Source organism: Streptomyces sp. NPDC002055 (assembly GCF_040296705.1).
Classification (GTDB): Bacteria; Actinomycetota; Actinomycetes; order Streptomycetales; family Streptomycetaceae; genus Streptomyces.
The window spans coordinates 1-57,527 of record NZ_JBEOXS010000041.1; the positions used below are offsets into that span (position 1 = coordinate 1).

The 57,527-nt window shown below is 72.9% G+C and carries 49 protein-coding genes, 1 tRNA gene and 2 pseudogenes (1 of these 52 running past the window's edge); 35 read left to right on the plus strand and 17 right to left on the minus strand.

The window, feature by feature from the left end; translation table 11 throughout:
- The 8 genes from ABT112_RS23715 to ABT112_RS23750 form a co-directional block, all read left to right on the plus strand.
- A partial coding sequence (locus tag ABT112_RS23715; protein ID WP_351512670.1) for an acyltransferase family protein occupies positions 1 to 1,264 on the plus strand: 1,264 nt, incomplete at its 5' end.
- Between the two features lie 103 nt (positions 1,265 to 1,367).
- Complete coding sequence (locus ABT112_RS23720) at positions 1,368 to 2,741, plus strand: nitrate/nitrite transporter (RefSeq protein ID WP_351512672.1); 1,374 nt, start codon at positions 1,368 to 1,370, stop codon at positions 2,739 to 2,741.
- 179 nt (positions 2,742 to 2,920) lie between these two features.
- The gene (locus tag ABT112_RS23725) at positions 2,921 to 4,084 is read left to right on the plus strand and encodes a uroporphyrinogen-III synthase (protein ID WP_351512674.1); all 1,164 of its coding nucleotides are present in this window, start codon (positions 2,921 to 2,923) and stop codon (positions 4,082 to 4,084) included.
- An 817-nt stretch (positions 4,085 to 4,901) separates the two neighbouring features.
- Complete coding sequence (locus ABT112_RS23730; protein ID WP_432096284.1) at positions 4,902 to 5,540, plus strand: sigma-70 family RNA polymerase sigma factor; 639 nt, start codon at positions 4,902 to 4,904, stop codon at positions 5,538 to 5,540.
- The gene (locus ABT112_RS23735; protein ID WP_351512675.1) at positions 5,537 to 6,304 is read left to right on the plus strand and encodes a zf-HC2 domain-containing protein; all 768 of its coding nucleotides are present in this window, start codon (positions 5,537 to 5,539) and stop codon (positions 6,302 to 6,304) included. The genes ABT112_RS23730 and ABT112_RS23735 overlap by 4 nt, the downstream gene beginning before the upstream one ends.
- A 208-nt stretch (positions 6,305 to 6,512) precedes the next feature.
- A complete protein-coding gene (locus ABT112_RS23740) occupies positions 6,513 to 9,068 on the plus strand; it encodes a HelD family protein (RefSeq protein WP_351512677.1) in 2,556 nt (851 codons plus the stop codon).
- Positions 9,069 to 9,487: 419 nt separating this feature from the next.
- Complete coding sequence (locus tag ABT112_RS23745) at positions 9,488 to 10,924, plus strand: NAD-dependent malic enzyme (protein ID WP_351512679.1); 1,437 nt, start codon at positions 9,488 to 9,490, stop codon at positions 10,922 to 10,924.
- A gap of 334 nt (positions 10,925 to 11,258) precedes the next feature.
- Entirely contained in the window at positions 11,259 to 11,540 is a 282-nt protein-coding gene (locus ABT112_RS23750; RefSeq protein WP_351512681.1) for an HU family DNA-binding protein, read from the plus strand.
- A gap of 233 nt (positions 11,541 to 11,773) precedes the next feature.
- On the opposite strand, the gene murA is transcribed toward ABT112_RS23750, so the two are convergent.
- Positions 11,774 to 13,117: a UDP-N-acetylglucosamine 1-carboxyvinyltransferase gene (murA, locus tag ABT112_RS23755; RefSeq protein ID WP_351512683.1), complete on the minus strand. Its 1,344-nt coding sequence runs from the start codon at positions 13,115 to 13,117 to the stop codon at positions 11,774 to 11,776.
- 242 nt (positions 13,118 to 13,359) lie between these two features.
- On the opposite strand from murA, the gene ABT112_RS23760 reads away from it, so the two are divergent.
- The 8 genes from ABT112_RS23760 to ABT112_RS23795 all read left to right on the plus strand — a co-directional run bounded on the left by ABT112_RS23760 (position 13,360) and on the right by ABT112_RS23795 (position 21,898).
- Entirely contained in the window at positions 13,360 to 13,938 is a 579-nt protein-coding gene (locus ABT112_RS23760; RefSeq protein ID WP_351512685.1) for a YqgE/AlgH family protein, read from the plus strand.
- A gap of 29 nt (positions 13,939 to 13,967) precedes the next feature.
- The gene (locus tag ABT112_RS23765) at positions 13,968 to 14,261 is read left to right on the plus strand and encodes a DUF3039 domain-containing protein (protein ID WP_351512686.1); all 294 of its coding nucleotides are present in this window, start codon (positions 13,968 to 13,970) and stop codon (positions 14,259 to 14,261) included.
- Positions 14,262 to 15,094: 833 nt separating this feature from the next.
- Positions 15,095 to 15,991: an FAD binding domain-containing protein gene (locus tag ABT112_RS23770; RefSeq protein ID WP_351512687.1), complete on the plus strand. Its 897-nt coding sequence runs from the start codon at positions 15,095 to 15,097 to the stop codon at positions 15,989 to 15,991.
- A complete protein-coding gene (locus ABT112_RS23775) occupies positions 15,988 to 18,456 on the plus strand; it encodes a 2Fe-2S iron-sulfur cluster-binding protein (RefSeq protein ID WP_351512689.1) in 2,469 nt (822 codons plus the stop codon). Before ABT112_RS23770 ends, ABT112_RS23775 begins: the two co-directional genes overlap by 4 nt.
- Complete coding sequence (locus ABT112_RS23780) at positions 18,453 to 18,596, plus strand: hypothetical protein (RefSeq protein ID WP_351512691.1); 144 nt, start codon at positions 18,453 to 18,455, stop codon at positions 18,594 to 18,596. The genes ABT112_RS23775 and ABT112_RS23780 overlap by 4 nt, the downstream gene beginning before the upstream one ends.
- On the plus strand, positions 18,596 to 20,911 hold the full coding sequence (locus ABT112_RS23785) for a xanthine dehydrogenase family protein molybdopterin-binding subunit (RefSeq protein ID WP_351512693.1): 2,316 nt from the start codon (positions 18,596 to 18,598) through the stop codon (positions 20,909 to 20,911). Before ABT112_RS23780 ends, ABT112_RS23785 begins: the two co-directional genes overlap by 1 nt.
- Before the next feature lie 66 nt (positions 20,912 to 20,977).
- A complete protein-coding gene (locus tag ABT112_RS23790) occupies positions 20,978 to 21,163 on the plus strand; it encodes a hypothetical protein (RefSeq protein WP_351512695.1) in 186 nt (61 codons plus the stop codon).
- A 168-nt stretch (positions 21,164 to 21,331) separates the two neighbouring features.
- On the plus strand, positions 21,332 to 21,898 hold the full coding sequence (locus tag ABT112_RS23795) for an HD domain-containing protein (protein ID WP_351512697.1): 567 nt from the start codon (positions 21,332 to 21,334) through the stop codon (positions 21,896 to 21,898).
- On the opposite strand, the gene ABT112_RS23800 is transcribed toward ABT112_RS23795, so the two are convergent.
- Entirely contained in the window at positions 21,886 to 22,353 is a 468-nt protein-coding gene (locus ABT112_RS23800) for an NUDIX hydrolase (protein ID WP_351512699.1), read from the minus strand. The two genes, ABT112_RS23795 and ABT112_RS23800, sit on opposite strands and share 13 nt — an antisense overlap.
- Entirely contained in the window at positions 22,340 to 23,113 is a 774-nt protein-coding gene (locus ABT112_RS23805; RefSeq protein WP_351512772.1) for a helix-turn-helix domain-containing protein, read from the minus strand. Before ABT112_RS23805 ends, ABT112_RS23800 begins: the two co-directional genes overlap by 14 nt.
- A 94-nt stretch (positions 23,114 to 23,207) precedes the next feature.
- On the opposite strand from ABT112_RS23805, the gene ABT112_RS23810 reads away from it, so the two are divergent.
- The 3 genes from ABT112_RS23810 (at position 23,208) to ABT112_RS23820 (ending at position 25,542) form a co-directional block, all read left to right on the plus strand.
- Positions 23,208 to 23,900, plus strand: coding sequence for an HAD family hydrolase (locus ABT112_RS23810; RefSeq protein ID WP_351512700.1), 693 nt, complete (start codon positions 23,208 to 23,210; stop codon positions 23,898 to 23,900).
- A 105-nt stretch (positions 23,901 to 24,005) separates the two neighbouring features.
- A complete protein-coding gene (locus tag ABT112_RS23815; protein WP_351512702.1) occupies positions 24,006 to 24,908 on the plus strand; it encodes a radical SAM protein in 903 nt (300 codons plus the stop codon).
- Positions 24,901 to 25,542 (plus strand): P-loop nucleotide/nucleoside kinase family protein, encoded by a 642-nt coding sequence (locus tag ABT112_RS23820; RefSeq protein WP_351512704.1) that lies wholly within the window; start codon positions 24,901 to 24,903, stop codon positions 25,540 to 25,542. Before ABT112_RS23815 ends, ABT112_RS23820 begins: the two co-directional genes overlap by 8 nt.
- Positions 25,543 to 25,663: 121 nt before the next feature.
- On the opposite strand, the gene ABT112_RS23825 is transcribed toward ABT112_RS23820, so the two are convergent.
- Entirely contained in the window at positions 25,664 to 25,819 is a 156-nt protein-coding gene (locus tag ABT112_RS23825; RefSeq protein ID WP_351512706.1) for a hypothetical protein, read from the minus strand.
- A gap of 43 nt (positions 25,820 to 25,862) precedes the next feature.
- Between ABT112_RS23825 and ABT112_RS23830 the strand changes: the two genes are divergently transcribed.
- Both ABT112_RS23830 and ABT112_RS23835 read left to right on the plus strand, forming a co-directional pair.
- Complete coding sequence (locus tag ABT112_RS23830; protein ID WP_351512708.1) at positions 25,863 to 26,120, plus strand: hypothetical protein; 258 nt, start codon at positions 25,863 to 25,865, stop codon at positions 26,118 to 26,120.
- 11 nt (positions 26,121 to 26,131) lie between these two features.
- A complete protein-coding gene (locus ABT112_RS23835) occupies positions 26,132 to 26,716 on the plus strand; it encodes a class IV adenylate cyclase (RefSeq protein WP_351512710.1) in 585 nt (194 codons plus the stop codon).
- A gap of 77 nt (positions 26,717 to 26,793) precedes the next feature.
- Here ABT112_RS23835 and ABT112_RS23840 read toward each other — a convergent pair.
- Positions 26,794 to 26,864: transfer RNA gene (locus ABT112_RS23840), tRNA-Cys, on the minus strand.
- A 189-nt stretch (positions 26,865 to 27,053) separates the two neighbouring features.
- Entirely contained in the window at positions 27,054 to 27,926 is an 873-nt protein-coding gene (locus ABT112_RS23845) for an alpha/beta fold hydrolase (RefSeq protein ID WP_351512712.1), read from the minus strand.
- A gap of 192 nt (positions 27,927 to 28,118) precedes the next feature.
- Here ABT112_RS23845 and ABT112_RS23850 point away from each other — a divergent pair, with 192 nt between their 5' ends.
- The 7 genes from ABT112_RS23850 (at position 28,119) to ABT112_RS23880 (ending at position 37,169) form a co-directional block, all read left to right on the plus strand.
- Complete coding sequence (locus ABT112_RS23850) at positions 28,119 to 29,024, plus strand: LysR family transcriptional regulator (protein ID WP_351512714.1); 906 nt, start codon at positions 28,119 to 28,121, stop codon at positions 29,022 to 29,024.
- 80 nt (positions 29,025 to 29,104) lie between these two features.
- A complete protein-coding gene (locus ABT112_RS23855; protein WP_351512716.1) occupies positions 29,105 to 29,776 on the plus strand; it encodes a cysteine dioxygenase family protein in 672 nt (223 codons plus the stop codon).
- Positions 29,776 to 30,834 (plus strand): YeiH family protein, encoded by a 1,059-nt coding sequence (locus ABT112_RS23860; RefSeq protein WP_502975426.1) that lies wholly within the window; start codon positions 29,776 to 29,778, stop codon positions 30,832 to 30,834. The genes ABT112_RS23855 and ABT112_RS23860 overlap by 1 nt, the downstream gene beginning before the upstream one ends.
- A gap of 314 nt (positions 30,835 to 31,148) precedes the next feature.
- Entirely contained in the window at positions 31,149 to 32,738 is a 1,590-nt protein-coding gene (locus ABT112_RS23865) for an MFS transporter (RefSeq protein ID WP_351512718.1), read from the plus strand.
- Positions 32,739 to 33,034: 296 nt separating this feature from the next.
- Positions 33,035 to 34,822 (plus strand): DEAD/DEAH box helicase, encoded by a 1,788-nt coding sequence (locus ABT112_RS23870; protein ID WP_351512720.1) that lies wholly within the window; start codon positions 33,035 to 33,037, stop codon positions 34,820 to 34,822.
- A gap of 601 nt (positions 34,823 to 35,423) precedes the next feature.
- Entirely contained in the window at positions 35,424 to 36,065 is a 642-nt protein-coding gene (locus ABT112_RS23875) for an IclR family transcriptional regulator (RefSeq protein ID WP_351512722.1), read from the plus strand.
- Between the two features lie 315 nt (positions 36,066 to 36,380).
- Positions 36,381 to 37,169: a YlbL family protein gene (locus tag ABT112_RS23880; protein ID WP_351512724.1), complete on the plus strand. Its 789-nt coding sequence runs from the start codon at positions 36,381 to 36,383 to the stop codon at positions 37,167 to 37,169.
- A 116-nt stretch (positions 37,170 to 37,285) separates the two neighbouring features.
- Here ABT112_RS23880 and ABT112_RS23885 read toward each other — a convergent pair whose 3' ends face one another.
- The 7 genes and pseudogenes from ABT112_RS23885 to ABT112_RS23915 form a co-directional block, all read right to left on the minus strand.
- Positions 37,286 to 37,516, minus strand: a complete 231-nt coding sequence (locus ABT112_RS23885) for a hypothetical protein (protein ID WP_351512726.1) — start codon at positions 37,514 to 37,516, stop codon at positions 37,286 to 37,288.
- A gap of 16 nt (positions 37,517 to 37,532) precedes the next feature.
- Complete coding sequence (locus tag ABT112_RS23890; RefSeq protein ID WP_351512728.1) at positions 37,533 to 38,123, minus strand: helix-turn-helix domain-containing protein; 591 nt, start codon at positions 38,121 to 38,123, stop codon at positions 37,533 to 37,535.
- A 190-nt stretch (positions 38,124 to 38,313) separates the two neighbouring features.
- Entirely contained in the window at positions 38,314 to 39,297 is a 984-nt protein-coding gene (locus ABT112_RS23895) for a glycine betaine ABC transporter substrate-binding protein (protein ID WP_351512776.1), read from the minus strand.
- Positions 39,298 to 39,332: 35 nt separating this feature from the next.
- Complete coding sequence (locus ABT112_RS23900; RefSeq protein WP_351512778.1) at positions 39,333 to 40,091, minus strand: ABC transporter permease; 759 nt, start codon at positions 40,089 to 40,091, stop codon at positions 39,333 to 39,335.
- A gap of 323 nt (positions 40,092 to 40,414) precedes the next feature.
- Positions 40,415 to 41,638 (minus strand): annotated as a pseudogene (locus ABT112_RS23905) (betaine/proline/choline family ABC transporter ATP-binding protein); the annotation flags it as partial.
- The gene (locus ABT112_RS23910; RefSeq protein WP_351512732.1) at positions 41,631 to 42,278 is read right to left on the minus strand and encodes an ABC transporter permease; all 648 of its coding nucleotides are present in this window, start codon (positions 42,276 to 42,278) and stop codon (positions 41,631 to 41,633) included. The pseudogene ABT112_RS23905 and the gene ABT112_RS23910, both read right to left, overlap by 8 nt.
- Positions 42,279 to 42,303: 25 nt before the next feature.
- The gene (locus ABT112_RS23915; protein WP_351512734.1) at positions 42,304 to 42,777 is read right to left on the minus strand and encodes an Lrp/AsnC family transcriptional regulator; all 474 of its coding nucleotides are present in this window, start codon (positions 42,775 to 42,777) and stop codon (positions 42,304 to 42,306) included.
- A 124-nt stretch (positions 42,778 to 42,901) separates the two neighbouring features.
- On the opposite strand from ABT112_RS23915, the gene hppD reads away from it, so the two are divergent.
- The 3 genes from hppD (at position 42,902) to ABT112_RS23930 (ending at position 47,314) form a co-directional block, all read left to right on the plus strand.
- The gene (gene hppD / locus ABT112_RS23920; protein WP_351512736.1) at positions 42,902 to 44,059 is read left to right on the plus strand and encodes a 4-hydroxyphenylpyruvate dioxygenase; all 1,158 of its coding nucleotides are present in this window, start codon (positions 42,902 to 42,904) and stop codon (positions 44,057 to 44,059) included.
- Between the two features lie 398 nt (positions 44,060 to 44,457).
- Positions 44,458 to 45,615 (plus strand): phage baseplate protein, encoded by a 1,158-nt coding sequence (locus ABT112_RS23925; protein WP_351512738.1) that lies wholly within the window; start codon positions 44,458 to 44,460, stop codon positions 45,613 to 45,615.
- 331 nt (positions 45,616 to 45,946) lie between these two features.
- Positions 45,947 to 47,314, plus strand: a complete 1,368-nt coding sequence (locus ABT112_RS23930) for an FAD-binding oxidoreductase (protein WP_351512739.1) — start codon at positions 45,947 to 45,949, stop codon at positions 47,312 to 47,314.
- A gap of 293 nt (positions 47,315 to 47,607) precedes the next feature.
- Here ABT112_RS23930 and ABT112_RS23935 read toward each other — a convergent pair whose 3' ends face one another.
- Entirely contained in the window at positions 47,608 to 48,090 is a 483-nt protein-coding gene (locus tag ABT112_RS23935) for an SsgA family sporulation/cell division regulator (protein WP_351512741.1), read from the minus strand.
- Positions 48,091 to 48,582: 492 nt separating this feature from the next.
- Here ABT112_RS23935 and ABT112_RS23940 point away from each other — a divergent pair, with 492 nt between their 5' ends.
- Positions 48,583 to 50,412, plus strand: a complete 1,830-nt coding sequence (locus ABT112_RS23940; RefSeq protein ID WP_351512743.1) for an RDD family protein — start codon at positions 48,583 to 48,585, stop codon at positions 50,410 to 50,412.
- A 362-nt stretch (positions 50,413 to 50,774) separates the two neighbouring features.
- The gene (locus tag ABT112_RS23945) at positions 50,775 to 51,506 is read left to right on the plus strand and encodes an RDD family protein (protein ID WP_351512745.1); all 732 of its coding nucleotides are present in this window, start codon (positions 50,775 to 50,777) and stop codon (positions 51,504 to 51,506) included.
- Between the two features lie 207 nt (positions 51,507 to 51,713).
- Here the strand turns inward: ABT112_RS23945 and ABT112_RS23950 are convergent, their stop codons facing one another.
- Positions 51,714 to 52,028: a hypothetical protein gene (locus ABT112_RS23950; RefSeq protein WP_351512747.1), complete on the minus strand. Its 315-nt coding sequence runs from the start codon at positions 52,026 to 52,028 to the stop codon at positions 51,714 to 51,716.
- A 437-nt stretch (positions 52,029 to 52,465) separates the two neighbouring features.
- On the opposite strand from ABT112_RS23950, the gene ABT112_RS23955 reads away from it, so the two are divergent.
- On the plus strand, positions 52,466 to 54,859 hold the full coding sequence (locus ABT112_RS23955) for an immune inhibitor A domain-containing protein (RefSeq protein ID WP_351512749.1): 2,394 nt from the start codon (positions 52,466 to 52,468) through the stop codon (positions 54,857 to 54,859).
- A 139-nt stretch (positions 54,860 to 54,998) separates the two neighbouring features.
- Positions 54,999 to 55,319 (plus strand): annotated as a pseudogene (locus ABT112_RS23960) (hypothetical protein); the annotation flags it as partial.
- A gap of 359 nt (positions 55,320 to 55,678) precedes the next feature.
- Here the strand turns inward: ABT112_RS23960 and ABT112_RS23965 are convergent.
- Positions 55,679 to 56,263: an isochorismatase family protein gene (locus tag ABT112_RS23965; RefSeq protein ID WP_351512753.1), complete on the minus strand. Its 585-nt coding sequence runs from the start codon at positions 56,261 to 56,263 to the stop codon at positions 55,679 to 55,681.
- 322 nt (positions 56,264 to 56,585) lie between these two features.
- A protein-coding gene (locus ABT112_RS23970; RefSeq protein ID WP_351512755.1) for a nicotinate phosphoribosyltransferase crosses the window boundary here: on the minus strand, positions 56,586 to 57,527 show its 3' portion. It continues 387 nt past the right edge of the window; 942 of the gene's 1,329 nt are visible here — the last part of the coding sequence; its start codon lies beyond the right edge, outside the window; its stop codon occupies positions 56,586 to 56,588.

Below are 57,527 nucleotides of genomic sequence, written 5' to 3' on the forward strand. Positions count from 1 at the left end.
ACGGCCTCGCAGACCGGCTGGGCCCTGCTCGCCCTGCTCGCCGCCGGGGAGCGCGACGGCACGGCCGTCACCCGCGGCCGCCCCGGACGGCGGCCGGCCCGGCCGGGACCGCTATCTGGACCTGCTGCGCGCCCTGGCGCTCGTCCGGGTCGTCGGCTACCACACCTTCGAATGGGCCTGGCTGACGCTGGTGTTCCCGTCCATGGGCGTGATGTTCGCGCTGGCCGGATCGCTGATGGCCCGTTCGCTGGAGCGTCCGGCGCCCGGCGTCCTGCGGGGCCGGCTCCGGCGCCTGCTGCCGCCGCTGTGGCTGTTCGGCGCGGTGGCGCTCGGCGGCATGTTCCTGGCCGGCTGGCATCCGGAGAAGGGGGAGGGGAGCTGGGGGTGGCTGCGCGTCCTGTGCTGGATCGTCCCGGTCGGCACCCCGCCCTACCCCTGGCACCTCGGCAGCCCGGACGGTCTCCTGGAGGACGGCTGGGCGTCGCAGGCCGCGGGGCCGCTCTGGTATCTGCGGGCCTATTTCTGGTTCGTGGTGCTGTCCCCGCTCCTGCTGCGGGCGTTCCGGCGGCTGCCCTGGCCCACGCTGCTCGCCCCGCTCGGGCTCACCGCGGTCCTCGGCACCGGGCTGGTGGAGATCCCCGGCCCCACCGGCGAGGCGGTGACCGACTTCGTGGTCTACGGCTCCTGCTGGATCCTCGGCTTCGCGCACCACGACGGGCTGCTCCGGCGGATCCCGGCGTATCTCGTCCCGTCGCTGGCACCGGTGTTCATGGCGCTCGGGCTGTGGTGGGCCACGGGGCATCCGGGCGAGGACGGCCTGGACCTCAACGACATCCCCCTGGCCCAGGCCCTGTGGTCGTTCGGATTCTGCGCGCTGCTGCTGAGCTTCGCCCCGTCCTGGCGGGAACTGCCGGGCCGGCTGGGGCGGCTGGACAAGCCGGTCACGCTGGCCAACAACCGGGCGGTGACGATCTACCTCTGGCACGAGGTCGCGATCATGGCGACCGTGCCGATGATCGACCTGCTGTGGGACGTGCCCTGGCTGGCCGACAGCCCGGGTTGGTCCGCCCTGCTGGAGAGCGCCGACACCGCGCTGATGTTCCTGCTGGCCTGGCCGCTGATCGCGCTGCTCGTGCTGGGCTTCGGCTGGGCGGAGGACCTGGCGGCCGGGCGCCGGGTGCGGCTGTGGCCCAGCGGCGGCGGCCGCCGCCGGGCGGGCCGGGCGCGCACGGGGGCACTCACAGCACCGCCGGGCGGCGGGTGAGAGCAAGGTTTCGTCCGCGTCACCTGTCGCCACGGCGCTGAAACGCGGCCTCCCTACCGTCGGGCGGTGACTGCCGCTCAGCCCCGACACCCGTGGAGGCGTGATGACCGCTCCGAGCACCACAGCCCGTAAGGGAGGCCGCTGGATCGAGCAGTGGGACCCGGAGGACACCGCCTTCTGGGAACGGGAGGGCAAACGGATCGCCGGACGCAACCTGGCGTTCTCGGTCCTCTCCGAGCACATCGGGTTCTCGATCTGGAGCCTGTGGTCGGTGATGGTGCTCTTCATGGGCCCGGAGTACGGGGTCGACCCGGCCGGGAAGTTCTTCCTGGTGGCGGTGCCCACCGTGGTCGGCGCCGTGCTCCGGGTCCCGTACACCTTCGCCGTCGCCCGGTTCGGCGGCCGCAACTGGACGGTCGTCAGCGCCCTGCTCCTGCTGCTGCCCACGGCCGCCGCGGCGACCGTGATGCACCCCGGCACCTCGTACACCACGTTCCTGGTGGTGGCGGCGATGACCGGGGTCGGCGGCGGCAACTTCGCCTCCTCCATGACCAACATCAACTGCTTCTACCCGCTGCGGAAGAAGGGATGGGCGCTCGGGCTCAACGCGGGCGGCGGCAACATCGGTGTCCCGGTCGTCCAGCTGGTCGCCCTGCTGGTCATCGGCGTGGCCGGGGCCGGCCACCCCCGGCTGGTGCTGGCCGTCTACATCCCGCTGATCGTCATCGCGGCGGTGCTGGCGGCCCTGCGGATGGACAACCTCGCGCCGGTGCGGAACGACACCGGGGCCGCCCGGGAAGCGGCCCGGGACGCCCACACCTGGATCATGGCGCTGCTCTACCTCGGCACCTTCGGGTCGTTCATCGGCTACAGCTTCGCCTTCGGCCTGGTCCTGCAGAACCAGTTCGACCGCACCCCGCTCCAGGCCGCCTCCCTCACCTTCATCGGCCCGCTGCTGGGCTCCCTGATCCGCCCCGTCGGCGGCCGGCTCGCCGACCGGATCGGCGGCGCCCGGGTGACCCTGTGGAACTTCGCCGCGATGGCCGTCGCGACCCTGGTGGTCGTCCAGGCCTCGGTGACGCGGTCGCTGCCGGTGTTCCTCGCCGGGTTCATCGCCCTGTTCGTCCTGTCCGGGCTCGGCAACGGCTCCACCTACAAGATGATCCCCGGCATCTTCCAGGCGAAGGCGGTCGCCCGCGGCCTGGCGGGGGAGGAGGCCGCGGCGTACGGGCGGCGGCTCTCCGGCGCCGCGATGGGGCTGATCGGCGCGGCCGGCGCGCTCGGCGGCCTCGCCATCAACCTCGCCTTCCGCCAGTCCTTCCAGGCCACGGGCAGCGGCACCCCGGCGTTCTGCTCCTTCCTCGCCTGTTACGCCCTGTGCTCCGTCGTGACCTGGGCGGTATACCTCCGGCGCACGGCGCCGACGGCCCGGACGGCCGAGCGGACGCGGCCGGAGCCCGCCTACGCTGAGGTCTGAGAACCGGTCCTCGGCAGGACGCACGGCCGGGGCGGTGGGCGCCGTAACAGCGGAGAAACACAGGAGTACCGCGCCCGTCACCGCCGGTTGACAGGATTCCGGGGACCCGGAAGAGCCGGGCGGGCCCGGGACGGCCCGCCGGCACACACGCACCACCCTTGCGAAGCGGGACGAGAGCCATGCAGGAGAAGACAGAAGCGGCGGAGCGGGCCAGCGCTCCGCCGCCCCTCGCCGGATTCACCGTCGGTGTCACCGCCGCCCGGCGCGCCGAGGAGCTGGGCGCGCTGCTGGAGCGCCGCGGTGCCGAGGTGATGCACGCGCCGGCGCTGCGCATCGTTCCGCTGCCCGACGACACCGAACTCCTCTCCGCCACCAAGGAATTGATCGGCAGTGGCCCGGACGTGGTGGTCGCGACCACCGCCATCGGCTTCCGCGGCTGGATCGAGGCCGCGGACGGCTGGGGCCTCGGCGACGCCCTCCTGGAGCGGCTGCGCGGGGTGGAACTCCTCGCCCGCGGGCCCAAGGTGAAGGGCGCGATCCGGGCCGCGGGGCTCACGGAGGAGTGGTCCCCCGCCTCGGAGTCGATGGCCGAGGTCCTCGACCGGCTGCTGGAGCAGGGCGTCGCGGGGCGCCGGATCGCGCTGCAACTGCACGGGGAGCCGCTGCCGGGCTTCATCGAGGCGCTGCGGGCCGGGGGCGCCGAGGTCGTAGGCGTGCCCGTCTACCGCTGGATGCCGCCGGAGGACATCGGCCCGCTGGACCGGCTGCTCGACGCCACGGTGCACCGCTCCCTGGACGCGGTCACCTTCACCAGCGCACCCGCGGCGGCCTCCCTGCTGGACCGGGCGCGGGAGCGGGGACTGCTGACGGAGCTGGTCGAGGCCCTGCGCCACGATGTGCTGCCGGCCTGCGTCGGGCCGGTGACCGCGCTGCCGCTGCAGGCCCACGACATCCCCACCGAACAGCCCGAACGCTTCCGGCTCGGACCGCTCGTCCAGCTGGTCTGCGCCGAACTCCCGGGGCGGGTACGACCGTTGGTGGTCGGCGGCCGCCAGGTGGAGATCCGCGGGCACGCGGTGCTGGTGGACGGCGAGCTGCGGTCGGTGCCGCCCGCCGGCATGGCGCTGCTGCGGGCGCTGGCCCGGCGGCCCGGCTGGGTGGTGTCGCGGGCGGACCTGCTGCGGGCGCTGCCCGGGGCGGGCCGGGACGAGCACGCGGTGGAGACGGCGATGGCCCGGCTGCGGACCGCGCTGGGCGCGCCGAAGCTCATCCAGACCGTGGTCAAGCGGGGCTACCGGCTGGCGCTCGACCCGGCGGCGGACACCAAGTACGGGGACGCGTAGACCCGGTTGGTGCGGCCTCCCGCCCCGGGGTGCGAGGCCGCTGTCACGAGGGCGCGGGCTCGCTGTCCCCAGTGCGCGAGGCCCACTGTCCCCAGGGCGGGGGCGACCCGGTCGGGGTACCCCGTTACGGGGGTTCGATTCCGGACCTCCCGCGGGCTCGCCCCGGACCTCCCGGCCGGCGGCCCGTGCCGTCGGCGATCCGTCGGCGGTCACCATCGGTCCATCGGCGGCCAGGAGAAGTCCCGCGGTGAGCAACAGCGAATCCTGAAACGTCAGGGCTGAGCCCCAACGGACTTCACCGCTCCGGCCATTCCTGGCGGTTCCTCCGCGATGCGGAATGTGTCCGGTGTGTCGACTCTGCGGAATTGAAGCGGATTCCTTCCCGCGCCCCGTGGAATTCCCGAGTGTGAGACGCGTCATGCCGCGGGCCGTGAACCGTCGCTTCGCCGCCCCCGTATCGCCCGCCGTCCGCCGAGCGATCCGCAAACTTTTTGTCGCGGCGTTGAGTCGATCGAGAGCCCCGCGCGTACTCATGGGGGAAGCAGCGAAAAGCCTGCGTCCACCAGATCTTTGGGGGAAACACCCATGCGCCAGTCCGACCGCGCCCGACCGCACGCGGTGTCCGCCCCCGCCGTTGCCGCCTCCCGCCGCACGGCGGTCCGCGAGCACGGTCTCCCGGACTCGGGCCAGAGCGGCGGAGATTCCGGAAACTCCTCGGGCCACTGACCGTTCCCCCACGCCAGTGGTTCCGAGGACGGGCGGGGGTCCGCCGCAGACGAGGGCTGCGGACCCCCGCCCCACTTCGTGACTTCCGTCAATGACCGTTCCCAGCCTTTCTCCAAAACTGGGACTCGACCAGGAGGTTCGGGTGCGCAAGGATGCGGCCGTGGTCGAACATCGTCCTTCAAGAACGCGCCATAGGGCCGAGAAGCCCCGAGTCGGCACCCCCGTGCCGGACGAGGAGCTCATGCGGGCCCTCTACCGCGAGCACGCAGGTCCGTTGCTCGCCTACGTCCTCCGCTTGGTCGCGGGCGACCGCCACCGCGCGGAGGACGTCGTCCAGGAAACCCTGGTGCGGGCATGGCGGAACGCGGACCAACTGAACCGGGCCACCGGCTCGGTGCGGCCGTGGCTCGTGACCGTCGCGCGGCGCATCGTCATCGACGGGCACCGCAGCCGTCAGGCGCGCCCGCAGGAGGTCGACCCGTCACCTCTGGAACTCATGCCCGCGGAGGATGAGATTGACAAGGCTCTGTCACTCATGACGCTCTCGGATGCCTTGGGTGACCTGAGTGACGCGCATAGGGAAGCGCTCGTCGAGACATACTTCAAGGGTCGGACCGTCAATGAAGCGGCAGAAAAACTCGGCATACCCAGCGGGACCGTGAGATCCCGCGTTTTCTACGCGCTGCGCTCCATGAAGCTCGCGCTCGAGGAACGAGGAGTGACGGCATGACAGCGTACGAGCGCCATTCAGAGCACGAGGCCGTCGGTGCCTACGCGCTCGGCGTGCTGGACGCTGCGGACGCGGCCCGATTCGAGGACCACCTGGCCTACTGCGAGCCCTGCGCACAGCAGCTCGACGAGTTCATGGGCCTCGAACCGCTGCTCGCCACGCTTGCCGAGACTCCCTCCGCGGTGCCCGATCCCGCGACCCTCCACGCCAAGCCGACGCCGCAGCTGCTGGACCGGCTGGTCGACGAGGTGGCGGTGCGGCGCACTCAGCGCCGGCGCCGCGGCCTGTACCTGGTCGCGGCGGCCGCCGCGCTGATCATCGGCGGACCGGTGGTCGCCACGGCGGTGACGTCGGAGAAGACCGGCTCCAACGTCGCCCTGCCGCACGCGCACTCCACCAGCCCGGCGGAGGACGCGTTCTTCAACCACATGACCGACAAGGTCAAGGGAACCGACCCCGGCACCAAGATCGCTGCCACGGTCGGCACCGAGAAGAAGGCCTGGGGCACCCACACGGTTCTGGAGCTGAAGAACGTGAAGGGCCCCGAGCGGTGCAACCTCATCGCCGTGTCCAAGAGCGGCGAGGAAGAGGTCATCACGTCCTGGGGCGTCCCCCGATGGGGTTACGGCATCCCGGGCAGCAAGCACGAGGTCGGCAAGAAGCCGCTGTACGTCCACGGCGGTGCCGCGATGTCCCGTGACGACATCGACCACTTCGAGGTCCGGACCTTCTCGGGCAAGCGCCTCGTCTCGATCAACGCCTGATCGCACCCCCGGCGGGCCGCGTCCGCAGCCGTCCGGCTGCCCGCGCGGCCCGCTACGGCGTTCCCGCCCGGCCGCTCCTCGGCGCACCCCGCTGACCGGGCCCTTCCGCTCCGCTCTCCCCCTCCCGGCCCCGGACGGGCAGGCGTGCGCCGCACGCGCCCGTGGCGTACGGTTGACGGCTGCCCAGCACGTCAGAAGGGGGATCCGGGTGGCCGCGCAGGATGCCGCAGTCGATTCGGTTCGGGACCGCGAGATCGGGGTCGAGCAGGAACATCTGGACCAGGTGTACCGGCGCCTCGAGGAGAAGATCCACGAAGCCGAGTTCCTGATGGACGACGCCGCTCGCCGCGGCCAGGTCGGCACGCCCGGGGCGCTCGCCGAGCGCGACGCGCAGGTGTTCCGCGCCGGCGTCCACCTCAACCGGCTGAACAGCGAATTCGAGGACTTCCTCTTCGGCCGGATCGACCTGCTGCTGGGCAAGGACGGCAAGCGCGGCCCGGACGGCGCCTACACCTCGGTGGAGCCCGCCGAGGACGCCGTGCGCACCGACGAGGCCGGGTCGTACGGCCACATCGCCGAGACCCTGCACATCGGCCGGCTCGGGGTGCTCGACGCCGACTACTCCCCGCTGGTCATCGACTGGCGCGCGCCCGCCGCCGCACCCTTCTACCGCTCGACGCCCAAGGATCCCGGCCGGGTGGTGCGCCGCCGGGTGATCCGCAGCAAGGGCCGCCGGGTGCTCGGCGTCGAGGACGACCTGCTCAGACCCGAACTGACCGCCACGCTCGACGGCGGGGAACTGCCCGTGGTGGGCGACGGCGCGCTGATGGCGGCGCTCGGCCGGGCCCGCAGCCACGCCATGCGGGACATCGTCTCCTCCATCCAGGCCGAACAGGACGAGGTGATCCGGGCCCCCGCCGCCTCCGTCACCGAGGTCGGCGGCGGCCCCGGCACCGGCAAGACCGCGGTGGCGCTGCACCGCGCCGCGTACCTCCTTTACCAGGACCGCCGCCGGTACGCCGGGGGCATCCTCGTGGTCAGCCCCACCCCGCTGCTGGTCGCCTACACCGAGGGCGTGCTGCCGTCCCTCGGCGAGGAGGGCCAGGTCGCCATCCGCGCGGTGGGCTCACTCGTCGACGGGGCCGAGGCCACCACCTACGACGAACCGGCGGTGGCCCGGATCAAGGGCTCCTCCCGGATGGTCAAGGTGCTCCGCAAGGCGGTCCGCGGCGCCCTGGAACTGCCGCGCCCCGGCACCGACGGCACCGCACCGCCGGACGTCCCCGAGCAGCTCCGGGTGGTCGCCTTCGGCAGCCGCATCGAGCTCGGCCCGGAGGACCTCGGGCACATCCGCCGGACGGCGCTCGGCGGCACCGCGCCGGTCAACCTGCTGCGCCCGCGGGCCCGCCGGCTGGTGCTGGACGCCCTGTGGGCGAAGTCCGGCGCGGGCCGCCGGTACAGCGACCCGGAGCTGGCGGCCGAGGCCCGGCAGGCGTTCGACGACGACATCGCGGGCGAGCCGTACTTCATCGACTTCCTCGACGCCTGGTGGCCCGAGCTGACCCCGCGCCGGGTGCTCGCCGCGATGGCCGACGAACGGCGGCTCGCCCGCTGGTCGCGCCGGGTGCTGACCCCGCGCGAGGCCCGCCGGCTGGCGCGCTCCCTGCGGCGGCTGGGCCCGGACGGCCGGGGAGCTCTCTCCGTGCACGACGTGGCGCTGCTGGACGAACTGCACACCCTGCTCGGCGCCCCGGCCCGCCCCCGCAAGCGGGAGGCCGACCCGCTCGACCAGCTCACCGGTCTGGACGAGGTCACCACCTTCGCCGACCGCACCGCCGGCCGCCGCAGCCGCACCGAGCGGCTGGAGGAGGAGCGGACGGACTACGCCCATGTCATCGTCGACGAGGCGCAGGACCTCACGCCCATGCAGTGGCGGCTGGTGGGCCGCCGCGGCCGGCACGCCACCTGGACGGTCGTGGGCGACCCCGCGCAGAGCTCCTGGTCGGACCCGGACGAGGCCGCCGAGGCGCGGGACGAGGCGCTGGGCGCCCGGCCGCGCCGCCGGTTCACCCTGACCGTCAACTACCGGAACCCGGCGGAGATCGCCGAGGTCGCGGCCAAGGTGCTGGCCCTGGCCATGCCGGGCATGGAGTCCCCGGCGGCGGTCCGCTCCACCGGCACCGTGCCCCGCTTCGCCGTCGCGGCGAAGGGCCCGGCGACGGACGGTCCGGCGGCGAACGGCTCGGCGGTGAGCGGCTCGGCGACGGACGGCACCGGACCGAACGAAACCGTGGTGAACGAAACCGCGGTGAACGACACCGTGGCGGACGGCGCCGCGGCGGACGACACCGCGGCGACCGGCGGCCCGGTCGGCGACCCCGCGCGGGCCGGCGCCCCCGCCCGCGAGCGGGACCGGAACGCCGCCGACACCCTCGGAGCGGCCGTCCGCCAGGAGGCGGAACGCCTGCTCGGCGAGGTGGACGGCACCGTCGGCGTGGTCGTCGCCATGGACCGGCGCGAGGAGGCCCGGCAGTGGCTGGCGGGCCTCGGCGAACGGGTGGTGCCCCTGGGCAGCCTGGAGGCGAAGGGCCTGGAGTACGACGCCACGGTCGTCGTCTCGCCCGCGGAGATCGCGGACGAGTCCCCGGCCGGCCTGCGGGTGCTGTACGTGGCGCTGACCCGGGCCACCCAGCGGCTGACGGTGCTCTCCGGCGAACGGGACGCTCCGGACGCGGACGGGGTGCCGGATCTGCTGCGGGACTGACGTCGGCTGATCGGGGTCGATTTCGGACCAACTGGCCGCCCAGGAATGACTTTCCGGGGCTCTTTGTTAGCCTGAGTGTGGCACCGGCCCGATCCAAGCCCCCGGGCCCAACCTTAGTCGCTTCGAGCGACCACTTGCCGCGAGGCGAGCATGGCGGGTCGGTGCCACCTTCGTTCGCACGTCGGGCGTCCCTTCTCCGCGGAGGGGCGCCCGAAGTGCTGTGCGGGGGGCGCCCGATGCGGGTGCGTGCGCCGCTCCGGCCCGGCGCGGCCGGCGCCTCCCGGCCCGCTGTACGGGGCCCGGAGCGCCATGGCTGGTTACCGTGTACCGGCTGGTAGGTGCGACGATCGTACGGCGCGTCCCGGCATCCCCTGTGGTCGCGCGTCACGCGAAACAAGGGAAAGCAGAGGAAGTCCGCCATGGCAACGGCGCCCAGCGTCTCCTACTCGATGACCGTCCGGCTGGAGGCACCGGCGAGCGGCACGGCCGTCAGCCAGCTCACCACGGCCGTGGAGTCCTCCGGGGGCTCGGTGATCGGTCTCGACGTCACCGCTTCCGGCCACGAGACGCTGCGGATAGACGTCACCGTCGGCGCCACCTCCACCGCGCACGCCGACGAGATCGTCGAGAAGCTGCGCGGCATCGAGGGTGTCCACCTGGGCAAGGTCTCCGACCGTACCTTCCTGATGCACCTCGGTGGCAAGATCGAGATGGCGTCCAAGCATCCCATTCGCAACCGTGACGACCTCTCCATGATCTACACCCCGGGGGTCGCCCGGGTGTGCATGGCCATCGCCGAGAACCCCGAGGACGCCCGCCGCCTCACCATCAAGCGCAACTCCGTCGCCGTCGTCACCGACGGCTCGGCGGTCCTGGGCCTGGGCAACATCGGCCCCAAGGCCGCCCTGCCGGTGATGGAGGGCAAGGCCGCCCTCTTCAAGCGCTTCGCCGGGATCGACGCCTGGCCGCTCTGCCTGGACACCCAGGACAGCGACGCCATCGTGGAGATCGTCAAGGCCATCGCCCCCGGCTTCGCGGGCATCAACCTGGAGGACATCTCCGCGCCGCGCTGCTTCGAGATCGAGGCCCGGCTGCGCGAGGCCCTCGACATCCCGGTCTTCCACGACGACCAGCACGGCACCGCCATCGTCGTGCTCGCCGCGCTCACCAACGCGCTGCGGGTGGTCGGCAAGGCCATCGGCGACGTGCGGGTCGTGATGTCCGGAGCCGGCGCCGCGGGCACGGCCATCCTGAAACTGCTGATCGCCGCCGGGGTGCGGCACGCGGTCGTCGCCGACATCCACGGCGTCGTGCACGCCGGGCGCCCCGACCTGGTCTCCGCCGACCCGGAGTCCCCGCTGCGCTGGATCGCCGACAACACCAACCCCGAGGGCATTACCGGCACCCTGAAGGAGGCCGTGGCCGGTGCGGACGTCTTCATCGGCGTGTCCGCGCCGAACGTGCTCGCGGGCGAGGACGTCGCCGCGATGGCGGACGACGCGATCGTCTTCGCGCTCGCCAACCCGGACCCCGAGGTGGACCCGGCCGTGGCCCGGCAGACCGCCGCGGTGGTCGCCACCGGCCGCAGCGACTTCCCCAACCAGATCAACAACGTGCTCGTCTTCCCGGGCGTCTTCCGCGGCCTGCTCGACGCGCAGTCACGCACGGTGAACACCGAGATGATGCTGGCGGCCGCCGCGGCGCTCGCCGACGTGGTCACCGAGGACGAGATCAACCCGAACTACATCATCCCCAGCGTCTTCAACGACAAGGTCGCGGGCGCGGTCGCGGGTGCCGTCCGGGACGCCGCCAAGGCGTCGGGACCGGCGGTGACCGGGGTCACCGGGGAGCAGTAGGCCGGTTCCGGCGGGCCCGGGCACGGCGCGTCGCGTGACTCCGGGCCGCCGTGGCCCCCATAGGGTGACGGGGGCAGAAAAGGGTCGCACACCCTGAAGCCAGGCCCTGCGGTGCGCTGCCGGGAGTGGACGGAGCGTCACAAAGTGAGGCAGTGGCGTCTTCCGTGTGACTCTCGAGGGTGCCGGATTGGCTTTCCCGCCTCAGGTGGGGGCAGGATGCGTATCGCGGGCGCGAGGGTCTGGCTTCAGACCCGGGTCCGGGGACTGTCCGAGGGCCCTGGCAGCATCGGCTTCGATCTCACGCCTCAATGGCAAGAAGAACACGGGAGTAACTATGAACCGCAGTGAGCTGGTGGCCGCTCTTTCCGAGCGCGCCGAGGTGACCCGCAAGGACGCGGACGCCGTCCTGGCCGCCCTCGCCGAGACCATCGGTGAGGTCGTCTCCAAGGGCGACGAGAAGGTCACCATCCCCGGCTTCCTGACTTTCGAGCGCACCCACCGTGCCGCTCGCACCGCGCGTAACCCGCAGACCGGCGACCCGATCCAGATCCCGGCCGGTTACAGCGTGAAGGTCTCCGCGGGCTCCAAGCTCAAGGAAGCCGCCAAGGGCAAGTAAGGCCACAGACAACACAGAGGGCGGCCACCCCTTCCGGGGTGGCCGCCCTTCGTCGTGCCTGCGGTGCCTCGTCGTGCGTGCGGGGCCGTGCCGTGCGTGCCGCGGCGCCGGCCGGTGCGGGGCCCGTCAGGGCCCGCCGCCTCCGTCGACCGGCGCCAGGGCCTTGATCACGGCCCTGAGCCCCGTCCGGCTCCCGTGGGCGCCCGAGGCGGCCCGGCAGCCGGACGGCGGGCTCAGGCGCCCGTGGAGCCGCCCGGGAGCTCGACCTTCGCGCCCAGCTCCACCAGCTTGCTCATGAAGTTCTCGTAGCCGCGGTTGATCAGGTCGATGCCGTGCACCCGGGAGGTGCCCTGCGCCGCCAGCGCCGCGATCAGGTACGAGAAGCCGCCGCGGAGGTCCGGGATGACCAGGTCGGAGCCCTGGAGCCGGGTCGGGCCGGAGACGACCGCCGAGTGCAGGAAGTTCCGCTGCCCGAAGCGGCACGCCGAGCCGCCGAGGCACTCGCGGTAGAGCTGGATGTGCGCGCCCATCTGGTTCAGGGCGGAGGTGAAGCCCAGCCGCGACTCGTACACCGTCTCGTGGACGATGGAGAGCCCGGACGCCTGGGTCAGGGCGACGACCAGCGGCTGCTGCCAGTCGGTCTGGAAGCCGGGGTGGACGTCGGTCTCCAGCGCGATCGCGTTCAGCGGGCCGCCCGGGTGCCAGAAGCGGATGCCCTCGTCGCCGATCTCGAAGGCGCCGCCGACCTTCCGGAAGGTGTTGAGGAAGGTCATCATCGAGCGCTGCTGCGCGCCGCGCACGTAGATGTTGCCCTCGGTGGCCAGCGCCGCGCTCGCCCAGGAGGCCGCCTCCAGGCGGTCCGGGAGCGCGCGGTGGTTGTAGCCGCCCAGCTTGTCGACACCGGTGATCCGGATGGTGCGGTCGGTGTCCATGGAGATGATCGCGCCCATTTTCTGCAGAACGCAGATCAGGTCCTCGATCTCCGGCTCCACGGCGGCGTTCGACAGCTCGGTGACGCCCTCGGCCAGCACGGCCGTCAGCAGCACCTGCTCGGTCGAGCCGACCGACGGGTACGGCAGCCGGATCTTGGTGCCGCGCAGTCGCTGCGGAGCCTCCAGGTACTGGCCGTCCGCCCGCTTCTCGATGACCGCGCCGAACTGGCGCAGCACGTCGAAGTGGAAGTCGACCGGACGGCCGCCGATGTCGCAGCCGCCCAGGCCCGGGATGAAGGCGTGGCCGAGCCGGTGCAGCAGCGGGCCGCAGAAGAGGATCGGGATGCGGGAGGAGCCGGCGTGGGCGTCGATGTCGGCGACATTGGCGCTCTCCACCCGGGACGGGTCGAGGATCAGCTCGCCGGACTCGTCACCCGGCCGGACGGTGACGCCGTGCAGCTGGAGCAGCCCACGGACGACGCGGACGTCGCGGATGTCGGGCACATTGCGCAGCCGACTGGGCTCGCTTCCCAACAGAGCGGCGACCATGGCCTTCGGCACGAGGTTCTTCGCGCCGCGGACACGGATCTCGCCCTCGAGCGGGGTGCCGCCGTGGACAAGCAGGACATCGTCGGTGCCGGTCATGGATCTCGCGTTCCTGGAGTCGGGCAGGGGCCAAAGGGAAATGGTAAGGGCCGAGTGCCCCTGTCCCGTAAGGGCGAGAACGCCACGGTCACGTCATGAACGTGTGACAACACGCTCCGTCCACCGCTCGCGCCGCTGGGTCACCGGGCGCGCCCCCGCTGCCGCCGTACGCCCCGTGCTGCCATCAGCCACGTAGCCCGGTTGACTCCCCGCGCGGGGCGAACGTGCGGGATCATGTGCTCATGACCGAGGTGTCCTCCCTCACAGGACGGCTGCTGGTGGCGACACCGGCGCTGGCCGACCCGAACTTCGACCGCGCGGTGGTGCTGCTCCTCGACCACGACGACGAGGGGTCGCTGGGGGTCGTCCTGAACCGGCCGACACCGGTGGGGGTCGGCGACATCCTCGAGTCCTGGGCCGAGCTGGCCGGGGATCCCGGCGTGGTCTTCCAGGGCGGTCCGGTGTCGCTGGACTCGGCGCTCGGCGTGGCCGTGGTGCCCGGCGAGACCGGAGCGGTCGTGGGGGAGGGGCCGCTGGGCTGGCGGCGGGTGCACGGGGCGATCGGGCTGGTCGACCTGGAGGCGCCCCCGGAGCTGCTGGCCGCGGCCGTCGGCTCGTTGCGGATCTTCGCCGGCTACGCGGGCTGGGGGCCCGGCCAGCTGGAGGAGGAGCTGGTCGACGGCGCCTGGTACGTGGTGGAGTCCGAGCCCGGTGACGTGTCCTCGCCGGACCCCGAGCAGTTGTGGCGGGCGGTGCTGCGGCGGCAGCGGAACGAACTCGCCATGGTGGCGACCTACCCCGACGACCCGAGCCTCAACTGAGCAGGGCCGCGTTGAGTACCCTTGCCGATATGAGCACTCTTGAGCCCGAGCGCGGGGCAGGGACCGGCACCCTCGTGGAGCCGACGCCGCAGGTGTCGAGCGGCGACGGCGACCACGAGCGCTTCGCCCATTACGTCCAGAAGGAAAAGATCATGGCGAGCGCGCTGGAAGGCACGCCCGTCGTCGCACTCTGCGGCAAGGTCTGGGTCCCGGGGCGCGACCCCAAGAAGTACCCGGTCTGCCCGATGTGCAAGGAGATCTACGAGTCCATGGGCGCCGGTGGCGACAAGGACAAGGGCGGCAAGGGCGGCGACAAGAAGTAACGGCCGCCCGCCCGGCGGACGCCGGGACGCAACTGGGCTTCCACGGCCCCCGGGTACGCGCTGAGGCGCGCCCGGGGGCCGTTCCTGTTCCCGGTGCGGTCTCCCGTCGGTGCCGGGGTGCTGTCGTTCGTCGGTGTCGGGGTGTCGGGGTGCCGGGGTGCCGGGGTGCCGTCGCCCCGCGGTGCGCCGGCCGGTCCGGGGGTGGGGGCCGGCGGTGAACGGGGCCCGGAGGGGCGGGGGTTCCCGGCTCCGCCCTCGGCTTCTGTCCTGGGCCCTGCCTTCGGCTCCGCGCTCGTGTCTGCCTTCGCCTCTGTCTTCGGTCGCGGGGCCGCGCGGTGCCCTGCCGGTCCCGCCGGACGCCGCGCCGCGCCGCGGTGGGCCCCGCGCCGCGGTGGGCCCCGTGCAGCGGTGGGCCCCGTGCAGCGGTGGGCCCCGCGCCGTGGGCGACTTGGCGTCCCGGGCGCGGCGCATCCGTTCCCCCGGCCGCGCTCCCGCCGGGGTGGTCCCGCACCGCCGCGGCGGGGTGCTCGGACGCCCGATCGAGGGGGCGCCCCCGATCGTGTGAGCCGGAGCGGAAGGTGGTCGTCCGTGCGCCGGACCCCTGGGACCGTTGTCTGCGCCGCGGAGGAAGTCGTACAAGGTTCCCCGAAGATGGCAATGCGCACGCACGGGTGACAGGGGAAGAAAACGGACTATTGGTCAGGTCGGTACGGAACCGCCCTTCGCGGACCCTCGCGTCGGGGACCGGTGAACATGTGCCAGAGTTGCCACGTCCGGGCTGTGAGCACGTACCGTACGGCGAACAGGCGGGACACCGGGAAGGGGCAGCTGGGTTGACCACGCACGCACCGCATGCGGCGCAGACGGTGACGTTGCCGGTCTCGCTGGACGAGGCCGTCGCGGCGCTGTCCGCCATGCCCGCCGCCGTACCCGTCGCGGGCGGCACCGACCTGATGGCGGCCGTCAACTCCGGTCTGCTGCGCCCCGCGGCCCTGGTCGGCCTCGGCCGGATCAGCGAGATCCGCGGCTGGCAGTACCAGGACGGCCACGCCCTGCTCGGCGCCGGACTCACCCACGCCCGTATGGGCCGCCCGGACTTCGCGGCGCTGATCCCGGGACTGGCCGCGGCGGCCCGCGCCGCCGGTCCGCCGCAGATCCGCAACGCCGGGACCCTCGGCGGCAACATCGTCTCCGCCGCCCCGACCGGTGACGCCCTGCCCGTGCTCGCGGCCCTGGAGGCCACGCTGATCATCGCGGGGCCGGAGCGCGCACGGCGGGAGATCCCGGTCAGCCATCTGCTCGCCGGGATGGAGATGCTCGGCCCCGCCGAGCTCGTCGGCTTCGTCCGGGTGCCCCTGCTGCACGCCCCGCAGACCTTCCTCAAGGCGACCGGCCGCACCGGGCCGGGCCGGGCCACCGCCTCCGTCGCCGTCGTGCTGGACCCCGCCCGCCGCGGGGTGCGCTGCGCGGTGGGCGCCGTCGCCCCGATGCCGCTGCGCCCGCTGGAGGCCGAGCGCTGGGTCGCCGGACTCATCGACTGGGACGGCGACCGCGCGCTGGCGCCCGAGGCCTGCACGGCGTTCGGCGAGTACGTCGCCGCGGCCTGCATCCCCGACCCGCCACCGGCGGCGGACGGCTCGGACCCCCCGGCGCTGCCGCCGGGAGTGCTGCATCTGCGTCGTACGGTGGCGGCACTGGCCCGCCGAGCACTGGGGAGGGCGCTCGCATGAGTTCCGAGGAGCAGCGGCAGCCGGGGCAGCCGCACGACCCCGACCCGCAGCAGGGCTGGCAGCCGCTGCCGCAGGGCGAGTACGACATCGAGGCCACGGCGTTCGTGCAACTGCCGGAGGGCCTCCTCGACATGATCGACATGCCCCCGGGCACCGACCCGTTGGCGGCGCCCGGCCATGGCTACGTCCCCCCGCCGATAACGCCCGGGGCGGGCGGTGACTCCGGCGCGCCCGCGCACCCGGCGCCGCACGCCGACCCCGGCGCCGGGCAGTGGACGATGCCCTTCGGCGACGGCGCCGCACCGCACCAGCCGGCCCCGGAGACCCACTGGCCCGCGCCCGGCGAGCAGCGGCCCCCGCACGGCGCCCCGCACGACACCGGCTGGACCGGTCCGAACGCCGAGGGATCCGCGGGCCCGTGGACGGTCCCGCCGGCCGCCGACGACATCCCGGACGAGTCCGGCGAGTACCTGCTCCGGGAGTCCGGCGGCGCGGGCGGCACCGGCCAGTGGCACGTCCCCGGTGCCGCGAACGACACCCGGTGGGACGCGGAACGCGGTGACACCGCCCCCGCGCCGGACGCCCCGTGGCACTACGCACCCCAGGAGCAGCACGGGGCGCCGCACCCGGGCGCCGTTTCTCCCGGGCAGCACCCCGCTTCTCCCGGGCAGTACCCCGGGGTGCCGGACGGTGGCTCCGGGCACTGGAACACCGCCGGCCGGGACACCGGTCACTGGACCGTTCCCCGGGACGCGGACCCGGCGGTCCGGGACGCTGCGGGCACCTACCGTCCGGACGGCTCGGGCCCCTACCGTCCCGACGGCGCGCCCGCGGACGGCCCGGCCCCCGGGCCGGACGCGCCCGGCTCCCCGGGCGACGGCGGCCGTCCGTACGACGACCACGGCAGCGCCTACTGGGAGGCGCGCGGCACGGCCCCCGCGGGGCCCGGCACCGGCGCGCCGGCCGGTCCGAGGCCCCCGGAGCCCCGGGCGGGCGACGCCTGGCCGGCCGCCCCGCAGGTGGAACTGCCGGGCCAGCGCGACGGGTTCGGCGCCGATGCGCCCTCCGGCGGCTCGTACGGCAGCGGTCTGCCGGCCGGCGCCCCGTGGCCGGACGCCGACGGCGGCCACCGGTCCGCCCCGGGCCACCCGGAGCACGCCGACGCCGCTCCGCGGACCGACGCACCGGCTCCCGGGCAGGATCCGGCTCCCGGGCACGAGCCGACCGCCGGTCACGCCCCGACCGCCGGTCACGCCCCGGCCGCCGGTCACGCCCCGGAGCCCACGCACGCCCCGGACGCGGCCCACGCCCCGGGCACGCACGCCCCGGGCACGCACGTACCGGACGCCCACGCCCGGGACACCCACGCATCGGACACCCACGCACCGGACTCCGCCCACGATGTGGCGCCCGCCGCCGAACCGGCCGCACGGTCGACGGACACCGGGGCCGCCGCCGACACCGCCGGGTCGGGGGACCGCGATGCCGAGGGCGCCGCTCCGGGCCACGGATCCGCGAACCCGGCCGCCGGGCGCGCTCCGGCCGGTCCGGGCGACACCGTGCCCGACGGCACCCGGGTTCCCGGCGCCGCACCGGTCTCCGGCGACGCACATGAATCCGATGCCGCACCCGAATCCGATGCCGCTCCGGGCTCCGGCGCTGCGCCGGTCGACGCCGCGCCGGTTCCCGGTGGCGCACCGGCTGCCGGTGGTGACTCCGTGGCCGCCGCCGGCGGCCCGGCCGGAGCGGGCGAGTCGGGCGACCCGGACCACCCGGCCGGTCCGGACGCCGCCGGACCCGACGCGGCACCGCAGGACGAGCCCGCGGCGTACGACCCGCACAGCGAACACCCGCACGCCTCCTACCTGTTGACGGTCAACGGCACCGACCGGCCCGTCACCGAGGCCTGGATCGGCGAGTCGCTGCTCTACGTCCTGCGGGAGCGGCTCGGCCTCGCCGGGGCCAAGGACGGCTGCTCGCAGGGCGAGTGCGGGGCGTGCTCCGTGCAGGTGGACGGCCGGCTGGTCGCCTCCTGCCTGGTGCCCGCCGCGACCGCCGCGGGCTCCGAGATCCGCACCGTCGAGGGGCTGGCCACCGACGGCGCGGCCTCCGACGTACAGCGCGCGCTCGCCGCCAAGGGCGCCGTGCAGTGCGGCTTCTGCGTGCCCGGCCTGGCCATGACCGTGCACGACCTGCTCGAGGGCAACCACGCGCCGACCGAGCTGGAGACCCGGCAGGCGATCTGCGGCAACCTGTGCCGCTGCTCCGGCTACCGGGGCGTCCTGGACGCGGTCCGCGACGTCGTCGAGCACCGGATCGAGGCGGCGGAGGCGGCCGGCCCGGCCGACGAGGCCGCGGAGGGCACTCCGCCCGGCCCGCCGGCCGACACCGACACCACCCGGATCCCCCGCCAGACGGGCCCGTTCGGTGGGGCCGCCGGCCCCTCGACGGGAGGCACCGCGTGATCCCCCCGCGCGCCCGCCTGCGGAACCTCACTCTTGGGCTCACCCGGCCCGCGCACGCCGCGGCCGGTGACCCCATCGCTCCGCCCGGCACGGCGGCCCGCCCCCAGCAGACCTTCAGCGGCAGCGGAAAGGCAGCGTGATGACCGGTCCCGACGCGGCCACCGCGACACCGGCCGGCGGCACCCCGGTGCCCCCCGAACCCCCGGCGCACGGCATCGGAGCGTCCCTCCCGCCCGCCGACGCGCTCGCCAAGACCGCGGGCACCTTCCCGTACGCGGCCGACCTGTGGGCGGAGGGCCTGCTGTGGGCAGCCGTGCTCCGGTCCCCGCACCCGCACGCCCGCATCGTCGGCATCGACACCTCGGGCGCCGCGGAGATGCCCGGCGTGCACGCCGTCGTCACCCACGAGGACGTGCCCGGCGACGCCTGCCACGGCCGGAAGATCGCCGACCGGCCGGTCTTCGCCAAGGACCTGGTCCGGCACCACGGCGAGCCGATCGCCGCCGTCGCCGCCGACCACCCCGACACCGCGCGCCTCGCCGCCGCGGCCATCGCCGTCGAGTACGAGGTCCTGGAGCCGGTCACCGACCCGGAGCGGGCGTTCTCCGCCGAACCGCTGCACCCGGACGGCAATCTGGTCCGCCACATCCCGCTGCGCTACGGCGACCCGGACGTGAGCGGGGAGGTCGTCGTCGAGGGCCTCTACCGGATCGGTCGTCAGGACCCGGCGCCGATCGGTGCCGAGGCCGGGCTCGCGGTGCCGCGCCCGGACGGCGGCGTCGAGATCTACACCGCCTCCACCGACCCGCACACCGACCGCGACCTCGCCGCCGCCTGCTTCGGGCTCGACCGGGACCGGGTGAAGGTCGTCGTCACCGGTGTGCCGGGCGCGATGGGCGACCGCGAGGACCCGGGCATGCAACTGCCGCTGGGACTGCTCGCGCTGCGCACCGGCCGCCCGGTGAAGCTGGCCGCGACCCGCGAGGAGTCCTTCCTCGGCCACGCCCACCGGCACCCCACGCTGCTGCGCTACCGCCACCACGCCGACGCCGAGGGCCGGCTCGTCAAGGTGGAGGCCCAGATCCTGCTCGACGCGGGCGCCTACGCCGACGACTCCTCCGAATCGCTGGCCGCGGCGGTCGCCTTCGCCGCCGGCCCGTACGTGGTGCCGCACGCGTTCGTCGAGGGCTGGGCCGTGCGCACCAACAACCCGCCCTCCGGCCACGTCCGCGGCGAGGGCGCCCTGCAGGTGTGCGCCGCGTACGAGGGCCAGATGGACAAGCTCGCCACCAAGCTGGGCATGGACCCCGTCGAGCTGCGGCTCCGGAACGTCCTGGCCACCGGCGACCTGCTGCCCACCGGCCAGACCGTGACCTGCCCCGCCCCGGTGGCCGAACTCCTCGAAGCGGTACGGGACGCCGAGCTGCCCGCCCTGCCCAAGGACGCCCCCGAGGAGGACTGGCTGCTGCCGGGCGGCCCCGAGGGCGCGGGCGAGCCGGGCGCGGTGCGGCGCGGCGTCGGCTACGCCCTGGGCATGGTGCACATGCTGGGCGCGGAGGGGACCGACGAGGTCTCCACCGCGACGGTGAAGGTCAACGGCGGTGAGGCGACCGTGATCTGCGCGGCCGTCGAGACCGGCCAGGGTTTCACTACCCTCGCCCGGCAGATCGTCCAGGAGGTGCTGGGCATCGAGGAGGTGCACGTCGCCTCCGTCGACACCGACCAGCCGCCGGCCGGCCCGGCCTGCCACGGCCGGCACACCTGGGTGTCGGGCGGTGCGGTCGAGCGCGCGGCGAAGATGGTCCGCACCCAGCTGCTGCAGCCGCTGGCCCACAAGTTCGGCATGTCCACCGAGCTCCTGACCATCGCCGACGGCAAGATCACCTCCTACGACGGGGTGCTCAGCACCACGGTCGCGGAGACGCTGGACGGCAAGGAGCTGTGGGCCACCGCGCAGTGCCGCCCGCACCCGACCGAGCCGCTGGACGAGACGGGCCAGGGCGACGCGTTCGTCGGCATGGCCTTCGCCGCCATCCGGGCCGTGGTGGACGTGGACATCGAGCTGGGCTCGGTGCGCGTCGTGGAGATGGCCGTGGCCCAGGACGTCGGCCGGGTGCTCAACCCGCGCCAGCTGGCGGCCCGGATCGAGGCCGGCATCACCCAGGGCGTGGGCGCGGCGCTGACCGAGAACCTGCGCACCTCGCGCGGCGTCGTCCGCCACCCGGACCTCACCGGCTACGCCCTTCCGACCTCGCTGGACGCCCCGGAGATCCGGATCGTCGAACTGATCGAGGAGCGGGACGTGGTGGCGCCGTTCGGAGCGAAGGCGGCGAGCGCGGTACCGGTGGTCACGGCCCCGGCGGCGGTGGCGGCGGCGGTCCGCGCGGCCACCGGCCGCCCGGTGAACCGCCTCCCGATCCGCCCCCAGGCGGCGGTGGCGGCTGCGCCGCAGTAGTTGTGTGTCGTCAGGGGCGGCGTGCGGGCTGATTCACTGAGCCTCATGGGAAGTGGGGAGCGCAGTGTGCCGACAGTGATTCACCGGACTCCGACGGAGCTACGGGACCAGCGCGCGGCGCTCCTCGCCGAGGTGAACATGGACTACGAGGAGCTTCGGGAGCGCGCGGAGGCCTACAGCGTGAGCATGGCCGAGCTGGACGTTTGGCACACCGTTGAGGGCATCGACTACCTTCTGGCCGGTGACTGCTGAAGGGGCCTTCGCCCTCGATGACTTGGATACAGAGTTCGCCGACAAGCTCACCGCGTTGACCCGGGGAGCCCTGGTGTCCGTGGTGGACTGCAGGCGTGCTGTGACGCCCAGGAAAGCTGGGAGAAGCTCCTGACGGGCGGGAAGCCGCCCAGGGATGAGGTGCTGCCCATGGTGACGCAGGTGACGCCGTATTGGGCAGGGCGCATCGCGGAGGCGGAGCTCGGTGAGGCGCTTCCTCGGCGGTGGGCGCACAGTCAGGGAGTCGCCGCCCGGGCGGAGGAGATCGGGCGCCTCTTGCACAAGGATGCCAACCTGCTGACCGCGGCTGCGACCCTGCATGACGTGGGTTACGCGCCACGCTTGGCGATCACCGGGTTTCATCCGCTCGACGGAGCGCGCTTCCTCAGGGACGAGCACCGTGCCGATGCGCGGCTGACCCGGCTGGTCGCGAACCACTCGTTCGCGCTGCTGGAGGCGGAAGAACGCGGGCTGCGGGAGGAGCTGGCAACGGAGTTCCCGTTGTTGGACGATCCGCTGCTGGTGGACGCCCTCGTGTACTGCGACATGACCACGACGCCCGACGGCGGCCGGACCACCGCACGGGAGCGGGTCGCAGAGATCGTCGGCCGCTACGGCCCGGACGGTGTGGTCGGGCGGTTCATCCAGCGGGCGGCGCCGGAGATTTTCTCCTCGGTCGAGAAGGTTGAAGCCGCGCTGGTGGCTCAGCCGAGGTAGGGGTAGGTGCCGGCGAGGTAGTCGCCGATCTGCCGGCGCATGCTCGGGTGGATGTCGTAGTGGTCCAGGTCGGCCGGTTGGACGAAGCGGACTCCGTCTGCCTCGTCGTTGATCGTGGGCGCTCCGCCGACGGGGCGGCCGATGTAGGTGTTCTCGTACTGCTGGCGGATCTCGCCATCGGTGTAGGCGACGATGTGCTTCGGGTTGGTGTAGACGCCGAGGAAGCCGGTGATCTCCGCGATGATGCCGGTCTCCTCCAGGCACTCGCGTACGGCGCACTCGGCCGCGGTCTCGCCGATGTCCTGGGCTCCGCCGGGGAGTGCCCACTGTGCCGTGTCGCGGCGGCGCTGGAGGAGGATGGCGTCGGTCTCGTCGACGACGAGGAGGTTGCTGGCCGGGATGAGGGTGTTCGCCTTCGGGGCGGTCGGGTCGTTGTAGTACTCAGTCCTGCCCATGATCGGCGGTCCTCTCCTGGTCGGGTGCCCACGGCCGCGCGGCGGCCCAGATGGCGTCGAAGCTCTGAGCGTAGTTGTCGAACCACCCCGTGCCGTCTGCCCTCTTGAGGTGGAGGAGGGGGTTGGCGCTGGCCGGTTGTCCCCAGATGTGGGGGTTGACGAGCAGGTTGTCGTCGTAGCGGAACATGGACGTGTAGAGCGTGGTGTCGTGTAGCCGTACCGTGCACCCGGCCTCGCCCAGCAGGGGCCGGTAGTACGTCAGCGAGGCGCGAATCTTGGCGGCGAGGGTGTCGCCGATTCCCTCCTCGCGACCTCGGACGGCGACTGCCTGCCCGTCCGGGTCTCCGAAGCACAGGCGCACCCGTACTCCCTCGGCGGCGCGTTCACAGAGCATCTTGGCCACGTGGGGGTTGGACTGGGCGAAGAAGGTGCCGGAGAAGACGAGGACGCTGATCTCGTGCCGGGCCTCTCGCAGCAGGGCGAGCCAGACCTCCCGGGGCACGCTGGCCCGGTTCTGGTAGGTGCCGACCAGCTCGGTGCCTAACCCGTCCCGCGGTCGGCCGGGGCGCTTGGACGACTCGGGCCAGAGGAAGGTCTCTTCCACACGCAGGTGTCGCGCGACGCGGAAGCGGTGCCGGGAATGGGGAATCCGTCCGCCCAGCCACCGGCTGACCGTCTTGGGGTCCACCTCGCATATCTCGGCGAGAGACTCGGGTGAGACGCCACGTTGGTCGAGCACAGTGCGCAGTCGGTCGTTCACAGCAGCCATCGAAGCGGTGCGGGGCATGGTCACGCAAGGACGTTTGGGGTGTTGTCGTTGAAGCGCAGTCCTGCTGACTGCCTACTCTGGCGCCATGGAGCTCATCGTCCTGTGGGACATCGACCACACCCTCATCGAGAACGCGGGGGTGAGCAAGGAGATCTACGCGGCTGCCTTCGCGACCCTCTCAGGACGCGAGCCTACGGAGCCGGCGCGTACCGAGGGGCGTACGGATCGGCTGATCATGCACGACATGTTCGTCCGCGACGAACTGCCCGTACCTGACTGGCACCACATCGAGACCGCGCTCGCCCAGGCGGGAGAAGGGCGGCTGGACGATCTGCGCAGGCGCGGGACTGCCCTGCCTGGCGTCCACGAGGCGCTGACGGCAGCCTCCGCCCGTAGCGGCTGGGTTTCCTCCGTCCTGACCGGCAACATCGCCGCCAACGCCCGTGTGAAGCTGGCTGCGTTCGGCCTCGACTCGCTGCTGGATCTTCCGGTGGGCGGCTACGGAGCGGACGCCGAGCTCCGTCCCCAGCTGGTCGCTGTCGCCCGCGAGCGCGCGCAGCGGCTGCGCAGCGTTCCGGCTGCCATCCCCACCGTCCTGGTGGGGGACACCCCTCGTGACGTGGAAGCGGCTCTGACCACGGGCTCCGGGATCGTCGCCGTCGCCTCCGGCATCCACGGGCCGGAGGAACTGACTGCCGCCGGCGCTGCTGAAGTCCTGCCCGACCTGGCGGACACGAAGCGCGTCCTCGGCGTTCTGGAGTCCTTCGCAGGTCACTGAAAACGTCCCAGGACGTCCTCGGACCGTCCCTGAACGCGGTGACGAGGTCCCCGGACAGAAAGCCAATATCAGGCTCCCAACAGGCAGTCAGCCGAAGGAGCCGATGTGATCGGGGAAGTCACCGGGATCAAGAAGATCCGGATGCTGTATCTGCAGCTGCTCTACCGCTGCAACTTCACGTGCCTGCACTGCTTCCACGGCAAGCGGCTTCAGTACGCCGACGCCTTCACCGCCGAGGAAGCCATCGACCTCCTGTCCCTGATGCGGGACGAGTACGGCACGGAGGCCGTGACCCTGCTCGGCGGAGAGCCGTTCGTCCACCGGGACCTTGCGCGGGTCGTCCGCCATGCCAAGGAGGAGCTGGGACAGCGAGTCGAGATCTGCACCAACGGGTACCGGATCGAACGTCGACTGACCGAGATCGCTCCGCATCTGGACCTGCTCAGGGTCTCGCTGGAGGGCGTCGGATCGACCAACGACAGCATCCGCAGGCAGGGCAGTTACCACAGCGCCCTGAACGCGATCGGTCTGGCGCGGGACCTCGGCGTTCGGACGGGAGCGACCATGACCGTCACCTCGCGGAACATCGACGAGGTCCTTCCCCTCGCCAGCGTCCTGGCGCAGTACGGGGTCCGGCAGCTCAAGCTCCACCACCTGCGGGCGGTCGGCAACGCCGCCGACCACCCCGAGCTGGTGGTCACCGCCCCCTCCGCGTACGGCCGACTCCGGGAAGAGCTCGCGTCGGCTGATCTGCCCTTGGAGGTGATCGTCGACGAGGACCTCTCCGAGCACGGTGCCCCGCAGGTGTGCGCGCCGTCCGGCGGTCCTCGCGAGATCGACCGCATCGAGGCCGACCCGCGCGGTGCGCTGACCATGTCCTGTAAGGCCGTGGGCAAGGACTCGCACGCCTTCTGGTACGAGAAGGCGGCCGGACGTATCGTCCACAGGCCTTCGGAAGCCGACGAGCTCACACTCGCGGTGCCGGACGTGGTGTACGCCCGTGCCTGATCACCCGCGCTTCGAGAGCCTGGAGGGATTACGCGGCACCGGTAAGTCCACCCTGGCGCCGATGCTCGCCGCCGCCCGACAAGCCGTCCTCGTCGCCACCGTCCCGTCCCTCTACCAGCCGCTCAGACACGTGGTGGACGAGCGGACGAACGTCGAGGCGCGGATGTGCCTCTACCTCTCCGCCCTGTTCGTCGCGGCCGAGGAGATCCAGCACCACCTTGACGCCGGTGTCTCCGTCACTGTCGAGAGCTACTTCGCCCGGTGCCTCGCCAACCACCGGGCCCTGGGTGCCCGGCTCGGTGTCACTCTGCCGCGCCGACTGCCGACACCCGTCACCTACTACCTCGTCTGCGACAACGACGAACGACAGCGGCGCCTCGCCGGTCGGGACAAACCGGCATCACGGTGGGACGCACTGATCGAGACCGCCACGGACCGGGTGACGGATGCCTACGCCTCGTTCCCGATCCATCGCGTCGACACCACGGGGCGCAGCCCCGAAGAGGTCCTCCGCGTGATCACGGAAACCGATACGCAAGGAGCACACTTCCGTGCAGACACAGAGCCTGTGGGAGCACACCCTCACCTTCTTCCCCCAGTTTCTCGCCGGGCTGCGGGAACGCGCTGCCCCTGACGCTACCGTCGCGGTCATCGGTGCGAGCGACGGCAAGTTCGTCCTGCCTCTCGCCGCCGCCGGGTACCACGTTGTCGCCATCGAGCGCGACGCGGTCGCCCTCCACGGAGGTGCCGTCCACCTACCGGGTGACAGCCAGGCACACGCGCTGGGGCTGATCGATCGGCTGAAGCTCGAAGAACTCCGCGACCGCGTACAGGTCGTTGAGGACGACTTCCTCGGCGGCGCGCCCCTGAGCCTGCAGTGCGAGGCGGTCTGGACGAGCTGCTCGTGGCACTACAGCCAACCACCACCGCCCGCTCGCCGAGTTCGTCGACCGCATGCAACGACTGGTCCGCCCGGGCGGTGTGTTCGGCGCGGAGTTCATGATGCCCGTCGAGAGACGCCACCACATGATCGAGCACTACACCTCCCCCGAGCGCCTACGCCGTCACTTCCTCGGCGACTGGGAGGTCCTGCTCACCCTGCGTACGAACGAGTTCACCGAGCGCCCCCACGTCGGCCGGCCGCACGACCACACCCACCGCATGGGCCTGCTCATGGCAGCCCGGACGTCCACCCTCACCGGCCACTTCTGAGAGAAGGACCCATGAAGCACGAGTACGAGGCGAAGTTCCTGGCAGTCGACGTCGTCGGCCTTCAGGCCAAGCTGACGGCCCTCGGAGCTGTCCAGGCGTTTCCCCGCACGCTCCTCACCCGCAAGATCTTCGAGAAGGACTCCCTCGACGACGGGGCCTGGATCCGCCTTCGGGATGAGGGCACCCGTTCGACGCTTACGCTCAAGCAGGTCACCGACGCCACGACGATTGACGGCACCAAGGAGATCGAGACCGAGGTCGCCGACCTGCACGCGATGGCCGACATCCTCCGTCGAGTCGGCCTCACCGAGGTCCGCTACCAGGAGAACTACCGCGAGGAGTGGCGCTTGGGCGACGTCGCCTTCGACTTCGACACCTGGCCCGATCTGCCCACCTTCCTGGAGATCGAAGGGCCCGACGAGGCATCGGTTCGGCAGGCCGCCGCGCTGCTGGACCTCGACTACTCCGAGGCCCGGTTCGGCAGCGTCGACGAGATCTACAAGAGCGAGGCAGGCCGCGACATCCTCGCCGAACCCACGCTCCTGTTCTCCGACGCCGAGAAGCAGGAGGCGCCCCCGGCGGCCCAGGGGCGCTGATCACGGAGGTGGGCGAGTGGATGCGGCGGCATCCCGTATGGGGTGCCGCCCTTTCCTCTTGCCTGGTCAGGCAGTAGAGGCCGTGGCGGGAATGAACCCGCGTAACTCGCTTTGCAGGCGAGTCCCTGAACCACTCGGGCACACGGCCGTGCCGGGCTGGTGAAGACGACGGTACGGCGCGGGAGTGGGCCGCTCAATGGGTCGGCGCGCGGTGCCATACGACTGCCATACGCCGTTCACAGTCGGTCCGGCAAGGGGCGTCCGACACCCCGGTCCCGCCCGGTCCGGCCCCTGTCCGGCGCCCCTCTGCGGCCTCCCCGGCGCCCCCGCCCCGGCCTCACGCCCCGGGCGTCGTGAGGAAGTCCTCCACCAGCGGGCACAGCGTTTCCGGTTCGTCCACCCAGGGGTAGTGGCCCACGCCGGGGAGGGTGTGCAGGGTGGCGTTCCGGAAGGAGTTCGCGACCAGTTCGCCCGCGCGCAGGCCGGTCACGGCGTCCAGGGCGCCCGTCACCACCAGGACCGGGCAGTCCGGTTCGGACAGGCGGGCGAGGAGGGCGCGGCGGGCGGACTCGTCGACGCCCTGCCAGAAGCCGGCCCGGGGGACCGGGTTCAGCTGCCCGGCCTCCGCGTGGGCGTGCGACTGCTGGGCCTCGTCCCAGCGCGCGTACGCCATGGGCGCGACCCGCAGCAGCAGCTCGCGCACCTCGTCGAGATCGGAGACCTCGGCGAGCTGCCGCAGCGCGGCGGCGGCATCCGGCCACCAGGGTTCGTCCCGCCGGGACTCGAAGATCTCCCGGGCGTCGTCGGGGAGTTCGCCCTGCAGCCGGGCGCCGGGGTTGAGCAGGACCAGGTGGCTGAGGCGCTCCCCGTGGGCGGCGGCGTACGCCTGGGCCACCGCCGTGCCCGCGTCGTGGGCGAGCAGGGCGAACCGTTCCAGCCCGAGGTGTTCGCGCAGGGCCTCCACATCCTCGGCCAGCCGCGGGAAGGCGTAGTCGGAGGCGTCGGACGCGGTGGGGGAGTCGCCGGTGCCGCGGGCGTCGGGCAGCACGAGCGGTCGGTGGCCGTCGAGTCCGCCGAGGCTCCCGAGGTAGGCGGCGTCCCTGGCCGGCCCGCCGGCCAGGCAGACCAGCGGGGGCGCGGCGGTGCCGTCGCGGGCGTCGAGCACCCGGTAGGAGAGTTCGGTGTCGTCGTACGAGCGGAAGTGCGGCATACGCATCAGGGTGCCCGATCTGCGACGACGTACGTCCGGATGCGGGGGCGCCGCGGTGTGGTGTCGCCGGTCCCTGTCCCTGTCCCTGGTCCCTGCCCCTGGTCCCTGCCCCTCGGCCCCGATCGGTGGGGCGGCTGAAAAGCGGTGGACGCGGATTCTTCTGCGATCCCAACATCCGCTTATGATTTGAGCGTGTTCGAATCGCGGCACATCAAGACGTTTCACGAAGTGGTCAGGACGGGGTCGTACTCCGCGGCGGCTCGTTCTCTCGGCTACACCCAGCCCGCCATCACCCAGCAGATGAAGGCGCTGGAGCGATCGGTGGGCACTCCGCTGTTCACCCGCGCGGGCCGGGGCGTGCGGCTGACCGAAGCCGGAGAGGCGATGGCCCGGCACTCCGGCGTCATCCTGGACAGCATCTCCGCAGCTCAGGAGCAGATGAACGCCATCACCCGGCTGCGCTCGGGGCGGGTGCGGGTCTGTGCGTTCCCCAGCGCCAGCGCCACCCTCATACCGGAGGCCATGGCGCGGCTCTCCGCGGAGCATCCCGGGGTGCGGGTGGAGCTGCTGGAGGGGGAGCCGCCGGATTCGCTGCGGCAGCTGGTGCGCGGCGAGTGCGACATCACGCTGGCGTTCAGCTACCCCGGCCTGCACGACGACGTGCCGGAGGACCTGGTCGAAATCCCGCTGATGGAGGACCTGCTGACGGTCCTGCTGCCCGCCGGTCATCCGCTGGCCCGCCGCAGGTCGGTGCATCTGGCGGACCTGCGGGACGAGCGGTGGATCGCGGGCTGCCTCCGCTGCCGGGCCAACTTCCTGCACGCGTGCGCGGAGGAGGGGTTCGCCCCGGACATCGCGTTCACCACCGACGACAACCTCGTGGTGCAGAGCCTGGTCGCGGCCGGGGTGGGCGTCGCGATGATGCCGGCGCTGGTGCTGTCGTTCCTCTGCCACACCAAGGTGACGGGGCGCGCGGTGGAGCCGCACACCCGCCGGCAGGTGTCGGCGTACGTGCTCCGCGAGCATCTGCGGATTCCGGCCACCGCCCTGGTCCTCGACCAGCTGAAGGCGGTGGCACAGGCGCGCGTCGGGTGCTGAGCCCGGTATAAGCAGACGTTGGGGTCAGGCCTATAAGTCGTCGTTGGACGTGATGGGTCAGGCGGCCCGACGCTGCGTGTATGACCCCTGCGACCGCTGCCCGCACCGCCACCGACCGGACGACCACCGACCGGACGACCACCGACCGGACGACCACCGGCCGGACCGCCTCCACGGTCCGGACACCGGCCACCGAACGGCCCGCCGCCGTCCCCGTCCGCGGCACGGCGCGGCTGCGCCGACTCGTGGAGGACGTGCGGGAGGCCGTCGGGCGCGGCCTGCCCCCCGAGTTGACGGCCCATCTCGTCTCCGAGGCGCTGCGGCCGCACATGGGGGCGCCCGACCTGCTCACCGAGGACCAGCGGCAGAGCGACCCCGAGACCTACCGTTCGCATCTGCTGCACGCCGAGCCGGACGGCAGCTTCTCGGTCGTCGGGCTCGTCTGGCTGCCCGGGCAGGGCACCTGTATCCACGACCACGTGGCCTGGTGTGTCGCCGGCGTGCACGAGGGCGAGGAGTGCGAGCGCCGCTACCGGCTGGTGCCCGAGGGCGCGTCGGCGCGACTCGTCCCCATCCAGGACGTGGTGAACCCGCAGGGCGAGGTGTGCGGCTTCGCGCCGCCCGGCGACATCCACCGGGTGTGGAACGGCGGTACGGACGCGGCGATCTCGATCCACGTCTACGGCGCGGACATCAGCCGGCTGGGCTCCAGCGTCCGCCGGGTCTACGACCTCCCGGAGGACGACCAGTAGTGGCACTCCTGAGGGAACGCCCCACTGCCGGTCCGGGTCCGGCTCCCGTCGCGACCGTCGTCGCGCACCCCAAGGCCACCGGGCTGGCGGTCGCCTGTCTCGGCACGGCGGCGGCCTGGGCCGTTCACCGGCTGGTGCCCGCCGTACCGCTGCTGACCGCGGCGATCGTGCTGGGCATCGCCGCCGCCCATCTGCCCGGCCTGCGCGGGCTGGTGCGCGGCGTGGCCAAGCCGGGGCTGTCGCTGGCGGGGAAGCGTCTGATGCGGCTCGGCATCGTGCTGCTGGGGCTCAAGCTGAGCCTGAACGACGTGCTCGGGCTGGGCTGGGCGACCGTGGCGATGGTCCTCGCCGTGGTGGCCGCCACCTTCTTCGGCACCCTGTGGCTGGGCCGCCGGATGGGCCTGCGGGGCGATCAGCCCCTGCTGGTGGCCACCGGCTACTCGATCTGCGGCGCGTCGGCCATCGGCGCGGTGAGCGAGGTGTCCGACAGCGACAAGGAGGACGTCGCGACCTCGGTGGCCCTGGTGACGCTCTGCGGCACCCTCGCCATCGCCGTGCTGCCGCTGCTCCAGTACCCGCTCGGGCTGAGCGATCCGCAGTTCGGCCGCTGGGTCGGTGCGGGGGTGCACGACGTCGGGCAGGTCGTGGCGACCGCACAGGCCGCCGGCCCCGGGGCGCTGGGGGAGGCGGTCCTGGTCAAGCTGATGCGGGTGGCCATGCTCGCGCCGCTCGTCGCCGGCGTGGCCGTGCACATCCGGCGGCGCGGCAAGGCGGCGGCCGGCCGCACGGAGGGGCGCCGTCCGGCGCTGGTGCCGCTGTTCGTGCTGGGCTTCCTGGCGATGGTGGCAGTGCGCAGCACCGGGGGCGTGCCGGTCTCCGTGCTCGACGCGGCGCAGATCGCCCAGGAACTCCTGCTGGCCACTGCGCTGTTCGCGCTGGGCAGCGCGGTCCACCTGCCCACGCTGGCCCGGACCGGAGGACGGGTCGCCGCGCTGGGCCTGTGCTCCTGGGTGGTGGTGGCGGGGGTGTCGTACGCGGGGGTGCTGCTCACCACCTGAGGGGCGGGCGGAACCGCCCGACGACCACCCCAGGGGCCGGTGCGTGCGGGCGGACGGCGCGCCGACGGCCACGGCCGCGGCCCGGAACGGAGGGACGGGCCGCGGCCGGAGGGGGCTTCCGCGGACTCGGCACGAGCCGCGGCCTCCCCCCTCGGCCACTGCGACCTACACCCGTGGCCACCGAGACCTCTCCCTCGGCCGCGACTCCTTCCGTTGCCTAGCCGCGACTCCTTCCGTGGCCTAGGTCCGAAGTCCGACCCGATCACCGTCGCGCGGCAGGTGCCGGACCGTCAGGGCGCTCCTACGCTGGCGCAATGACCGCATTCGACCAGGGGAACGACACAGTGGCCGATACCGCCGGTGCCGCCGAGGGCGCCGGCGTTCCCGGTTCCGGAGCGGCGGACGGAAGCCCTGTCCCGGAGGGAAGTGCCGCCCGGGACCTCGGCCCCGCTGCGGACCTCGGCCCCGCCTCGGACCGCAGTCCCGCCCCGGACGAGACCGTCCTCGGGAGGCGCTTCCGGGCGCTCACCCTGGGCATCATTTCCGTGGTCTCGCTGATCGCCTTCGAGGCGAGCGCGCTCAACACGGCCCTGCCCGTCGCCGCCCAGAACCTGGACGGCATCGCCCTCTACGCGTACGCCTTCTCCGCCTACTCCACCGCCAGCCTCTTCACCATGGTCCTCTCCGGTGAGTGGTGCGACCGCCGGGGACCGCTCGTCCCGCTGTTCACCGGGATCGCGGCCTTCGGCACCGGGCTGGTGCTCGCCGGTGCGGCGCAGACCATGTGGATCCTGGTCGCGGGCCGGTGCGTCCAGGGGGCCGGGGGCGGGCTGGTGATCGTCTCCCTGTACGTGGTGGTGGGCCGGGCCTACCCGGAGCGGCTGCGTCCGGCCGTGCTGGCCTCGTTCAGCGCCGCCTGGGTGCTGCCCGTGATCGTCGGCCCCCTCGTCGCCGGTACGGTCACCGAACAGTTCGGCTGGCGCTGGGTGTTCCTCGCCATTCCGGCGCTGATCCTGCTGCCGCTCGCCGTGATGCTGCCCGCCCTGCGCAAGCTTCCCGCCGGGGAGCGCACCCCGGCCGTGGACCGCCGCCGGATCCTCTTCGCCCTCGCCGTAGCGGCGGGCGCCGGTCTGCTGCAGTACGCGGCGCAGGCCGTGCCGTCCGACGGCGTGGGCCCGGTCGCGGTGGCCGCCGCGGTCGCCGGGCTGCTGCTGGTCGTCCCGGGCATCCGCCGGCTGCTGCCGCGCGGTACGTTCCGGGCGGCCCGCGGGCTGCCCGCGGTGATCCTGCTGCGCGGGGTGGCGGCCGGGTCCTTCCTCGGTGCGGAAACGTTCGTTCCGCTGATGCTCGTCACCCAGCGCGGACTGACGCCCACCCAGGCCGGGCTCTCCCTCACCGGCGGCGGGCTGACCTGGGCGCTCGGCTCGTACGTCCAGTCCAGGAGCCGGATGGAGCCCCACCGGGAGCGGCTCATGACGCTGGGCACGGCGCTGATGGCCCTCTCCATCGCCGGTTGCGCGTTCGCCCTCGACGCATCGGTGCCGGCCTGGACGGTGGCGGTCTGCTGGGTGGTCGGCGGCTTCGGTATGGGCCTGCTGATCTCCAGCGCGAGCGTGCTGCTGCTGGAACTGTCCCGCCCGGAGGAGGCGGGCAGCAACTCCGCCTCCCTCCAGGTCTCCGACGCGCTGGGGTCGATCACCCTGGTCGGGCTCAGCGGTGTGGTCTTCGTCGGGCTCGGCGGGGGTTCGCTCGCCGCGGGGGCGCATGCGGTGTCCGGGGCGGCCGGTGCCGGTACGGGCCGCCCCGCGGCGTTCGCCGCGGTGTATCTGGCGATGGCGGCGGTGGCCCTCGTCGCCGTGTACATCACCACCCGGCTGCGGCCCGCGCCCGAACGGGCGGGCTGAGCGGTGCCGGTGGCCGGTGCCGGTGGCCCGTGGGCGGGGAGCGCTGGGCCCGGTCCGGGGCGTTCAACGGGCGGATTCGGAACGTTCCGCGACGGTTTCCGGCAGCTTCCCGCAGCTTCCGGAGGCTTTTCGGGACGAGACCGGAGGCTTTCGGGACGCGATCCGGCCGGGACCGACGGGCGCGGATGTGAGGTGGATCCCACCCCGGGTCAGCCGTGGGGCGCACCCGCGGTGCGCGCCCCCGGCACCGGTAGGCTGACGCGGTTCCCGATCGCCGAGCCAGCCCGACGGAGACCGTGACTACCACCACTGCCAACCACCATCTCTCGCCCGCCTTCCCCGGCCGCGCCCCCTGGGGTACGGCCAACAAGCTGCGTGCCTGGCAGCAGGGCGCGATGGACCAGTACATCGAGAAGCAGCCGCGGGACTTCCTCGCGGTGGCGACACCCGGCGCGGGCAAGACCACGTTCGCGCTGACCCTCGCCTCCTGGCTGCTGCACCACCACGTCGTGCAGCAGGTGACCGTGGTCGCGCCGACCGAGCATCTGAAGAAGCAGTGGGCGGAGGCGGCGGCCCGGATAGGCATCAAGCTCGACCCGGAGTACAGCGCGGGGCCGCTGGGTCGCGAGTACCACGGCGTCGCGGTGACCTACGCGGGCGTCGGCGTGCGGCCCATGCTGCACCGCAACCGCTGCGAACAGCGCAAGACGCTGGTCATCCTCGACGAGATCCACCACGCCGGTGACTCCAAGTCCTGGGGCGAGGCGTGCCTCGAGGCGTTCGACCCGGCGACCCGGCGGCTGGCGCTCACCGGCACACCGTTCCGGTCCGACACCAACCCGATCCCGTTCGTGCAGTACGAGGAGGGCAACGACGGCATCCGCCGCTCCTCCGCCGACTACACCTACGGCTACGGCAACGCGCTCGGCGACGGCGTCGTCCGCCCGGTCATCTTCCTCTCCTACAGCGGCAACATGCGCTGGCGGACGAAGGCGGGCGACGAGGTCGCGGCCCGGCTCGGCGAGCCGATGACCAAGGACGCGGTGTCCCAGGCGTGGCGCACCGCCCTGGACCCGCGCGGCGACTGGATGCCGAATGTGCTGAAGGCCGCGGACCAGCGGCTCGGCGAGGTCCGCAAGGCGATCCCGGACGCGGGCGGGCTGGTCATCGCCTCCGACCAGGACTCCGCGCGCGCCTACGCGAAGCTGATCCGCGAGATCACCGGCAAGGGGCCGACCGTCGTCCTCTCCGACGACACCGGCGCCTCGCAGCGCATCGACGACTTCAGCGCGTCCGACGACCGGTGGATGGTCGCGGTCCGGATGGTGTCGGAGGGGGTGGACGTGCCGCGGCTGGCGGTCGGCGTCTACGCCACGACCATCTCCACACCGCTCTTCTTCGCCCAGGCGGTGGGCCGTTTCGTGCGGTCCCGGCGGCGCGGTGAGACGGCGTCCGTCTTCCTGCCCACCATCCCGATGCTGCTCGGCTTCGCCAACGAGATGGAGGTCGAGCGCGACCACGTCCTGGACAAGCCGAAGAAGGAAGGCGAGGAGGACCCGTACGCGGAGTCCGAGAAGGAACTCGCCGAGGCCGAGAAGCAGCAGGACGAGGACACCGGCGAGCAGGACGCGCTGCCCTTCGAGGCGCTGGAGTCGGACGCGGTCTTCGACCGGGTGCTCTACGACGGCGCCGAGTTCGGGATGCAGGCCCACCCGGGCAGCGAGGAGGAACAGGACTACCTGGGCATTCCGGGCCTCCTCGAGCCGGATCAGGTGCAGATGCTGCTGCAGAAGCGGCAGGCCCGGCAGATCCAGCACAGCCGGAAGAAGCCCGACGAGGAAGCCGATCTGCTGGAGCTCCCGGCGGAGCGGCGGCCGATCGTCAGCCACAAGGAGATGCTGGAGCTCCGTAAGCAGCTGAACAACCTGGTCGGCGCCTATGTGCACCAGAGCGGCAAGCCGCACGGGGTGATCCACACCGAGCTGCGCCGGGTGTGCGGCGGGCCGCCGAGCGCGGAGGCGACGGCGGGGCAGATCCGGGAGCGGATCAAGAAGGTCCAGGAGTGGGCCACGCGGATGCGGTGAGGTGCGGCTGATGGCTGATGGCTGATGGCTGCTGGCTCTGATGGCTGCTGGTCGGCGGTCGAGGGTGGCGACGAGGGCGGTCGTTGGTCGCCAGTCGTCGGGCGTTGGTCTCCGGGTGTCGGTCGTCCGCCGCTCGGGAGATGAGGGCCGGTGGCCGCCGCCCGGTCGGTCGTGAATCGGGGGCGGCCGGGGCGGCAGTCGTCGGCCGGCCGGTGTCCAGAGGTTGTGACGGTGACCGAATCCGCGGGGCGGGGGAGCCCCGGACGCTTCCGGAGCTGGGGCCGCCGGGGGTGCGGAAGCAGCTGCTCCGAGCGGTCGTCACCAGGCGCTCAGCGGTCGCTCTCGGGCCCGATTCCCTGTCCGAAGCGGTCCGCAATGCGCGTAAACCGACCGTGATATGCCCGGATTCTGGACGGACTCTTCCGCTCAGCGGGACCGCTCGCTAGCGTTCCGGTCTACCCCACACGCCCCGTGGCAACGCCGCCGCGGAGCGCAGCCGGTGCCATGCGACCGGCGGCCTCTCCGTGCGCTGCCGCTGGGACCGGCAGGGCCACCCACCGCGGGAGAGCGCCGCCCGTCACTCAGACGAGGAGGGGGCGTCGTGACCGCGGAGACGTCTCAAACGCTCGACCGGGGACTGCGGGTCCTCAAACTGCTGGCCGATACCGACCACGGGCTGACCGTGACCGAGCTGTCCAACAAGCTCGGGGTCAACCGGACCGTCGTCTACCGACTGCTCGCCACCCTCGAGCAGCACGCCCTCGTCCGCCGGGACCTCGGTGGGCGCGCCCGGGTCGGGCTGGGGGTGCTGCGGCTGGGGCGCCAGGTGCATCCCCTGGTGCGGGAGGCCGCGCTGCCCGCGCTGCGCTCGCTCGCGGAGGACATCGGCGCCACCGCCCACCTCACCCTCGTCGACGGCACCGAGGCCCTGGCCGTCGCGGTCGTCGAGCCGACCTGGACCGACTACCACGTGGCCTACCGGGCCGGATTCCGGCACGCGCTGGACCGCGGCGCCGCGGGCCGCGCGATCCTCGCCGCCCGGCGGAACCCGGGCACCGACCCCGGCTTCGAGCTCACCCACGGTGAGCTGGAGGCGGGCGCGAGCGGAGCCGCCGCCCCCCTGCTGGGGGTGACGGGGGTGGAGGGCAGCGTGGGCGTGGTCATGCTCGCCGACTCCGTACCGGAACGGGTCGGCCCGCGGGTGATGGAGGCGGCCCGGGAGGTGTCGGAAGCGCTGCGCTGACCGGGGGCGGCCCAGGCCCAGGCCCGGGCTGCGGCCCAGACCCAGACCCAGACCCAGGCCCAGACCCAGGCCCAGGCCCAGGCCCGGGCTGCGGCCCCGGACGCCGGCTCGCGGCGGTCCGTCCACCCAAGCCGGTCGGCCGCCCTGCCGTCACCGGGCCTGGAGCCGCCCTGCCGTCGCCGGGCCTGGAGCCGCCCTGCCGTCGCCGGGCCTGGAGCCGCCCTGCCGTCGCCGGGCCTGGAGCCGCCCTGCCGTCGCCGGGCCCGGAGCCGCCCCCTGCGACGTCCGCGCCTCCGGTGAACTAGATTCGTTCCCATGCCAGCCGTCTCCCCCCGCTCCCGGCTCCTCGCTGTCTGCGCCCTGCCCGTGACCGCGCTGTTCGCCGTGGCCGCGTTCGCCCCGCTGCCCTTCTCGATCGCGCAGCCGGGCATGACCGCGGATGTGCTCGGCAGCAACAAGGGCAAGCCGGTGATCACCGTTTCGGGTGCCGAGACCCGGAAGACGACGGGGCAGCTGCGGATGACGACGATCGCCGCGACCGGCCCGGACGCGCAGGTCGGCCTGGGGGACGTGGTCGACGGCTGGTTCGACACGGACCGCGAGGTACTGCCGCGCGAAGCCGTCTACCCGGTCGGCGAGAGCACCCGGCAGATCGAGAAGCACAACGTGCAGGAGATGCGGAAGTCCCAGGGCTCCGCCACCGACGCCGCGCTGCGCCGGCTCCACCGCTCGCCCGACGACGTCAAGGTCACCCTGCGGCTCGCGGACGTCGGCGGGCCCAGCGCGGGGCTGCTGTTCTCCCTCGGCATCATCGACAAGCTGGACGGCGACGGCCGGGGCGGCGACCTCACCGGCGGCCGTACGATCGCGGGGACCGGCACCATCGCCGAGGACGGCACGGTGGGCGCGGTCGGCGGCGTACCGCTGAAGACCCAGGCGGCCCGGCGGGACGGCGCGACCGTCTTCCTGGTCCCGAAGGCGGAGTGCTCGGACGCGAAGTCCGGCCTGCCGAAGGGGCTCCGCCTGATCCCCGTCACCACGCTCGACGGCGCGGTCGACGCGCTCAACGCCCTGAACACCGGCGGCCGGGTCCCGAGCTGCTGACCCACGCGGCGCAGGGCGGCGGGGGCCGGGCTAGCGGACGGGGCAGCTCTGAGGAACTCCGGCCCCGCCCGATCCCGCCCCGCCCTGACCCCGCCGCGTGCGCGTCGTGCCGCGGCTCAGGCCGCCCGAGGCGTCACCCGCCGCGGGGGCTGCACCAGCCCCGGTGACTGCACCAGCCGCAGCCCCACTTCGACGAGCGTCCAGCCGACGCGGTGGCGCACGGCGCCTGGCCGGCGGGCGACGGTGCCGCGGGTGGTGCACTCCCGCGCCAGCCGGTCGGCGCTCGCCGACGCCCGGAGCTCCGTGGCCCGGAATCGGTCGAGGTAGAGATGGGTGTCGGCATGCATGGCGGCCTCCGGAAGGTCAGTCGTCGGCACGCGGGAAGGCGTGCAGGTGGACGCGGTAGGACTCGGCTCCGGGCGCTGCCGCGGGCCGGTCCCGGTAGGACTCGATCAGGGTGTGCAGCCTGTCCAGCAGTTCCTTGGCGGACGCCGGGTCGAGGTGCAGGGAGAAGTCGCTGACGTCCGAGCTCTTGTGCCACTCACTCGTCCACTCCTGCAGGGTGCCGAGCCAGGTCGACAACTCCCGGGTGTGGATGGCGGCCATCTCGTGCATGAGCAGGCCCATCGCGCCCCGCACTTCGGCATCGGGGTGGCGCAGCATGCCGGCGGCGTCCCAATGGGTGCCCCGGTGGGCGGCCTTCCACCAGCGTTCGCGCGCCGTCCCGAGCTCCGGGTCCTCCACGACGAAGCCGTAGGCGGCGAGCTGCCGCAGGTGGTAGCTGGTGGAGCCGCTCGACTCGCCCAGCCGCTCGCCCAACCGGGAGGCCGTGGCCGGGCCGTGGGCGCGCAGGACGGTCAACAGCTGGATCCGCAGCGGGTGGGCGAGTCCGCGCAATGAGCGCGCGTCGAGTTCGTTCGTCGCGTCCGGATTCCCGGCGTTCTTCGGTGGCATGCGAGAACCCTAAGCATGCAAAGACACCTTTGCAAGCACTCCTTTGCAGCGGGATCTTTGCATCGAGCCTGCGGTCGATTCCCCTGCTGTCGAGTCCCGTTGGGAGCTGCCGTGTCTCTCGCGGCCGGAAGCCCCCGCGCGTGCCATCGCCGGAAGAGGCGTCCCGCCTTCGACGCCAACCCCCGCCCGCTCACCCCTCCTTGATGAACCCCTCCTGCACCAGCCAGTCCAGCGCCACGTCGTGCGGGTCCTCGCCGCCCACGTCGACCTTCGCGTTCAGCTGCTGGGCGACCCGCGTCGTCAGCCGCTTGCTGATCGGGTCGAGGACGTCGGCGATCTCCGGGTGCTTCCGGAAGGCGTCCGTGTTGATCTCCGGTGCCGCGTTGTAGTTGGGGAAGAAGTGCTTGTTGTCCTCCAGGACCGTCAGGTTGAGCTCCGGGATGCGGCCGTCGGTGGTGAAGACCTCGCCCAGGGTGCACGCCGTGCCCTTCGAGACCTGGGTGTAGACGATGCCGCTGTCCATCTTCTTGATGTTCCCGGGCGGGATCGTGAAGCCGTACTTCTTCTGCAGGCCCGGCAGCCCGTCGTCGCGCACCGCGAACTCGCTCTCCACGCACAGCGTGGCCGCCCCCGGGTCGGTCTTCGTCAGCCGCGCCACGTCGGACAGTGTCCGGAGGCGGTACTTCTTGGCGTTCGCCGGGTTGGCGGCCAGCGCGTAGGTGTTGTCGAGCGGCGCGGGCGGCAGCCAGGTGATGCCGTTCCTCCGGTCCTCGTCGCGGACGGCCACCCACTGCCGGTACGGGTCCACGATCGGCGTGGTGTGGCCGAGATAGGTGATCCACGCGGTGCCCGTGTACTCGTACATCCCGTCCGCCGCGCCCGACTTGACGGCCTCCCGGGCGCCGATCGACCCCTGGATGTTGGTGCGGTCGAGCACTTCCGCGCCCGCCGCCTTGAAGGCCAGGCCCATCATCTGGCCCAGGATGATCTGCTCGGTGAACTGCTTGGAGGTGACGGTCAGCTTGGCCCCCTCCAGCGGACGCCCCTGCCCCACCGAGCCGGGCCGCACATCGTCCACCAGCGGGCTGCCGCTGGTCAGTCCGCATCCGGAGAGCGTCGCGGCGGCCAGCAGCAGCGCGCAGCCGCCGGCCACCGCCGTCGTCGCGAGACGCATCCTCGTCCGGGCCGTCGTCCTCGTCCGGCGCATCCTCACCCCACCTCCAGGCCACGCGGCCGCAGCAGGACCTCGGCGAGGTTGGCCAGCCAGTCCACCATCAGCGCCAGCGCCACGGTCAGCACCGAGCCCAGCACCAGCACCGGCATCCGCTGATTGGTGATGCCGGCCGCGATCAGGTCCCCGAGGCCGCCGCCCCCGCCGAACGTGGCGAGGGTCGCGGTGCCGACGTTGAGCACCAGGGCGGTGCGCACCCCGGCCAGGATCAGCGGGACGGCCAGCGGGAGTTCGACCCGCGTCAGGACGCCCAGCGGCGACATCCCGATGCCGCGCGCCGCGTCCACGAGCGTCGGGTCGATGGCCCGCAGCCCGGCCATGGTGTTGCTGAGGACCGGCAGGATCGCGTAGATGATGATGCCGATCAGTGCCGACCGCTGACCGATCCCGAGCCAGATCACCAGCAGCGCCAGCAGGCCGAGAGCCGGGGTCGCCTGGCCGATGTTGGCGAGCGCGGTCACCACCGGCGAGGCGCGGCGCAGCGCCCTCCGGGTCAGGGCGATCCCCAGCGGAATCGCGATGATCAGCACGAAGAACGTGGAGATCGCGACCAGCTTGATCTGCTGCCAGAGCGCGGTACGGACGATCTCCAGGCTCAGGGAGTTCCGGGCGATCGAGTCCAGGTGGACGTTGCTCAGCCAGAGCGCGGTGGCGCCGACGGCGACGACCACGAAGGCCGGGATGATCACCAGCTTCTGCCAGGTGAGCCGGGCCGGGACCCGGTCCTGGCCGACCATTCCGGTCTCGATCTCGTCCTTGGCGGCCGGTGCGGTGGTCCCCGGGCTCACGACGGCTCCTCCGGCGGCTTGACGGACCCGCCGCGGGCCTCCCGGCCGGGGGCGTCGGCCGGTGGTCCGGCGGCACCGGCACCCGGTTCCCCGGCCGGTGAACCGCCGCTGCCCCCGCCGCCCCTGCCGCCCCTGCTTCCGTCGCTTCCGGATCCGGCGGACGGAGCGCTACCCGACCGCGGGCCCCCGGCACCGGAACCCCCGGCACCGGAACCCCCGGCACCGGAACCCCCGGCACCGGAACCCTCGGAACCGGACTCCCCGGAACCGGAACCGCCGCCCCCCGACCCCCCACTGCCGGAACGTTCCGCCTCCGACTCCCGCCGCTCGTCCGGCGGTTCCATCGCCGCCAGCCGGTCCGCCTCCAGCATCTCGTGCACCGTGTTGAGCAGCGTCTCCATGTCGACCACCCCGGCGTACTCGCCGCGCCGCCCGGTCACCGCGACCCGGCCGCTGCTGTCCACGAGCACCGCCTCCAGGGCGTCGTGGAGGGTCGCGTCCCGGGTCACCGTGTCCTGGATCAGCGCCCCGGCGCGGGCCAGCGAGCCCTGGGCGCGCATCAGGTCGCCGCGCCGCAGCCACTTGTACGGCCGTCCCCGCTGGTCCAGCAGCAGCAGTTCGTTGGTGTTGCTCGACTGGAGCCGCTCCAGGATGGTGTCCAGCGGGTCGTCGACCGTGACGGTGGGGAAGTCGGCGATCTCCACGTCCCGCACCCGGGTGAGGTTGAGCCGTTTGAGTGCCGCCCCGGCGCCGACGAAGCCGGAGACGAAGTCGTCGGCCGGGTTGGTGAGGATCGCCTCCGGGGTGTCGAACTGGGCGATGTGCGACTGCTCGCGCAGCACCGCGATCCGGTCGCCCAGCTTGATCGCCTCGTCGAAGTCATGGGTGACGAAGACGATCGTCTTGTGCAGTTCGTGCTGGAGCCGGATCAGTTCGTCCTGGAGGTGGTCGCGGGTGATCGGGTCGACCGCGCCGAACGGCTCGTCCATCAGCAGCACCGGCGGATCCGCCGCCAGCGCCCGGGCCACCCCGACCCGCTGCTGCTGGCCGCCGGAGAGCCGGCGCGGATAGCGGCCGCGGAACTCGCCCGGGTCCAGGCCGACCAGGTCGAGCATCTCCTCGACGCGGTCCTTCACCTTCGCCTTCGGCCAGCCCACCATGCGCGGGACGAGCGCGATGTTCTCGGCCACCGTCATGTGCGGGAACAGCCCCGACGCCTGAATGGCGTAGCCGATCGTGCGGCGCAGCCGTACCGGGTCGATGCCCGTGACGTCCTCCCCGCCGATCCGGATCCGGCCGGACGTCGGCTCGATCAGCCGGTTGATCATCTTCAGCAGGGTGCTCTTGCCGCAGCCGGACGGGCCGACCAGGATCACGATCTCCCCGGCGTTGATGTGCAGATCGACGCCGTCGACCGCGGGGACCGAACCTCCCGGATAGCGCTTGGTGAGCTGCTCCAGCTCGATCGTGGCACCGGTGACCGCGGGTTCAGGCACGGATTCCCCTCGAGATGGTGAGACGTCCGATGAGGACGTACGCGGCGTCGAAGAGCAGGGCGAGCACGACGATCCCGAGCGTCCCGGACAGCACCTCGTTCAGCGCGTTGGCGCTGCCCAGGCTGGAGATCCCGCGGAAGATCAGGTTCCCCAGCCCCGGGCCGGAGGCGAACGCGGCGATGGCGGCGATGCCCATCAGCATCTGCGTCGCCACCCGGATGCCGGTGAGGATGGGCGGCCAGGCCAGCGGGAGTTCGACCCGCAGGAGGCGGGCGGTGCGGGACATGCCGATGCCCCGGGCCGCCTCCACCAGCGACGGGTCGACGCCGCGCAGCCCGACGATGCAGTTGCGCACCACCGGCAGCAGCCCGTACAGGGTGAGCGCGATGACGGTCGGGGCGACGCCCAGGCCGACGACTGGCACCAACAGGCCGATCATGGCCAGCGAGGGCACGGTGAGCACGGTCGCCGTCGAGGTGATGGCGAGGTTCCCGGCCCACTCGGAGGTGTAGGTCAGCACACCGATCAGCACCCCGATCAGCGTGGCGAGCACCATGCACTGGAACACCGCGCTGGCGTGCTGGTAGGCGTCCACCAGCAGTTGCTCGTGGCGGTTTCCGAGGTACTCCCAGAAGTTCACATCCGGGCCCTCCGTCCTGCTCGGCTCAGGGGCGGTCCTCCGACGCCTGGCGCACCAGCGGGATGATCCGTAGCGGTACCGGGTTCTCCATCACGATGGCAGTCGAGGCTCGCACGATGCCATCAAAGCCCACAACCCGGTCGATGACACGTTGTAGGTCGGCATTGGAGCGGGCCACCAGCCGGCAGAGCATGTCGCCGTGGCCGGTGGTGGTGTGCAGCTCCAGCACCTCCGGAACGGTCGCCAAGTGGGTCCGCACGTCGGAGCCTTGCCCCTGCTTGATCTCCAGGGTGGCGAACGCCGTCACCGGATAGCCCAGGGCCGCCGGGTCCACCTCCGGCCCGAAGCCGCGGATCACTCCATTGGCCTGAAGCCGGTCCAGCCTGGCCTGAACCGTGCCCCGGGCCACGCCGAGCCGGCGGGACGCCTCCAGGACGCCGATGCGGGGCTCCACCGCGAGCAGCTCGATCAGCCGCCCGTCCAGCCCGTCGATCCCCATGCGTCACGCCTCCCGATGGTCATCCTGTACAGACCGACCGGCCTAGCCCTGGTTCGGCTGTACACAGTGTGCAGCGGAATCCCCAACTATTGCGCACCTTGTGGTTCGGGGGGAGCCTGCGGATATGACTGAGACCATCGATCACCGCCCTGCCGGATCGACCGAAGAGGGCGCACGCCAGGCCGACCCCTTCCCGGTGAAGGGGATGGACGCGGTCGTCTTCGCGGTCGGCAACGCCAAGCAGGCCGCCCACTACTACTCCACGGCGTTCGGCATGAAGCGCGTGGCGTACTCCGGCCCGGAGAACGGCAGCCGGGAGACCGCCAGTTACGTGCTGGAGTCCGGTGGCGCCCGGTTCGTGTTCACCTCCGTCATCAAGCCGGTGTCCGACCACGGCCGGTTCCTCGCCGAGCATGTCGCCGCGCACGGCGACGGCGTGATCGACCTGGCGATCGAGGTGCCGGACGCCCGCGCCGCCTACGCCTACGCGGTGGAGCACGGCGCCACCGGCCTGGAGGAGCCGCACGAGGTGAAGGACGAGCACGGCACCGTCGTCCTCGCCGCCATCGCCACCTACGGCAAAACCCGCCACACCTTGGTGGAGCGCGGCGCGTACGAGGGCCCGTACCTGCCCGGCTATGCCGCGGCCGAGCCGATCGTCGAGCCCGGCCCCCGCCGCTTCCAGGCCATCGACCACTGCGTCGGCAATGTCGAGCTCGGCCGGATGGACGAGTGGGTCGGCTTCTACAACAAGGTCATGGGCTTCACCAACATGAAGGAGTTCGTGGGCGACGACATCGCCACCGAGTACTCCGCGCTCATGTCGAAGGTCGTGGCGGACGGCACCCGCAAGGTGAAGTTCCCGCTCAACGAGCCCGCCGTGGCGAAGAAGAAGTCGCAGATCGACGAGTACCTGGAGTTCTACGGCGGCCCGGGCGTCCAGCACATCGCGCTGGCCACCAACGACATCGTGGCGACCGTACGGGCCATGCGGGCGGCCGGGGTGCAGTTCCTCGACACCCCCGACTCCTACTACGAGACCCTCGGCGAGTGGGTCGGCGACACCCGGGTGCCGCTGGAGACGCTGCGCGAGCTGAAGATCCTCGCCGACCGCGACGAGGACGGCTACCTGTTGCAGATCTTCACCAAGCCCGTTCAGGACCGCCCCACCGTCTTCTTCGAGATGATCGAGCGGCACGGTTCCATGGGCTTCGGCAAGGGCAACTTCAAGGCGCTGTTCGAGGCGATCGAGCGGGAGCAGGAGAAGCGCGGGAACCTGTGACCCGCCCGGCGGCAGTGGGGCTCTTCTTCGGATCTGCCTGATCCGAACCGGCTCACTGGACCGCCCGCACGCCCCCGCTCGCGCGGGGGGTGCCCCCGCGGCCCCACGGAACCTGACCCGTGGGGCCGCGGTGCGTCGCCGCTCCCCGGGACGCCGCCGGACCGGCGGCGGAGCGGCCGGCTCCGGGCCGACGCGCCGCCGTGCGTCGGGCGCGGACACCGGCCGTGCGCCGGGCGCGGGCACCGGCCGGGCCTCGGGCGCGGGCACCGGCCGGGCGTCGTGGCACCGCCCGCCGTGACACGGACGCCGGGCGGAACGGGACCCCGTACGGATGAACTTCGCGACCCCGCCGTCCGCCTTCGTTCCGGCCGCGTCCCGGTACCTCCGACAGTGTTCCGATGCGACAGGAAGACTCATCACCACTTCGGCCCACCCGCAGGTCCGTGCTCCGGCTCGGCGGCGGCGCGGTGGTGGCGTCCGCGCTCGGGGCGTCACCGGCGTACGCGGCCCCCGGGACCGGCCTCGCGCCGCTCGACGGGCCGTCCGCCACCGGACGGCCCGTCCGCGGCGCCGGGGCACCGGCCGCCCCCGACCGGCCGTTCGACCTGAGCGGGGCCGCCACCCGCTGGATCCACGAGAAGCGGCTGCAGCAGACGACGGTGCTCCAGTCCTTCGCCTTCGACGAGGACAACCGGCACATCTACGCCCTCCAGGTGATCCGCGGCGGCGTCCAGCTGCCGGGCGAGCCCCGCGCGTACACCCACGCCGAGCGGACCCGGTCCGGGGACCTGTGCCTCAACCGGCTCTCCATGGACGGCGACGTGCTGGGCCACATGTACCTCAAGGGCTTCGGGCACGGCAGCGCGATGGGCGTCGAGCCGCTCGGGACCGGCCGGTTCGCGCTGTGGACCGAGTGCGACGCCGACCCCGGGACCGGGCACGCCCGCGGCATCGGCCGCTACCGCTACGCCGAGAACACGATCCTGCACTGCTCCGACCCCGGGGTCACCATCCACCGCCCGCAGCCCGGCTCCATCAGCAACTCCGCCGCCATCGACCTGCACGGCCGGCGGCTGCTGCTGCGCTACCGCCGGGACGACGGGGTGCGCTTCGCCGTCTACGACTTCGACCTCTTCCGGCGCGGCAGCTACCGCCCGATCGTCGACTTCCCCCAGCCGGGCGCCGAGCTCGGCCTCCCGTTCCAGGGCATGACGCTGTACGGCGACTACGCCTACCAGGTGATCGGCGCCTTCCGTGACCCCGACGACCCCGACTCCGAGGAGGTCGGCATCAACGGGCGCCTGTACTGCATGGACCTGAGCAGCGGGGGAGTCATCCAGGAGCTGAGGACCCGGTCGGTGGACGTGCTGCTGGCGCGCGAGCCGGAGGGCCTGGCGGTGCTGCACACCCCCCGGCCGCGGCTGTGCATGGGGTACGCCTCGGGGCCGGTCGGCGGCCGGAAGTACTCCCTCTACTACAAGGAGGCCCCGGAACCGGAGCCGGCGCCGCTGAGCCCGGAGCCACTGAGCCCAGCCCCGCTGAGCCCGGGGCCGTGATTCGGGCCCATGAGCCTGGGCCTGAGCTGAGGCTTCCGGCCCCGACCGCTCCTGGAAGCGGGGCCACCGCTTCCAGGAGCACCGCAACGGGCCCCACGAGCACCGCAACGGGCCCCACGAGCGCCGCGGCGGACCTCACGAGCGCCGCGGCGGACCCCAGGAGCACCGCGGCGACCCCCACGTGCACCGGAAGCGGGCCGGGCCGCCGGGCCCGTCCCGCCACGTCTCCCCGCATCCGGCCCCGGCCGAGGTCATGGCCCGTCCGGATCCCGCCCGCCGCCGGGAGGTGTCGATCTTCCCAGCGGAGCACGCAAATGCGACGCTGGACCTCATGGACCAGCTGATGGATCTGCTCCGGGACGGCCTCCCCGACGAAGCGCTGCTGACCGACCCCGACGTCACCGCCGCCTACCGCAACGACATGGCGTCCTTCTGCGACGCGGGCGTCCCCGCCGTCGTCGTCCTGCCCCGCAGTGTCGAGCAGGTCCAGCACGTGATGCGCACCGCCACCGCCCTGCGCGTCCCCGTCGTCCCCCAGGGCGCGCGCACCGGGCTCTCCGGCGCGGCCAACGCCTCCGAGGGCTGCATCGTGCTCTCCCTGGTGAAGATGGACCGGATCCTGGAGATCAACCCCGTCGACCGGACCGCGGTCGTCGAGCCCGGCGTGGTCAACGCGGCGCTCTCCCGGGCCGTCGCCGAGCACGGCCTCTACTACCCGCCGGACCCCAGCAGTTGGGAACAGTGCACCATCGGCGGCAACATCGGCACCGCCTCCGGCGGCCTGTGCTGCGTGAAGTACGGCGTCACCGCCGAGTACGTCCTCGGCCTCGAGGTCGTCCTCGCCGACGGGCGGCTGCTGACCACCGGCCGCCGCACCGCCAAGGGCGTCGCCGGCTACGACCTGACGCGGCTGTTCGTCGGCTCCGAGGGCAGCCTCGGCATCGTCGTGCGGGCCGTGCTCGCGCTGAAGCCCACCCCGCCGCCGCAGCTCGCCCTCGCCGCCGAGTTCCCCAGCACGGCCGCCGCCTGCGACGCCGTCTGCCGCATCATGGCCGAAGGCCACGGCCCGTCCCTCCTCGAACTCATGGACCGCACCACGCTCCGCGCGGTCAACGCGATGGCCGACATGGGACTGCCGGAGACCACCGAGGCGCTGCTGCTCGCCGCCTTCGACACCCCCGATCCGTCGAGCGAGCTGGCGGCGGTCGGGAAGATCTGCGAGGAGGCCGGGGCCACCGAGGTGGTGCCGGCCGACGACACCGCCGAGTCCGAACTCCTCCTCCAGGCCCGGCGTCTCGCCCTCACCGCCCTGGAGCAGGTCGGCACCGCCACCATGATCGACGACGTCTGTGTGCCCCGGTCCCGGCTCGCGGAGATGCTGGAGGGCACCGCCGCGATCGGCGACCGGTACGGCCTGACGGTCGGGGTCTGCGCGCACGCGGGCGACGGCAACACCCACCCCGTCGTCTGCTTCGACGCCGCCGACCCGGACGCGTCACGGCGCGCCCGGGAGTCGTTCGACGCGATCATGGCCCTCGGTCTCGAACTCGGCGGCACGATCACCGGCGAGCACGGCGTCGGCGTGCTGAAGAAGGAGTGGCTCGCCCGGGAGATCGGCCCGGTCGGTCTGGAGCTCCAGCGGGGCATCAAGAACACCTTCGACCCGCTCGGCCTGCTCAACCCGGGCAAGCTCTTCTGACGCACCGCTTCTTCCGGCGCACCGCTTCTTCCGGCGCACTGCCTCTTCCGACGCACTGCCGCTTCCGGCGCACCGCCTCTGACGCACCGCCCGGCGCCCGGCCCGGACTACCCCCTCATCCCCCGGCGGCCCGCCATCCGGGCCCGCCTCTGCCCAACGGCCGCACCCTCCGGCCGTACCCCCGACCCCCGATCCCGATCCCCGATCCCCGTCCTCACCCCCGGTCGCTTCCCCCGGTTCCGTCCTCCCCTCATCCCCTTCCGGGCCTGAGCCGGCCCCGTGCCGTCCCCGGCTCAGGCCCCCGCGGGCGTCTCCGGCGGCTCGTCGGCGGGCCGGGACTCCCGCAGCCGGGCCTCCTCCGGGACCGCCGGGGCCAGCAGGGCCTCCAGCTCGTCGTCGAGGGCCAGCCGCTCGCCCTCCGCCGCGGGCGGCACCAGGCGCAGGGTCCGTTCCAGCCACGCCGACACCGCACCGGCCGGGGCCTCCAGCAGCGCGTCACCGTCGGGGGAGGACAGCAGCATGCAGACGACGCTCCGTCCGTCGATCTTCGTCGGCCAGACCCGGACATCGCCCTCACCGGACAGCCGGAACACCCCCTCGATCAGCAGATCCCGCGCGAACGTCCAGGTCACGGGGGAGTCCGAGCCGATGTGGAAGGTGATGCGCACGGCATACGGATCCTCCGTCCGGTAGATCAGCCGGGCCGGTACCGGAATGCTGCGCTCGGGTGACAGGACCAGGTCGAGCTCCAACTCTCGTTCCACCACGGTGTGCATGACGTCGTCCTTTCCTGGGGCGGCGGCCCTCGCGACGGGCCCGCACACGGTGAGACACCGCACCTCGGCATTCATGACGCGACTTCGCGAAAACCCGCCGGAACACGTGCCGGGCGGACGCCGGCGGTGACCGGGCGGTGCCGCGGACGGGCCGCCCGGCTCCGTTCTCGTGCCCCGCTTCTCCCCCGATGTGCGTCCCCGGCGGTGAGCGGCGCGGAGCGCGCACCCCCGGACACGCGGCGCAGGGGCCCCGGCGTCGGCGGTGATTCCGCGGGCACGCCCACGGATTCTCCCGGCTCCGCCCGGCCGTCGTGGCGGTAACCGGGGATTGGAGCGCCGGACGGACGGGTCTGGTATGTGTGGACACTGCGCTCCGGCCCCGTGCGCCTCCGGGCAGCGGAGGAGCGCGCTACACCCACACCGCGCGTGTGCGGCACACTGCTCCTGCCCCAACCGCACAGCACGGACGAGCAGAACGACGGGAAACGGTCAATGAGCGCGCCAACCTCAGGATCCGCCGACGGCAGCCCCAGCCCCGGGTACTACCCGGACCCGTCCATTCCCAGCTACATCCGGTACTGGAACGGCTCCTCCTGGGTGCCGGGCACGAGCCGCCCCGCGCCGAAGGACGGCGAGGAGACGCCCGGGGCACCGGCCGCCGCCACGCCCGCCGTTGCCGCCCCGGGCACCGTCCCGGGGGACCGGAGCACGTCGATGGAGGAGTCCGGCCCGGTGTTCCTCGACGAGGACCCGGCCCTGGCGGCGTCCTCCGCCGGCTCCCTGCCGGAGGCCGGTTCCGGCGCCCCGGACGGGACGTCCCCGTCGGCCGGCTCCCGCGGTGAACCCGCCTCCGCCTGGCAGGCGGACGCCTCCCGGCAGACCGGGTTCGGCGGGGAGCAGGAGCGCCGCATCTCCTGGGGCGCGGAGTCCGCGGACACCCCCGGTGCGTACGGTGCGGCGCCCTCCGTCGCCGACGGCCCCGGCGCCGCTGCCGGGGGTGTGGGGGCCGAGGCTGTGGGGGCCGGGGGCGCCGCGCAGGCCGTCGGCCGGCCCGTCTCCGGCGCGTTCGGCCCGCCCCAGGACCCGGAGCAGCCGGCGGACGACCGGGCCGGCGCCGGCTCCGCCGACCGGAACGAGCCGTCGGACCGGTCCCCCCAAGCGGCCGGGGGAGCGGCGGCCGGGACCACGGACCGTCAGGGCCCGTCGGCGACCGTCCAACTGGGCGCGCGCACCGGTTCCGGACCGGCGGGGCGGGACCGGCACGACGGCACGATGACCCTGCGCGCCGACGCCGGCGGGCGGGAGGCGGCGTCCGGGGCGGACCGCAAGGACGGCACCCTGACCATCCGCGCCGCCCGGCCCGGTGCCGCGCGGGAGCGGATCGACGCGATCCCGCCCCAGCCGGTCAAGGAGGCCGCGTCGCCCATCGGCCAGGCCCCGTCCGCCCAGCCGGACCGGGCCGCCTCGGCCCAGTCCGTGCCCCCGCAGCAGACCCCGGCGGCCACGCCCTCCGCTCCGACGCCGCATCAGCCGTCCGTCCCCGCGCAGCAGCAGGCGCCGGGTCCCGGCCCGGCCGCCCCGCAGTCGCCGGTCACCCAGGGCCCCGGCGGGGGGCAGCCGTCCTGGGCGCAGCAGGTGCACCGGCTCGCCACCCCGGACCAGGCCGCCGCGGGCGCGGCGCAGGGGCAGGGCATTCCGAGCCAGGGCCTCCCGGGCCAGGGCGGTGCGGGCCACGGTGGTGCGGGCCAGGGCGGTGCCGAGGGGGTCATCCCGTGGCGGCCGCCGGTCGACGACCCGTTCCTCCGGGCCGCCCAGGCCCAGGCGTCGGCCCGTCCGGCCGCGCTCGGCCGCCGGTTCGCGGCCCGGCTGATCGACACCGTCCTGCTCGGCGGTGTGGTGGCCGCCGCCGCCGTTCCGCTGATCTCCCTCGCCCTCGGCCACATCGACGACAAGCTGGAGAAGGCCCGGCTGACCGGCGAGACGGTGACCGTCTGGCTGGTCGACGGCACCACGGCCGGGTACTTCGGCGCGGTCCTGGGCGTGCTGCTCGTCGCGGGGGTGCTCTACGAGGCGCTGCCGGTGGCCAAGTGGGGCCGCACCGTGGGCAAGCGGCTCTGCGGGGTGCAGGTGCTGGACATCGAGACCCACGACTCCCCGTCCTTCGGCGGCGCTCTGCGCCGCTGGCTGCTCTACGGCCTGCTCGGCGTCCTGGCCGTCGGGATCGTCAATGTGCTCTGGTGTCTCGTCGACCGCCCGTGGCGGCAGTGCTGGCACGACAAGGCGGCCCGCACGTTCGTGGCCGGAACGGGCGGACAGGACTGAACCGCTCGTGTTCGCCAACGCCGAAAGCGAGCGGATCCACCGCAAGCCGGTCGGCGAGCTGAAGAACTTCGACACCATGGTCCGCGCGTTCGGAACTGCTGCTTCAGCGGACGGGCACTCGGCACGCCGGGCGGCCCCGCAGCGCTCCAATGCCGGACGCTGTGCCACTTCAACAGTGGGAACCGGTCGCCGAGGTGGCGTGAGTTCACTGCCGGCCTGGTTCAGCGCACGCCGTAGGAACGACTCGGATCCTGGTGAACCCGGCGCGCACCTTGTCGTGGTCGTCGTCTTGTCCCCGACCGTTCCCCCGAATGGCTCGTTCCGGGCTGCGGAGCCCGCGTGGCCGGGGTCGACTGGGGGCCATGAGCAGCGATCAGCCGTCGCCCGGGTCCGGCGAGCCGCCGGACGACGACCCGTTCCGGAAGGGGCCGCAGCCCCCGCCCGCGGGAGGCGCCGGCGGTCCGTGGGGCGGCGGCACCCCGCCGCCCCCTCCGCCCGGCGGCACGGGCGGCCCGTACGGGGGAGGCCAGGGCGGCGGTCCATACGGGGGAGCCCCGGGCGGCGGCAGCCCCTACGGCGGTGGTCCGTACGGCGGTCCCCAGGGCGGCGATCCCTACGGTTCGGGCTCCGGCACCGATCCGCTCGCCGGAATGCCCCCGCTCGCCAACCGCGGCAGGCGGCTGCTCGCCCGGATCATCGACGGGCTGCTCATCGCCATCCCGGTCGGCGTGATCATGAGCTTGATCGTCGGCGGCTACGACCCCACGGACCCCGACGACACCGGCCGATCGGCCACCGTCCAGGGCACGGTCATGCTGGTGTACTTCATCTACGAGGGGCTGATGCTGAGCAACTCCGGCCAGACCGTGGGCAAGAAGCTCATGAACATCCGGGTCGCCCTGCTGGAGAACGGCGGGATCCCGGCCGGATCGGTCGGCTGGATCCGCGCCGCCGTCTACACGCTGCCCGAGTTCGTGCCCTGCTGCGGCTTCATCTTCTGGCTGATCAACGTGCTGAACTGCACCTGGGACAAGCCGTACCAGCAGTGTCTGCACGACAAGGCGGCCAAGACCGTGGTGGTGGCGGTCACCTGAGCCCCGGCCGGGAAGCGGGCCCGCACCCGGGCCGCTGTTCCGGCCGCGCCTGGCCCCGGAAGTGAGCGTCGCCGGGCCCTGTTTCCGCCGCGCCCAGCCGGGAAGTGAGCGTCACCCGGGCCCTGTTACCGCCGCGCCCGGCCCCGGAAGCGGACTCGTATCACCCGAGCCCGAGCCCGAGCCCGAGCCCGAGCCCGCCCCCCGCCCTCAGCGGCGGACCGAGTGGCCCTCCAGCCGGGAGCCCACCTTCGGGTGGTGCCGCGGCCGGGGGACCCGGGCCCGGTGCGTGGTGGCCGGGGCGGAGCCCACGGCGTGGCCGGCGGGCGGCTGCGCCACGGGCCGGGCGGAGCGGCGGGGCGCCGCGACGGTCGTGGCCACCAGCAGGCCGAGGGCCAGGCCCGCGACGGCGACGAGGGTCACCCCCAGGGCCGAACCGGTCCGGAAGAGCATCAGCATGGCCAGGGTCGCGAAGACGACGGTGGCCGAACCGTAGGCGAGCTGGGCGAGAGTCGGACGCGGCATCGCGGAGTTCCGTCCTCGGGACAGTGTCGGGGTTGGCGGAGTCACCGGCCCGGACCGCCGGGCCCGGGGAGGACGCCGAGCTCGCGCCGTCCTGTGACTCCAGTTGCTGTCTGCCCGAGCGGATCCGGTACTAAGCGTGACCTTACACACGGTGCCGGTGCACAGGGGGCGCACGGAGTCATTCCGTATTTCAACAGGCGAGACGGACGCGCCTGTTCCTTCCGCCTGCCGGAACCGCGTTGCCCGAGGTGGGGCCGGGTGTCCGGGCGTTGCGGCATTCACCCGGCGGACATGCGTCCGATGTCCGGAAGGTGAGAACCGTTCAACCTAGGCGCATGGCGTGTCCAAGTCAAGATCTGTCTTTTCTGTCGTCACTCCGGTCCAATGCCCCCCAGAAGAAGCTTTTTTGGGGGAACACCCGGGGAGGACAGCGCCACGTGAGCAGCCACCGGAGGACCATCAGATCCGCCGCCCTGGCAACCGCGGTCGCCGCGCTCGGAGCAGCAGCTCTGTCAGCGGGCGCCGCGCAGGCCGACGACCGGCCGACCGGCGGAGTCGAGCGCCTTGACCCGGCCTCGGCGAGGGGGCAGGTCGACCACGACCTGGAAGGCCCGTTCAGCGAGAAGCAGAAGGCTCAGCGCGAGGAAGCGCTCAAGCAGGTCCTCGCCGGAGACGCGCGGGCCGAGAAGCGCGGTTCCTCGCAGGTCGTCAAGCTCGACAAGAACAAGTACGTCGAGCTGGGCCGGGAGCGGACCGACAAGATCTTCACGATCCTCGTGGAGTTCGGCAACAAGGTCGACAACACCACGATGTACGACCCGGACGGCGCGGACGGCCCGAAGCCGGCCGTCAAGAAGTACGGCGGCACGCCCGGCCCGAAGCACAACAAGATCGCGAAGCCGGACCGCTCCGACGACAACAGCACCGCCTGGCGCAAGGACTACGACCGCAAGCACTTCCAGGACCTCTACTTCTCCAAGGCGAAGAAGAAGCAGTCCCTGAAGAAGTACTACGAGAAGGCCTCCTCCGGCCGGTACTCGGTCGACGGCGAGGTCTCCGACTGGGTGAAGGTCAAGTACAACGAGGGCCGGTACGGCTCGAACTACTGCGGCGACACCAACTGCCCCAACGTCTGGGACGCGGTGCGTGACGGCGTCAACCAGTGGGCCGCCGACCAGAAGGCCGCCGGGCGGACCCCCGCCCAGATCAAGGCGCAGCTCGCCAAGTACGACAAGTGGGACCGTTACGACTTCGACGGTGACGGCAACTTCAACGAGCCCGACGGCTACATCGACCACTTCCAGCTCGTGCACGCGGGCGAGGACGAGTCGGCGGGCGGCGGTGTCCAGGGCGAGACCGCGCTGTGGGCGCACCGCTGGTACGCGTACGGCACGGACGCGGGCAAGACCGGCCCCTCGGCCAACAAGTCCGGTGGCACCCAGATCGGCGACACGGGTATCTGGGTCGGCGACTACACGATGCAGCCGGAGAACGGCGGCCTCGGGGTCTACGCCCACGAGTACGGCCACGACCTGGGCCTGCCGGACCTCTACGACACCACGGGCAAGGGCGAGTCGTCCGTCGGTTTCTGGTCCCTGATGTCCTCGGGCTCCTGGCTGGGCACCGGCAAGAAGGAGATCGGCGACCTCCCGGGCGACATGAGCGCCTGGGACAAGCTGCAGCTGGGCTGGCTGAACTACGGCAAGGCCAAGGCGGCGAAGAAGTCCACCCACAAGCTGGGGGTCGCGGAGTACAACACCCGCAACAAGCGGGCGCTCGTCGTCAACCTGCCGTCCAAGTCCGAGACCACCACCGTGGCGAAGCCCACCGAGGGCGCCAAGCAGTGGTGGAGCGACATGGGCAACGACCTCAAGAACACCCTCACCCGCTCCGTCGACCTGACGGGCAAGTCCAAGGCCGCCCTGAACCTCAAGGGCTGGTGGGACATCGAGGAGAACTACGACTACCTCTACGCCGAGGTGTCGACCGACGGCGGCGCCAACTGGACGCCGGTGGACGGCACGGCGGACGGCAAGGCCATTCCGCGCGACGGCGGTGACAAGCCGGCGCTGACCGGGGTCTCCGGCGCCTACCAGGACGTCGTCTACCCGCTGGACGCCTACGCGGGCAAGAAGATCAACCTCCGCTTCCGCTACCAGACCGACGGCGGCGCGGCGCAGAAGGGCTTCGCGGCCGACGAGATCAGCGTGGTGGCGGACGGCTCCCCGCTGTTCACCGACGGCGCCGAGGCCGACGACAACGGCTGGACCGTGAAGGGCTTCTCGCGCATCGGCGAGACCTTCACCAAGAAGTACCCGCAGTACTACCTCGCGGAGAACCGCCAGTACGTGTCGTACGACAAGACCCTCAAGGTCGGTCCGTACAACTTCGGCTGGGCCACCGCCCGTCCGAACTGGGTGGAGCACTACCCGTACCAGAACGGCCTGCTGGTCTCGCTCTGGGACACCTCGCAGGCGGACAACAACGTCAGCGTCCACCCGGGCAAGGGCCTGATCCTGCCGGTCGACTCCCACGCCAAGCCGGAGAAGTGGGCCGACGGGACGCTGCTGCGCAACCGCGTCCAGGCGTACGACTCGCCCTTCAGCCGGTACGCCTCGGACGGGTTCACGATCCACAAGGACGGCAAGGCCACCAAGATCAAGTCGAAGAAGGGCGTCTCCGTCTTCGACGATCACAAGGGGACCTACTGGTACCGCTCGAACCCGACCGCGGGTGTGGTCGTTCCTGACACCAACACCCGGATCAAGATCGTCAAGGAGGCCCGCGACGGGTCGACGATGACGGTGAAGGTCGGGCCCTCGACCCGGTAGCTCGTTATCGTCGCAGGTCAGAACGGTATCGGCCGTCGCCCTCTAGCGGGCGGCGGCCGATCCGCGTTTAGATGCTCTGGCAAACTTCTTATTGACACGACCGTCACGCATGACCACTCACGGGGGAGATTCCGAACGCATGGCAGATGGAGGATTCATCAAGCTTCCGGGCGGCAGCGTGGTCGTCGCGCTGTCGCTGCCCCGCCCGCTGGGCGAGGGCGCCTGTGGCGAGGCCGTACGGGTCCGGGTGCTCGTGCACGCCGCGAACCGGGCGCGGGCCCTGACCCGCCTGCGCAATCTCGGACTGCGCTCGGTCTACCTGCGGGGGAACATCGCGCCGCCCACGCCGGACGAGGTCACGGCCGTCCTGCACCACCCGGACGGGCTCGTCTGGCGGGCCGCGCCGCACGACGACACGGAGTCCTGGCACCCGATCCGCACCCTGCTCCGCCCGCCGGCCCAGCCCGCGGCGCCGGAGCCGCGGGCGCCGGAGGGGCGGAGCCTGCCGGCCTTCCCGGCGATGCCCGCGCCGCTGGTGCTCTAGCCGGCACCGGGCCCCGGCCCGGCAGGGCCCGGCGTCTCAGGCCCCCGGGGCACAGATCCGGGTTCCGGGGCATCCGGGACCTGGGCGTCCGGTCCCGGACGCCGGTGCGCCGGTGCGTCCGGGGCCCACGCGTCCGGGGCCCACGCGTCCGGGCAGTGGTGCGTCCGGGCTCGGGGCATCCGGGCCGGTCGCCGCGGGGCCAGGCCCCCGAATCCGGCCCCGCGCGTCCGGTGCCCGCGCGTCCGGTGCCCGGTGGGCCCGGATCCCCGCGGGCGTCAGACCACCGGCCGCCCCGTGAGCTCCACCCCCGCCGCGCGGAACTCCCGCAGCGCCCGCTCGGTGGTGTGCCGGGCCACCCCGGCGGTCAGATCGAGCAGCACCCCCGTGGCGAAGCCCTCGCGGACCGCGTCCAGCGCGGTGGCCCGGACGCAGTGGTCGGTCGCGATGCCGACCACGTCGACCTCGCTGACGTGCCGGGCCCGCAGCCAGTCGGCCAGCGTCGTCCCGTCCTCGTCGACGCCCTCGAACCCGCTGTACGCCGAGGCGTACGCGCCCTTGTCGAAGATCGCGGCGATCGCGCCCGAGGCGACGGCCGGGGCGAAGTTCGGGTGGAACGCGCTGCCCTCCGTGCCCGCCACGCAGTGCGGGGGCCAGGAGTGCTCGAAGTCGGGCTGCTCGGAGAAGTGACCGCCCGGATCGATGTGGAAGTCGCGGGACGCGACGACATGGCGGTAACCGGCGGTCGACGCTCCGATCACGTCGGTGATCGCGGCGGCGACGTCGGCGCCCCCGGCGACCGCGAGGCTGCCGCCCTCGCAGAAGTCGTTCTGCACATCGACGACGATGAGTGCCCGGTGCATGGCGTGCCCTTCGGCTGGTGAGCGGCGGGGCGGACCGGGCCCCGTTCCGGGACCGGCGCCCGGACCACCGCACGGTCGACCGGCCTGTCCCGGCCTTTCCGAGCGTAGGGATTCGGACGCCCCCGCGGGAGGGGGCCCGGACACCCTCGTGGGGTGTCCCTGACAGCGGCGCGCGTCCCGGGACCTCCCGGATCCGTGCCGTCCGGTCCCCGCGGGCGCCGCGCGGGGACCGGACCCGGCCCGGGGCCCTCCGTGGGCCCGGACCGGAGCGGTGAACCGGCCCGGGCCCCGTAACGGCCCCGGGCGCGGGATGCCGGCGGATCTAGACGTACTCCGTGGGGAGCACCGGCTCGCCCCGGGACAGCTGCCGGGCCGACAGCGGCAGGGTCTCCCGGACCCGGGCGTGCCGGTCGCGGACCGTGTCCAGTGGCTCGCGGGAGAGCACCTCGCCGCCCCGGACCAGCTCCACCAGCAGCTCGTTCCCGGCCAGCTCCGGGGGGACCTCACCGGTGCCCAGCACCTCGGCCATCGCCACGCCGTCCGCGTCCACCCGGCGGGCGGCCCACTTGCGGCCGCCGACCGACGTCTTCCCGCCCAGCGACTTCTTGGCGACCGGGACCAGCGGGGCCGCCGGGTCGGCGGACTCGGCGCGGGCGACCAGCTTGTAGACCATGGAGCAGGTCGGGTGGCCGCTGCCGGTGACCAGCTGGGTGCCGACGCCGTAGGCGTCCACCGGGGCGGCGGCGAGCGAGGCGATCGCGTACTCGTCCAGGTCGCTGGTGACCACGATCTTGGTGTCCCGGGCGCCGAGGGCGTCCAGCTGCTGACGTACCCGGTGCGCCACCAGCAGCAGGTCGCCCGAGTCGATCCGGACGGCGCCCAGCTCCGGCCCGGCCAGCTCCACGGCGGTCCGTACGGCCTCGGCCACGTCGTAGGTGTCCACCAGCAGCGTCGTGCCCCGCCCGAGCGAGTCGATCTGGGCGGTGAACGCGTCCCGCTCGCTGTCGTGCAGCAGCGTGAAGGCGTGGGCGCTGGTGCCCACCGTCGGGATGCCGTAGCGGAAGCCGGCCGCGAGGTCGGAGGTGGAGTGGAAGCCGCCGATGTACGCGGCGCGGCTGGCGGCGACCGCGGCCAGCTCGTGGGTGCGCCGGGCGCCCATCTCGATCAGCTGCCGGACCCCGGCGGCCAGCGACATCCGGGAGGCCGCGGCGGCCACCGCCGAGTCGTGGTTGAGGATCGAGAGGATCACCGTCTCCAGCAGCAC

Coding starts and splice junctions, on each gene's coding strand:
- ABT112_RS23720 (WP_351512672.1), top strand. CDS start 1,368: ATGACCGCTCCGAGCACCACAGCCCGTAAGGGAGGCCGCTGGATCGAG.
- ABT112_RS23725 (WP_351512674.1), top strand. CDS start 2,921: ATGCAGGAGAAGACAGAAGCGGCGGAGCGGGCCAGCGCTCCGCCGCCC.
- ABT112_RS23730 (WP_432096284.1), top strand. CDS start 4,902: ATGACCGTTCCCAGCCTTTCTCCAAAACTGGGACTCGACCAGGAGGTT.
- ABT112_RS23735 (WP_351512675.1), top strand. CDS start 5,537: ATGACAGCGTACGAGCGCCATTCAGAGCACGAGGCCGTCGGTGCCTAC.
- ABT112_RS23745 (WP_351512679.1), top strand. CDS start 9,488: ATGGCAACGGCGCCCAGCGTCTCCTACTCGATGACCGTCCGGCTGGAG.
- ABT112_RS23750 (WP_351512681.1), top strand. CDS start 11,259: ATGAACCGCAGTGAGCTGGTGGCCGCTCTTTCCGAGCGCGCCGAGGTG.
- murA (WP_351512683.1), bottom strand. CDS start 13,117: ATGACCGGCACCGACGATGTCCTGCTTGTCCACGGCGGCACCCCGCTC.
- ABT112_RS23760 (WP_351512685.1), top strand. CDS start 13,360: ATGACCGAGGTGTCCTCCCTCACAGGACGGCTGCTGGTGGCGACACCG.
- ABT112_RS23765 (WP_351512686.1), top strand. CDS start 13,968: ATGAGCACTCTTGAGCCCGAGCGCGGGGCAGGGACCGGCACCCTCGTG.
- ABT112_RS23775 (WP_351512689.1), top strand. CDS start 15,988: ATGAGTTCCGAGGAGCAGCGGCAGCCGGGGCAGCCGCACGACCCCGAC.
- ABT112_RS23785 (WP_351512693.1), top strand. CDS start 18,596: ATGACCGGTCCCGACGCGGCCACCGCGACACCGGCCGGCGGCACCCCG.
- ABT112_RS23795 (WP_351512697.1), top strand. CDS start 21,332: ATGGTGACGCAGGTGACGCCGTATTGGGCAGGGCGCATCGCGGAGGCG.
- ABT112_RS23800 (WP_351512699.1), bottom strand. CDS start 22,353: ATGGGCAGGACTGAGTACTACAACGACCCGACCGCCCCGAAGGCGAAC.
- ABT112_RS23810 (WP_351512700.1), top strand. CDS start 23,208: ATGGAGCTCATCGTCCTGTGGGACATCGACCACACCCTCATCGAGAAC.
- ABT112_RS23830 (WP_351512708.1), top strand. CDS start 25,863: ATGCAACGACTGGTCCGCCCGGGCGGTGTGTTCGGCGCGGAGTTCATG.
- ABT112_RS23835 (WP_351512710.1), top strand. CDS start 26,132: ATGAAGCACGAGTACGAGGCGAAGTTCCTGGCAGTCGACGTCGTCGGC.
- ABT112_RS23845 (WP_351512712.1), bottom strand. CDS start 27,926: ATGCCGCACTTCCGCTCGTACGACGACACCGAACTCTCCTACCGGGTG.
- ABT112_RS23855 (WP_351512716.1), top strand. CDS start 29,105: ATGACCCCTGCGACCGCTGCCCGCACCGCCACCGACCGGACGACCACC.
- ABT112_RS23865 (WP_351512718.1), top strand. CDS start 31,149: ATGACCGCATTCGACCAGGGGAACGACACAGTGGCCGATACCGCCGGT.
- ABT112_RS23880 (WP_351512724.1), top strand. CDS start 36,381: ATGCCAGCCGTCTCCCCCCGCTCCCGGCTCCTCGCTGTCTGCGCCCTG.
- ABT112_RS23885 (WP_351512726.1), bottom strand. CDS start 37,516: ATGCATGCCGACACCCATCTCTACCTCGACCGATTCCGGGCCACGGAG.
- ABT112_RS23890 (WP_351512728.1), bottom strand. CDS start 38,123: ATGCCACCGAAGAACGCCGGGAATCCGGACGCGACGAACGAACTCGAC.
- ABT112_RS23895 (WP_351512776.1), bottom strand. CDS start 39,297: ATGCGTCTCGCGACGACGGCGGTGGCCGGCGGCTGCGCGCTGCTGCTG.
- ABT112_RS23900 (WP_351512778.1), bottom strand. CDS start 40,091: ATGGTCGGCCAGGACCGGGTCCCGGCCCGGCTCACCTGGCAGAAGCTG.
- ABT112_RS23915 (WP_351512734.1), bottom strand. CDS start 42,777: ATGGGGATCGACGGGCTGGACGGGCGGCTGATCGAGCTGCTCGCGGTG.
- hppD (WP_351512736.1), top strand. CDS start 42,902: ATGACTGAGACCATCGATCACCGCCCTGCCGGATCGACCGAAGAGGGC.
- ABT112_RS23925 (WP_351512738.1), top strand. CDS start 44,458: ATGCGACAGGAAGACTCATCACCACTTCGGCCCACCCGCAGGTCCGTG.
- ABT112_RS23930 (WP_351512739.1), top strand. CDS start 45,947: ATGGACCAGCTGATGGATCTGCTCCGGGACGGCCTCCCCGACGAAGCG.
- ABT112_RS23935 (WP_351512741.1), bottom strand. CDS start 48,090: ATGCACACCGTGGTGGAACGAGAGTTGGAGCTCGACCTGGTCCTGTCA.
- ABT112_RS23940 (WP_351512743.1), top strand. CDS start 48,583: ATGAGCGCGCCAACCTCAGGATCCGCCGACGGCAGCCCCAGCCCCGGG.
- ABT112_RS23945 (WP_351512745.1), top strand. CDS start 50,775: ATGAGCAGCGATCAGCCGTCGCCCGGGTCCGGCGAGCCGCCGGACGAC.
- ABT112_RS23950 (WP_351512747.1), bottom strand. CDS start 52,028: ATGCCGCGTCCGACTCTCGCCCAGCTCGCCTACGGTTCGGCCACCGTC.
- ABT112_RS23965 (WP_351512753.1), bottom strand. CDS start 56,263: ATGCACCGGGCACTCATCGTCGTCGATGTGCAGAACGACTTCTGCGAG.